General features: G+C 70.5%; 47 protein-coding genes (1 of these 47 running past the window's edge). 29 read left to right on the plus strand and 18 right to left on the minus strand.

The genetic code is table 11. The features are described 5' to 3' along the window. From KDK95_RS11630 to KDK95_RS11640, 3 genes are all read left to right on the plus strand, one after another. Positions 1 to 1,060, plus strand: a 1,060-nt coding sequence (locus KDK95_RS11630) for an ABC transporter substrate-binding protein (protein WP_306466484.1), incomplete at its 5' end; no start/stop codon positions are given. Positions 1,061 to 1,094: 34 nt separating this feature from the next. Then, positions 1,095 to 1,946, plus strand: coding sequence for an ABC transporter permease (locus KDK95_RS11635; RefSeq protein WP_212518107.1), 852 nt, complete (start codon positions 1,095 to 1,097; stop codon positions 1,944 to 1,946). A gap of 158 nt (positions 1,947 to 2,104) precedes the next feature. Continuing rightward, complete coding sequence (locus KDK95_RS11640; protein ID WP_307844316.1) at positions 2,105 to 3,181, plus strand: lactonase family protein; 1,077 nt, start codon at positions 2,105 to 2,107, stop codon at positions 3,179 to 3,181. An 81-nt stretch (positions 3,182 to 3,262) separates the two neighbouring features. Here the strand turns inward: KDK95_RS11640 and KDK95_RS11645 are convergent, their stop codons facing one another. The 4 genes from KDK95_RS11645 to KDK95_RS11660 all read right to left on the minus strand — a co-directional run bounded on the left by KDK95_RS11645 (position 3,263) and on the right by KDK95_RS11660 (position 8,277). After that, the gene (locus tag KDK95_RS11645) at positions 3,263 to 5,032 is read right to left on the minus strand and encodes a carboxylesterase/lipase family protein (RefSeq protein WP_212518109.1); all 1,770 of its coding nucleotides are present in this window, start codon (positions 5,030 to 5,032) and stop codon (positions 3,263 to 3,265) included. A gap of 116 nt (positions 5,033 to 5,148) precedes the next feature. Then, complete coding sequence (locus KDK95_RS11650) at positions 5,149 to 6,450, minus strand: hypothetical protein (protein ID WP_212518110.1); 1,302 nt, start codon at positions 6,448 to 6,450, stop codon at positions 5,149 to 5,151. Then, the gene (locus KDK95_RS11655) at positions 6,447 to 7,691 is read right to left on the minus strand and encodes a neutral/alkaline non-lysosomal ceramidase N-terminal domain-containing protein (protein WP_212518111.1); all 1,245 of its coding nucleotides are present in this window, start codon (positions 7,689 to 7,691) and stop codon (positions 6,447 to 6,449) included. Before KDK95_RS11655 ends, KDK95_RS11650 begins: the two co-directional genes overlap by 4 nt. Positions 7,692 to 7,761: 70 nt before the next feature. Further along, positions 7,762 to 8,277 carry a carboxymuconolactone decarboxylase family protein gene (locus KDK95_RS11660; protein WP_212518112.1) on the minus strand — a complete coding sequence of 172 codons (516 nt, stop codon included), beginning with the start codon at positions 8,275 to 8,277 and terminating at the stop codon, positions 7,762 to 7,764. 398 nt (positions 8,278 to 8,675) lie between these two features. Between KDK95_RS11660 and KDK95_RS11665 the strand changes: the two genes are divergently transcribed. From KDK95_RS11665 to KDK95_RS11675, 3 genes are read left to right on the plus strand one after another with little or no spacing between them, the layout of a single operon-like run. After that, positions 8,676 to 10,031: an ABC transporter substrate-binding protein gene (locus KDK95_RS11665; protein ID WP_212518113.1), complete on the plus strand. Its 1,356-nt coding sequence runs from the start codon at positions 8,676 to 8,678 to the stop codon at positions 10,029 to 10,031. 18 nt (positions 10,032 to 10,049) lie between these two features. Further along, the gene (locus KDK95_RS11670; protein ID WP_212518114.1) at positions 10,050 to 11,033 is read left to right on the plus strand and encodes a carbohydrate ABC transporter permease; all 984 of its coding nucleotides are present in this window, start codon (positions 10,050 to 10,052) and stop codon (positions 11,031 to 11,033) included. Continuing rightward, positions 11,030 to 11,866: a carbohydrate ABC transporter permease gene (locus KDK95_RS11675; protein ID WP_212518115.1), complete on the plus strand. Its 837-nt coding sequence runs from the start codon at positions 11,030 to 11,032 to the stop codon at positions 11,864 to 11,866. The genes KDK95_RS11670 and KDK95_RS11675 overlap by 4 nt, the downstream gene beginning before the upstream one ends. Positions 11,867 to 11,881: 15 nt before the next feature. Here the strand turns inward: KDK95_RS11675 and KDK95_RS11680 are convergent, their stop codons facing one another. Further along, entirely contained in the window at positions 11,882 to 12,793 is a 912-nt protein-coding gene (locus tag KDK95_RS11680) for a LysR family transcriptional regulator (RefSeq protein WP_212518116.1), read from the minus strand. A gap of 184 nt (positions 12,794 to 12,977) precedes the next feature. Between KDK95_RS11680 and KDK95_RS11685 the strand changes: the two genes are divergently transcribed. From KDK95_RS11685 to KDK95_RS11700, 4 genes are all read left to right on the plus strand, one after another. After that, a complete protein-coding gene (locus tag KDK95_RS11685; RefSeq protein ID WP_212518117.1) occupies positions 12,978 to 14,342 on the plus strand; it encodes a hypothetical protein in 1,365 nt (454 codons plus the stop codon). A gap of 104 nt (positions 14,343 to 14,446) precedes the next feature. Beyond that, complete coding sequence (locus KDK95_RS11690) at positions 14,447 to 15,694, plus strand: NAD(P)/FAD-dependent oxidoreductase (RefSeq protein WP_307844317.1); 1,248 nt, start codon at positions 14,447 to 14,449, stop codon at positions 15,692 to 15,694. 32 nt (positions 15,695 to 15,726) lie between these two features. Further along, on the plus strand, positions 15,727 to 16,158 hold the full coding sequence (locus KDK95_RS11695) for an SRPBCC family protein (RefSeq protein WP_307844318.1): 432 nt from the start codon (positions 15,727 to 15,729) through the stop codon (positions 16,156 to 16,158). A gap of 128 nt (positions 16,159 to 16,286) precedes the next feature. Then, positions 16,287 to 16,799 carry a hypothetical protein gene (locus KDK95_RS11700; RefSeq protein WP_212518118.1) on the plus strand — a complete coding sequence of 171 codons (513 nt, stop codon included), beginning with the start codon at positions 16,287 to 16,289 and terminating at the stop codon, positions 16,797 to 16,799. A 63-nt stretch (positions 16,800 to 16,862) separates the two neighbouring features. Here the strand turns inward: KDK95_RS11700 and KDK95_RS11705 are convergent, their stop codons facing one another. Then, positions 16,863 to 17,201 (minus strand): hypothetical protein, encoded by a 339-nt coding sequence (locus tag KDK95_RS11705; RefSeq protein WP_212518119.1) that lies wholly within the window; start codon positions 17,199 to 17,201, stop codon positions 16,863 to 16,865. Positions 17,202 to 17,399: 198 nt separating this feature from the next. Between KDK95_RS11705 and KDK95_RS11710 the strand changes: the two genes are divergently transcribed. Then, entirely contained in the window at positions 17,400 to 19,715 is a 2,316-nt protein-coding gene (locus KDK95_RS11710) for an RNA polymerase sigma factor (RefSeq protein ID WP_212518120.1), read from the plus strand. A 21-nt stretch (positions 19,716 to 19,736) separates the two neighbouring features. Here KDK95_RS11710 and KDK95_RS11715 read toward each other — a convergent pair whose 3' ends face one another. Further along, positions 19,737 to 20,720, minus strand: coding sequence for a zinc-dependent alcohol dehydrogenase family protein (locus KDK95_RS11715; protein WP_212518121.1), 984 nt, complete (start codon positions 20,718 to 20,720; stop codon positions 19,737 to 19,739). A gap of 87 nt (positions 20,721 to 20,807) precedes the next feature. Between KDK95_RS11715 and KDK95_RS11720 the strand changes: the two genes are divergently transcribed. Then, the gene (locus tag KDK95_RS11720) at positions 20,808 to 21,440 is read left to right on the plus strand and encodes a TetR/AcrR family transcriptional regulator (RefSeq protein ID WP_212518122.1); all 633 of its coding nucleotides are present in this window, start codon (positions 20,808 to 20,810) and stop codon (positions 21,438 to 21,440) included. A 146-nt stretch (positions 21,441 to 21,586) separates the two neighbouring features. Here the strand turns inward: KDK95_RS11720 and KDK95_RS11725 are convergent, their stop codons facing one another. After that, on the minus strand, positions 21,587 to 24,376 hold the full coding sequence (locus KDK95_RS11725) for an arabinofuranosidase catalytic domain-containing protein (protein WP_212518123.1): 2,790 nt from the start codon (positions 24,374 to 24,376) through the stop codon (positions 21,587 to 21,589). A 405-nt stretch (positions 24,377 to 24,781) separates the two neighbouring features. Between KDK95_RS11725 and KDK95_RS11730 the strand changes: the two genes are divergently transcribed. From KDK95_RS11730 to arfA, 5 genes are all read left to right on the plus strand, one after another. Further along, a complete protein-coding gene (locus KDK95_RS11730) occupies positions 24,782 to 25,864 on the plus strand; it encodes a LacI family DNA-binding transcriptional regulator (RefSeq protein WP_212518124.1) in 1,083 nt (360 codons plus the stop codon). Between the two features lie 146 nt (positions 25,865 to 26,010). After that, positions 26,011 to 27,294: an extracellular solute-binding protein gene (locus tag KDK95_RS11735; protein WP_212518125.1), complete on the plus strand. Its 1,284-nt coding sequence runs from the start codon at positions 26,011 to 26,013 to the stop codon at positions 27,292 to 27,294. A gap of 13 nt (positions 27,295 to 27,307) precedes the next feature. After that, positions 27,308 to 28,219, plus strand: a complete 912-nt coding sequence (locus KDK95_RS11740) for a carbohydrate ABC transporter permease (RefSeq protein WP_212518126.1) — start codon at positions 27,308 to 27,310, stop codon at positions 28,217 to 28,219. Continuing rightward, on the plus strand, positions 28,209 to 29,126 hold the full coding sequence (locus KDK95_RS11745; RefSeq protein ID WP_212518127.1) for a carbohydrate ABC transporter permease: 918 nt from the start codon (positions 28,209 to 28,211) through the stop codon (positions 29,124 to 29,126). Before KDK95_RS11740 ends, KDK95_RS11745 begins: the two co-directional genes overlap by 11 nt. Positions 29,127 to 29,168: 42 nt before the next feature. After that, complete coding sequence (arfA, locus tag KDK95_RS11750) at positions 29,169 to 30,683, plus strand: arabinosylfuranosidase ArfA (protein WP_307844319.1); 1,515 nt, start codon at positions 29,169 to 29,171, stop codon at positions 30,681 to 30,683. Positions 30,684 to 30,743: 60 nt separating this feature from the next. Here the strand turns inward: arfA and KDK95_RS11755 are convergent, their stop codons facing one another. Genes KDK95_RS11755 through KDK95_RS11770 form a run of 4 tightly spaced genes read right to left on the minus strand, consistent with a single transcriptional unit; the run spans position 30,744 to position 35,799 of the window. Beyond that, entirely contained in the window at positions 30,744 to 31,931 is a 1,188-nt protein-coding gene (locus KDK95_RS11755) for an FAD-dependent monooxygenase (protein ID WP_212518128.1), read from the minus strand. Positions 31,932 to 31,936: 5 nt separating this feature from the next. Then, complete coding sequence (locus tag KDK95_RS11760) at positions 31,937 to 32,890, minus strand: electron transfer flavoprotein subunit alpha/FixB family protein (RefSeq protein ID WP_212518129.1); 954 nt, start codon at positions 32,888 to 32,890, stop codon at positions 31,937 to 31,939. 13 nt (positions 32,891 to 32,903) lie between these two features. Then, entirely contained in the window at positions 32,904 to 33,695 is a 792-nt protein-coding gene (locus KDK95_RS11765; protein WP_212518130.1) for an electron transfer flavoprotein subunit beta/FixA family protein, read from the minus strand. A gap of 28 nt (positions 33,696 to 33,723) precedes the next feature. Continuing rightward, entirely contained in the window at positions 33,724 to 35,799 is a 2,076-nt protein-coding gene (locus KDK95_RS11770) for an oxidoreductase (protein WP_212518131.1), read from the minus strand. Positions 35,800 to 36,044: 245 nt separating this feature from the next. On the opposite strand from KDK95_RS11770, the gene KDK95_RS11775 reads away from it, so the two are divergent. The 3 genes from KDK95_RS11775 to KDK95_RS11785 are packed head-to-tail and all read left to right on the plus strand — an operon-like array spanning position 36,045 to position 39,317. Next, positions 36,045 to 36,710, plus strand: a complete 666-nt coding sequence (locus KDK95_RS11775) for a DUF1028 domain-containing protein (protein WP_212518132.1) — start codon at positions 36,045 to 36,047, stop codon at positions 36,708 to 36,710. Between the two features lie 4 nt (positions 36,711 to 36,714). Beyond that, positions 36,715 to 37,851, plus strand: a complete 1,137-nt coding sequence (locus tag KDK95_RS11780) for a M20 family metallopeptidase (RefSeq protein WP_212518133.1) — start codon at positions 36,715 to 36,717, stop codon at positions 37,849 to 37,851. After that, on the plus strand, positions 37,848 to 39,317 hold the full coding sequence (locus KDK95_RS11785) for an aspartate ammonia-lyase (protein WP_212518134.1): 1,470 nt from the start codon (positions 37,848 to 37,850) through the stop codon (positions 39,315 to 39,317). Before KDK95_RS11780 ends, KDK95_RS11785 begins: the two co-directional genes overlap by 4 nt. A gap of 12 nt (positions 39,318 to 39,329) precedes the next feature. On the opposite strand, the gene KDK95_RS11790 is transcribed toward KDK95_RS11785, so the two are convergent. From KDK95_RS11790 to KDK95_RS11805, 4 genes are all read right to left on the minus strand, one after another. Further along, positions 39,330 to 40,811 carry an APC family permease gene (locus tag KDK95_RS11790; protein ID WP_212518135.1) on the minus strand — a complete coding sequence of 494 codons (1,482 nt, stop codon included), beginning with the start codon at positions 40,809 to 40,811 and terminating at the stop codon, positions 39,330 to 39,332. 217 nt (positions 40,812 to 41,028) lie between these two features. Further along, positions 41,029 to 41,379: a cupin domain-containing protein gene (locus tag KDK95_RS11795; protein WP_212518136.1), complete on the minus strand. Its 351-nt coding sequence runs from the start codon at positions 41,377 to 41,379 to the stop codon at positions 41,029 to 41,031. A gap of 188 nt (positions 41,380 to 41,567) precedes the next feature. Beyond that, complete coding sequence (locus KDK95_RS11800) at positions 41,568 to 42,494, minus strand: LysR family transcriptional regulator (protein WP_212518137.1); 927 nt, start codon at positions 42,492 to 42,494, stop codon at positions 41,568 to 41,570. A gap of 86 nt (positions 42,495 to 42,580) precedes the next feature. Continuing rightward, the gene (locus tag KDK95_RS11805) at positions 42,581 to 43,837 is read right to left on the minus strand and encodes a flavin-containing monooxygenase (RefSeq protein ID WP_212518138.1); all 1,257 of its coding nucleotides are present in this window, start codon (positions 43,835 to 43,837) and stop codon (positions 42,581 to 42,583) included. Between the two features lie 220 nt (positions 43,838 to 44,057). On the opposite strand from KDK95_RS11805, the gene KDK95_RS11810 reads away from it, so the two are divergent. The 3 genes from KDK95_RS11810 (at position 44,058) to KDK95_RS11820 (ending at position 46,724) form a co-directional block, all read left to right on the plus strand. Beyond that, positions 44,058 to 45,548: an aldehyde dehydrogenase gene (locus KDK95_RS11810; protein WP_212518139.1), complete on the plus strand. Its 1,491-nt coding sequence runs from the start codon at positions 44,058 to 44,060 to the stop codon at positions 45,546 to 45,548. Then, positions 45,541 to 46,011, plus strand: a complete 471-nt coding sequence (locus tag KDK95_RS11815; RefSeq protein WP_249160970.1) for a RidA family protein — start codon at positions 45,541 to 45,543, stop codon at positions 46,009 to 46,011. Before KDK95_RS11810 ends, KDK95_RS11815 begins: the two co-directional genes overlap by 8 nt. 122 nt (positions 46,012 to 46,133) lie before the next feature. After that, positions 46,134 to 46,724 (plus strand): HutD/Ves family protein, encoded by a 591-nt coding sequence (locus tag KDK95_RS11820; RefSeq protein ID WP_212518141.1) that lies wholly within the window; start codon positions 46,134 to 46,136, stop codon positions 46,722 to 46,724. Positions 46,725 to 46,749: 25 nt separating this feature from the next. Here the strand turns inward: KDK95_RS11820 and KDK95_RS11825 are convergent, their stop codons facing one another. Beyond that, complete coding sequence (locus tag KDK95_RS11825; protein ID WP_212518142.1) at positions 46,750 to 47,979, minus strand: ROK family transcriptional regulator; 1,230 nt, start codon at positions 47,977 to 47,979, stop codon at positions 46,750 to 46,752. 244 nt (positions 47,980 to 48,223) lie between these two features. Further along, positions 48,224 to 50,890 (minus strand): beta-glucosidase family protein, encoded by a 2,667-nt coding sequence (locus KDK95_RS11830; RefSeq protein ID WP_212518143.1) that lies wholly within the window; start codon positions 50,888 to 50,890, stop codon positions 48,224 to 48,226. A gap of 332 nt (positions 50,891 to 51,222) precedes the next feature. Between KDK95_RS11830 and boxC the strand changes: the two genes are divergently transcribed. The 6 genes in view from boxC to KDK95_RS11860 are tightly spaced (at most 36 nt apart) and all read left to right on the plus strand, a layout consistent with a single transcriptional unit that may run on beyond the window. After that, positions 51,223 to 52,950 (plus strand): 2,3-epoxybenzoyl-CoA dihydrolase, encoded by a 1,728-nt coding sequence (gene boxC, locus KDK95_RS11835; RefSeq protein WP_212518144.1) that lies wholly within the window; start codon positions 51,223 to 51,225, stop codon positions 52,948 to 52,950. Positions 52,951 to 52,958: 8 nt separating this feature from the next. Next, positions 52,959 to 54,377, plus strand: a complete 1,419-nt coding sequence (gene boxB, locus KDK95_RS11840; protein WP_212518145.1) for a benzoyl-CoA 2,3-epoxidase subunit BoxB — start codon at positions 52,959 to 52,961, stop codon at positions 54,375 to 54,377. 36 nt (positions 54,378 to 54,413) lie between these two features. Beyond that, positions 54,414 to 56,018, plus strand: a complete 1,605-nt coding sequence (locus KDK95_RS11845; RefSeq protein WP_212518146.1) for a benzoate-CoA ligase family protein — start codon at positions 54,414 to 54,416, stop codon at positions 56,016 to 56,018. Further along, the gene (locus KDK95_RS11850) at positions 56,015 to 57,004 is read left to right on the plus strand and encodes an NAD(P)/FAD-dependent oxidoreductase (protein WP_212518147.1); all 990 of its coding nucleotides are present in this window, start codon (positions 56,015 to 56,017) and stop codon (positions 57,002 to 57,004) included. The genes KDK95_RS11845 and KDK95_RS11850 overlap by 4 nt, the downstream gene beginning before the upstream one ends. A 16-nt stretch (positions 57,005 to 57,020) precedes the next feature. Next, positions 57,021 to 57,356, plus strand: a complete 336-nt coding sequence (gene fdxA / locus KDK95_RS11855; RefSeq protein ID WP_212518148.1) for a ferredoxin — start codon at positions 57,021 to 57,023, stop codon at positions 57,354 to 57,356. A gap of 18 nt (positions 57,357 to 57,374) precedes the next feature. After that, a protein-coding gene (locus tag KDK95_RS11860) for an amidohydrolase family protein (RefSeq protein ID WP_212518149.1) crosses the window boundary here: on the plus strand, positions 57,375 to 57,671 show its beginning. The gene runs 717 nt beyond the window's last position; the window shows 297 of its 1,014 coding nt (coding positions 1–297); the start codon lies at positions 57,375 to 57,377; its stop codon lies off the right edge, out of view.

Genomic DNA, 57,671 nt, shown 5'->3' on the forward strand with positions numbered 1-57,671 from the left:
CGGCCTCACCCCGCACCCCAGCACCCCGCACCCGCGCCGCCGCTTCCGCGGCCTCGCCCTGACCGCCGCTCTCGTCCTGGCGACGGCCGGACTCGCCGGCTGCGTCAGCGCGGCCGGCTCGACCACCAGCGCCGACGGGACCACGACCGTGACCATCGGCGTCGGCGGCAACATCTTCGACGTGCCGGTCAAGTTCGCCGACGCCGAGGGCTATTTCGCCAAGCAGGGCATCAAGGTCAAGTACGTGACCCTGACCTCGTCGACCGGCATCGCGGCCCTTCAATCCGGCTCCGTCCAGTTCCTGACGGCGAGCCCGCTGGACATGGTCTCCGCGGTGAGCAAGCAGCTGCCGATCGAGGCCGTCTCGGTGATCGGCAGCGGAAATCCGCTCGGCCTGGTGGTCAGCAAGAAGTTCGCCGCCGCGCACAACCTGAGCTCCTCGAGCCCGGCGGCGACGGTGGCCGCCGCGCTCGCCGGCTCGACGGCCGGATACAGCTCCTCCAACACGAAGGCTGAGGCCGGGATCTACCTCAAGGCCTACGGCGTGGATCCGGGCACGGTGAACTGGATCGAGCTGCCGAGCCCCTCCGCCGACAAGACCGCGCTGAACACCGGCCAGATCGACTGGTTCGTCACCTCAGAGCCGATCCCGCTGGAGATCCAGAACTCCGGCGACGGCGTCGTCGTCGCCGATCCGCTGAAGGTCCCGGCCTGGTCCGCCGCGGACGCGGGGTACGGCCTGTTCACCGCCGTCACGAAGAGCTACGCGTCGAGCGACCCGGCCGTCGTCAAGAAGGTCGTCGCCGCCATCCAGCAGGCGACCGCGTACATGAGCGCGCACGCCGGCGACGGCGCAGTCCTCAAGGTCGCAGCCAGCACGCTGCCCGGCACCCCGAACGCCGTGCTCGGCAGCAGTCTGCGGCAGGTCGTCTGGCCGGCGGACGCCTCGATGAGCCAGAGCGACTGGAACAAGACGCTCGCGTTCCTCGACAGCCTGGGCGCCATCTCCAGCGGCGCGAAGATCACCAGTGACAACTGGACCAACCAATTCGTCGCCTGATGCGGACGGCGACGCCCGGAAAGGAGCGCACACCATGGCGATCATGACCGAGAAGGCAGCGAACGGCATCGGAGCACCGGCGCCGGCCGGCCGCGTCCGGGCCCGGCTGCGAAGCAGGGGAGTGCTGGTCATCGGCCTGCGCGTGCTGGCGATCGCGGCCGTCATCGGCTTCTGGCAGCTCGCCAGCGGCAGGCTGGTGCCCGACTACGCGATCAGCAGGCCGACCGAGGTCGTCACCGCGCTCCGCGACTACCTCGGCTCGAGCGCTGGCTGGCTCGACATCCAAACCACCGCCGAGGAGATCGTGCTCGGCTTCGCCCTCGGCGTCGCGCTGGGCGTCGTGATGGGCCTCGTGCTCGGCACCTTCCGGCTCGCCGGCCAGGTCCTCGAACCGCTCGTCGCGGCCGTCAACGGCATCCCGAAGATCGCGCTCGCACCGCTGTTCCTGCTGTTCTTCGGCATCGGCGAGTGGTCGAAGATCGCCATCGCGACCACCGGCGTGTCCTTCGTCGTGTTCTACAACATCTATCTCGGTCTGCGGCTGCGCGAGCGCGAGCTCGTCGAGATCGTCCAGGTGATGGGCGGCCGGCCGCACCACGTGCTGAGCTACGTGACGATCCCGACCCTCGCCGCGCCCTTCTTCGCCGCGCTCAAGACCGGCGGCCCGCTCGCCATCCTCGGCGTCATCGGCGGCGAGTTCATCGCCAGCTCCCAGGGCGTGGGCCACGAACTGTTCACCGCCGCCGAGAACCTCGACGCGGCCTCCGAATTCGCCGGCCTGATCGTGCTCGTCGCCCTGACGCTGATCCTCAACAGCATGCTGACCTGGCTCGACAACTTCGCACTCAAGCACCTCGGCCTGGCCGCGCGCGGCCGCCGGGCCTGAAAGGGGCTCTTCCCACGATGACCGTCATTCCACCCGGAACCTCGCGGCGGCGAGTGCTCCGATCCGCTGCCGCGGCGGCCGCAGTCCCATTGCTGACCAACCTCCCGACTGCCGCCGCGGCCGCATCGCCGGCCGGGACCTCGGCCTCGGGGCAGACCGTGCCTCGCGAACTCGTCTACGTCGGAGCGTGGCAGGGCACGCAGGTGTTCGCCGCCTGGTTCGACCCGGCGCACGGCACGCTCGACCCCGTCGGCGCCGTCGCCGACATCACTTCCAACTGGACGACCACGCATCCGACCCTCCCCGTCCTCTACGTCGCAGGCGCCGATCTCGCCGGAAGCGTCACTCCGTACACGATCGACGCCGCGACCGGCGCGCTCACACCCCACGGCGCAGCTGTCGGCACCGCCCCGTCGAACACGGCGGGCGGCGGCCTCGCCTTCATCACCGTCGATCAGCCCTCGAACACGCTCCTCGTCGCCAACTTCGCGGCCGGCCTCGCCGCCGCGATCCCCATCGAGCGCGACGGCACGCTCGCCGCGCTCGCATCCAGCGTCCAGGACACCGGCTCCGGCCCGAACCCGCGCCAGACCGGGCCGCACGCGCACGACACCGTCGTCTCCCCGGACGGACGCTACGTCCTCATTCCCGACTTCGGTGCCGACCGCGTCTTCATTCGCCGCTTCGACCGGAAGAGGCACGAACTCTCGGCCGACGGCGTCCCCGGCGACGGCTACTACGCCACAGCCGCCGGATCGGGCCCCCGACGCATCGTGTTCCACCCCGGCGGCCACACCGCTTACCTGGTCAACGAACTCGCCGCCGACATCCAGACCCTCGCCTGGGACCCGACCGGGGCCACTCTGACCCTGCGTCAAGACCTGTCCACCGACAGTGCGGCCTTCACCGGCACCAAGAGCGCCGCCGAACTCGCCATCAACCGCGACGGCCGCTTCGTCTACGTCTCCAACCGCGGCGAGAACACCCTGCTCGTCTACGCCGCGGACCCGGCAACCGGGCTTCTCACCCTTATCCAACGCACCGCCCCCGGAGGCACCAGTCCGTGGAGCTTCGCCTTGCACTCCAGCGGCCGCTGGCTCCTCGTCGCCAACCTCGTGAGCGACACCGTCAACGTCTTCAGCGTCGACCAATCCGTCGGCACCGTCACCGACACCGGAGCCTCGGTCTCGATCCCGAGCCCTGACTGCATCACGTTCGCAGCCGTCCGCACCTGATCGGAGAAACGGCGAAGGGCGCGGCTCCGACAGGAGCCGCGCCCTTATCAGCCCTCTAGGCGAGGCCTAGTACGCGAATGTTCAGTAAGCAGTTGTCTGGGACTCGAGGTACCGCTTCAGGAACGCGTACTTCGCGGCGCTGTCGGCGGCGCCGACGGGGTCGAATTCGACACCGAGTTCCATGGAGAGCGGGCGGTTGGTCCGCAGTTCGGGCCAGGTCGGCAGGGAGCGGGAGTGGCCGGCCGGGGCGTTGGGGTTGCCGGTGGCGGCGAAGTTCGCGACGTAGGACGACATCGTGTCGGCGACGGCGTAGTCCCTGGCGGTCCAGGGCCGGTCGGTGCCGGAGAGGCCTCCGAAGATGTAGTAGAGGTCTGAGCCGTGGTACGCGCCGAGTTCCGCGGCGTCCTGACCGGGGGTGATCGGGTTGCTGGTGTCGGTACCGGGCGGGACCTGGGTCCACCAGTAGTTGTAGATCGGGCTGGTGTTGCGGGCCGCGAGCCGGAACTGGGTGCCCCACAGGAAGGTGGAGACGCGCTCCTCGTCGTCGCAGTACCTGCAGTACTGCGCGGCGGCTTCGGCGTCGGTAGTTGCGGGGTAGAGCGCGAGGAACGCGGCGGCCTGGTCGCCGAAGGTGGTGGCGGCGAAGCTCTCGTAGTCGGCGACGGTCATGGTGAGGGTGGGCGAGGCGCCGTTCTCGTCCTTGCTGTTGCCGGTGAAGACAGGCACGTCGATCTCGTGTCCGGGCTGCATGGCCTCGGTGTAGGTCATCGGCAGCACGTAGCCGTCGAGGACGTTGCCGAAGCTGGTGCCCTCGCTCGGGGCGTCCGCGGCGAAGACCTTGGCGACGATCTCTTCGGCGGTGAACGCCCGCAGTTCGGCGAGGGAGGAGGCGCCCATCAGGGAGGCGAACGCGGTGCCGTTGGCTTCGGCGTCGGCCAGCGAGGAGTAGCCGCCGGCGACGTGGCCGAGCGAGGGGTCCTTCGTGTACTGCACGCCGGACGAGAGCAGGGCGCGATGGAACAGGCCGCGGGCCAGTCGCGAGATCATCAGGATGTTGGTGAACGAGGAGCCGTGCGACCAGCCCGCCAGGGTGACGCGGTCCGGGTCGCCGCCGAACGCGGCGATGTTGCGGTGCACCCATTCGAGTGCTGCGACGCTGTCGAGCACGCCCCAGTTGCCCGAGGCGTGGTGGCCGGATTCGGCGCTCAGCTCGGGGTAGGCGAGGTCGCCGAACGGTCCGACGCGGTGGTTGAAGGTGACCACGACGACGCCCTTGCTCGCGAGAGTCGAGCCGTCGTAGATCGGCTGGCCCGACCACATCGCGGAGTTGCGGCCGCCGTAGATCCAGACGAACACCGGCCGGAGCTCGTCGGACTTCGTCGCGCGCCAGATGTTGAGGTTCAGGCAGTCCTCGCTGAGCGGCGGAACCTGGTCGGCCGGGATGCCGTCGACCGGCTGCGGGCAGGCCGGCCCCCAGGTGTCGGCAGCGCGCACGCCGGACCAGGACGGGGCCGGCTGCGGAGCGCGCCAGCGGTTCGGGCCGGCGGTGGATGCGGCGTACGGGATGCCCTTGTAGACGGTCACGCCGTCGACGGCCGCCGGGATGCCGGTGACCAGGCCGGACTCGGTGCGCAACGGCCGGTCCGATCCGCCGGACGCGGTGGACGACCGGGGCGCGGAGGAAGCAGCGGCCGAGGCCGTTCCCGGCGCGAGGGCGTCGAAGAGCACGGCGCCCGCCGCGAGTCCGGCGGCGCCGCCGAGCAGGCCGCGTCGGCCGACGGCGGGTCCGGGGACCCCGGCGCCGCGTTCCGTGGAGGTGTCGGAGGGGGTTGATTCGTTTCGCAAGCTCACTCGAGTCTCCCTGGGGCATGGAGGGATGGACGTTTCGCGCGCACGACGCTGTGCCCGGTCCCGCCTGCGAATGGGTAAGAGGGTTTATTGAGGTGATGCGTGCCGGAGCGGCGCGGTCAGCTCTCCGCGTCGCTCAGCAGGTCGCCGAGTCTGGCGGCGACGATCTCGGCGGTGCCCCGGGCGTAGCGCGAGTTCATCGCCTCATAGGTGCACCGGTCGTAGCTGTCCTGGTCGGCCATGTACTTGGCCCCGCCGTTGACCATCGTCGCGACCCAGGTCACCGGCGCGGTCGAGGCGGCCTTGAGCGCGAGCCCGGTCCGTACGCCGAGTTCGGCCTGCAGCCCGGCGATCGCGAGGTCGCCGATGCGCAGCAGGGTGACGGCGGCGTGGGTGCGGCCGTCTGCGCGGTACGGATAGGCGCGGGTCGGCCGGAGCGCGGCCAGCCCCGGCGGCGGGGTCTGCGCGTCGACTTCGATGTGCTCGCTGACGACGCTGAGCGGGCTGGTGAGGTCGGCGGTGGCGATGGATTCGGCGGTGCGGTGCGCCTCCTGCGCCAGCCGTGACCCGAGGGCCGCGAGCAGCACGCGGGCTCCCGCCGGGTCGCTGGTCGTCAGGTACGGCGCCTGATCGCCTGCCGCGCCGGGGAGGAAGAGCGCTACAACGCCGTCATCGCCATATCGCGCCTCGATCTCGCGGCAGGCCGCTCCCGCCAGGTCCGCGCTGATCTCGCGCTGCGCGGTGTGGGCTGCCGGGGACTGCATGACAGAGGACTGCACGGCGTAGTTGAGGACGAGCGCGAGCGGATGCCCGCGCTCGTCGTCTACGCGCAGTACGGAGACGGCGTGGTCGCTCGGACCGCCGTCGTCGGAACCGAGCCACCAGCCGTGCGCGGTGGGCACGTCCCGGTTGACGTTTACCCGGCACACGCCTTCGCCGACGCCCAGCCGCGCAGGCCGTAGGCCGGCGACCGCGTCACCGGCCGCGTGCAGCACCGCGTCGTCGACGGCCTGGCTGATCAGCTCGTTGCGCGCGGCGTCCACGCCGGTCAGCCGCCCCGGCGGGAAGATGTGCGGGGCCGAGAAGGTGTGGCTGGCCACGGCGAGGCAGTGCTCGAACGCCGCGCCGGTGCTCTCGTGGAGCAGGCCGAGCAGCCGCGCCAACTGGTCCTCGAAGATCGAGGTCTGATCGACCACGGCCAGTGCCACCCGCGTCGTGCCGTCGTCGAGGACCAGCACGCGCGCCGAGAGCGGATCGTGCACGGTGTGGAAGCCCTCGAACGGCAGCGCCTCGGCCGGGATGGCGATCTGCGCGCGGCCGGCTCCGGCGCTCAGGACCGTGGTGCGCGGCGGGCCGTCGGCCGACGCGGCGGAGACTTCGGCGGCCGAGGCGGCGGCGGTCGCGGTCGTGCACGTACTCATGGATTGCTCGCTTCGAGTAGCGCGAGGATGCCGTCGACGATGGCGCTCTCGGCGTGGCCGCGCACGACGGGGCAGCCGCGCACGGAGTGCACCGGGCGGTCGAAGCGCGCGTCGTCCGCGATGTAGCCGATGCGGTCGTTGGCGATCGAGACCAGGAGCGTGTGCGCGAGCGGGGACGCCGCGCGCAGCCGTTCGCCGATCTCGGTGACGACCTCGCCGGAGACGCCCGCGAGCGCGACGTCGCCGAACCGCAACAGCGACAGGCGGAGCGGCACGGTCTCAGTGTCCTGCTGGCGCATGGTCTCCATGACGTTCTCGCCTGGCTTGCAGGGCAGTTCGATCGTGAGCTGCCCCGCCCTGATCCGGGCGGCGGGCGAGGTACGGGAGATCCCCTCCGCGACCCGTACCGCCTCGGCGCCGATCATCAGCCCCTGCGCCTCCATCGCGCGGTACGCGCGCGCGGCCTGCCTATCGTCCGGCGCGGCCCCGAACGGAAGGCCGAGGTCGATGCGTGGGGCCTGGTCGCCGATGGTCCCGGGCGTCCAGAGGCAGACGGCTTCGTCGTCGAAGTACTCTTCGACGTGACGGCACGCGACTCCGGCGAGATCCGCGCTCAGTTCGCCCGTTCCGAGCACCACAGTCGGGTGCACCGCGTAGTTGACGAGGATTGCGATCGGCCGGCCGTCGAGGCCGTCGAAGCGCACGACCCGCACGGCCTTGTCCGAGGGCCCGTCCTGGTCGAAGCCCAGGATCCACCGCCCGTCCGCGAAGACCTCGCGGTTGACGTTCACGTCGGCGATCCCGGTTCCGACCCCGATCGTGGCCGGCCGCCGGGCCGCGCGCGCGGATCGCAGCGCGTCGAGCATCGCCTCGTAGATCGTCTCGGTGTATTCGAGCGACTCCTTCGAACCCGCGTGCGCCAGCGCTCCCGGGCTGACGTCGCCGATGCGCGGGGCGCTGTGCGTGTGCGTCGCTGTGATGACGATGTGGTCGGACGGGATGCCGAGTTCGTCCTCGATGCGTCGTCGGACGTCGGTCATGTCGCCGGCTTCGACGAGGTCGAGGCTGATCAGGGCGATCTCGGCGGCGCCGTCGTCGGCGACCAGGGCGCGCAGGTGGATCGGGTCGTGCACGCGCTCGAAGGGCCGTCCCATCGGGTGCAGGCCGCTGAGATCGCTTGGTGTGATGTCCGACTTCGCCGCGCCGACGCGTAGCCGGGCCGGTTCGGTGGGGGTGGGCAAGGCGGTCTCCTGTGTGCTGGAGGTACGTGGTGCCGGATGTTCTCGGTGCGGGCCGGGCAGGCGCGCGCCGTCAGGCGGCCGCCGCGTGGGCCGGGCCGGGGAACGGGGGAGTGGCGCCGTCCGGCAGGTCCACCTCGAAGGCGTTGAGCAGCATGGCGAGGGCGGTGAACGTGCCGAGGCAGCCGACCAGGTCGACCGTCGCCTGCTCGCCGAAGCACTCCAGGGCCTCCTCGAACAGGCCGTCGTCCACGGCGTGGTTCCGCAGCAGTTGCCGTGCGAAGCGGTGCACCAATCGCTCGTCGTGTCGCGGGAAGCCGGGGTCCTCGCCGCGGGCGAGCCGGTCGAGCGCCGCGCCGTCGATGCCGCAGTCCCGAGCCTTTCCGACATGCGCGTGCCAGGAGTGCTGCGCCTCGAAAGCGCGTGCCGCCTCCAGGAGCGCCAGCTCGCGCAGCCGCAGCGGCAGCGCGGAGTCGGCGATGCAGTACGAGCTCAGCGCGCGCATCCGCGAGCCGAGCTCGGGGCTGCGCAGCAGGACCTGGAAGGGGCCCTGGGCCGGCGCCGCGGCTTCGAGGGGTTTCAGTCGCACGTTCGCTCCTGACTTCAGCGGGGTGGATTCACGGGGCCGACGGTTCTCCAGCATGTGGGGATTCGCCGAAGAAAGGAAATGGAGTTTCCCGATGTCGACTATCTGGGATCCCTATGAGGTGCCAAGGCACGTCTTCGGTCCATCCATGCTGGCCTTGACCTGCATGAACGATATTCCGGCGGGTTCGCCGAATGTGTGCACGAATAAATTGCACGGATGGAATCTTGCATCGCCCGCGCCCGGGTGGCACGGTCGTCCATGCCCGGGTGTCCGCCGACGCACCCGCTGAGCGACTTTCCTGTTCGCAACCTCCGTGCCCCAGGCCGACGCTGCCTCCTGCCGCTTCCGCGCGGGCCTGCCGTTGCCATCCACAGATTGATCGAGGAGCTGAGCTGACAATGACGTCCATCTCGAAGAACCGCCGCAGACGCGGCGCACTCGCCGCCGGAGCTCTCGCGACCGTGCTGGCGGCGACCGCCGCGTGTTCAAACAGCATGGGAGCCGCCGGAAGCAGTGGCGGCGGCACCGCCGACTCGTCGCTGTTCGGCGGGCCCGCGGTCACCGGCGTGACGCTGACCGTCTGGCACAACACGGCCGACCCGCAGGCGCTCCTGGACCTCTACAAGGCGTACGAGAAGGAGTCGGGCAACACGATCCAGCTCGTCGACATCCCGGCGAGCACGTTCCCGACCACCGTGCAGACCAAGTGGGCCACCGGCGCCCGGCCCGACATCCTCGAATGGCACGGCAACCGCACCGACCTGCTCTCGCTCAACGGCTCGCAGACGATGGTCGACCTGTCGAGCATGTCCTTCGTCGCCAAGGAAGGGCAGCTCGCGACGCTCTCCGGCAGCCTCGACGGCAAGACGTACGCCGCGACCATCGGCATGCCGACCGTCTTCGGGCTCTTCTACAACAAGTCCGTGCTCGCGAAGGCCGGGCTGTCGGTGCCGAAGTCGTACGCCGACCTGGCGGCCGACTGCACGGTGCTCAAGGCCAAGGACCCCGGCGTGATCCCGCTCTACGAGGCGGGCGCCTCCGGCTGGCCGCAGCAGGTGCTCTCCTCGTTCGACTACGTGGCCCAGTACAACACCGGCGACAGCTACGCCTCCTCGATCCTCTCCGGCAAGACGAAGCTCAACGACCCGAACGGCCCGATCGTCAAGGGCCTCGAGGCATACGAGTCGCTCAAGGCCGCCGGCTGCTTCAACTCCGACGCCACCACCGGCACCTGGGAGACCTCGCTGAAGTACGTGCTCTCCGGCAAGGCGGCGATGGTCGCGAACGGATCGGACAGCGTTCCGATGCTGGACGCGGACGCCGACGGCGACACCGCGACCGTGGACGCGGCGGTCGGGTTCACCGGCGTGTCGGCGACCTCTTCCGTCGCCGGATACGCGCCGAGCCCGCTCGGCACCTACTACGTGCCGAAGACCGGGAATACCACCAAGGAGCGCGCGGCGATCCAGTTCATCGAGTACGTCACCGGCGCGGGCTACGGCTCGTACATCCAGCAGGCGGGCACCATTCCGACGCTCTCCGGCACGGCCACGCCGAAGATGCAGGGCCTCATGCAGGAGATCGACACCGCGTATCGGAACGGCGCCACCCTCACCTGGAACTCCCAGATCCCCGGCTCCGGCAACTTCGGCCCCGAGTCCGGCAAGCTGCTGGCCGGTCAGGAGACGCCGCAGGCGGTCGCCGACAAGATCGAGGCCTACTACACGCAAGCCTCCGCCGCCGCCGGCGACTGACCTGATTCGGATCGCACCATGCCCTCACTGACGTCCCCCGCCCGCGCACCGCGCCCCGCGCGCGGTGCCCGCCGCGGCGGCCCCGTCGGCGACGCCGCGCTCCCCGCCCCGGGGAGCGCGGCACCGGTCCGCCGCCGTGGCCGCACGGTCTTCCGCTACGCCTTCGCCCTGCCCTCGATCCTGCTCGTCCTGCTGTTCTTCGCGATCCCGTTCATCGCCAACGGGCTGTTCGCCTTCACCCGGTGGACCGGCTACAGCTCGGTGATCACATGGGACGGACTCTCGAACTTCCGCCTGCTCCAGCAGCTCGGCGTGCTCAGCCACGCCACCGAGGTGACCGCGATCTACGCGGTGACCTCGATGCTCGTGCAGAACGTCGTCGGCCTCGCCCTCGCACTCGCGATGCAGCGCACCACCCGGGGCAACAGCGTCTTCCGTTCGCTGTTCTTCATCCCGGTCCTGATATCCCCGTTGGCCGCCGGCTACATCTGGAGCGCCGCGCTCGCCACGAACGGCCCCGTCAACGCCGTGATCTCAGTGTTCGTGCCCGGCGGCTTCCACTACGCCTGGCTCGGCCACAACCTGTCCGCGCTCATCTGCGTCGCGTGCGTGGACGCGTGGAAGTGGACCGGACTGGTCACGCTCGTCTACATCGCGGGCCTGAACCGGATTCCGGAGCGGATCAGCGAGGCCGCGCTCCTCGACGGCGCCGGACCCTGGCGGCGCCTGCGCTCCGTCACCTTCCCGCTCCTCGCCCCCGCGCTCACCTTCAACGTGGTCATCACGCTCGTCGGCGCATTCAGCGCCCTGGACGTCGTGTTCTCCACCACCGGAGGCGGGCCGGGCGACGCGACCGCCGTGCTCAACGTCGCCCTCTACAACGAGTACGGCCAGAGCTTCTTCGGCATGGCCAGCTCGCTCGGCTTCGTGATCACGCTCCTGGTCGTGCTCACCGCCGTCCCGCTGATCACCTGGCTGCGTCGACGAGAGGTGCAGATGTGAACGCGCGGCCCGAGAAACGCCCCTGGCTGCGGTACGGACTGCTCGGCCTGTTCGCCGTGCCGTGGATCGGCATCCCGCTGTGGATGCTGCTGGTCAACTCGTTCAAGACGCAGGGCGACGCGAGCGTGCTCTCGCTCGGCCTCCCGTCGCATTGGAACCTCGTCGGCAACTACCGGACCGTGATAGATCAGGGTTCGTACTTCACCGGCCTCGGCAACAGCCTGCTGATCGCGATCCCCACGATCCTCGCCGTGCTGCTGCTCGGCTCGATGGCCGCCTGGTCCTACGCGCGCTCGCGGTCCCGGTCGCTGCGCGTCGCGTACTACTGCACGACGCTCTCGATCGTGCTGCCCCCGGCCATCATCCCGACCGTGTACGTGCTCACCCAGCTCGGCCTCAACGGCTCCCGGCTCGGCTACATGCTCACCATCGCCGGCACCCGGCTCGGCGTCGTCGTCTTCCTCGCCACCGGCTTCATCCGCACCCTGCCGGTCGACTTCGAGGAGGCCGCCGCGCTCGACGGCGCCGGAAAGTGGCAGATCTACCGGCGGATGATCCTGCCGCTGCTGGCGCCGGTCCTGGTCACGGCTTCCGTCATGCTGATCATCTCGGTGTGGAACGACTTCTTCTTCGCGCTGTTCCTGCTGCCGAACACGAACGAGTCCACGCTGCCGCTCACCCTCTACCAGTTCGCCTCGACCTCGACCCACGGCGTCGCCTGGAACCTCGTGTTCGCGCACGTCGTGCTCTCGAGCCTGCCGCTGCTGATCGCGTACGTGTTCCTGCAGCGGCGGGTGCTCTCCGGCCTCACCGAGGGCGGCGTGACCGGCTGACGTCCGCCCGGCCGGCTAGGCGGTGGCGGCGAGCGCGGTGCGCAGCTCGCCGCGCAGCCAGCGGATTCCGGGGTCCGCGCTGCGACTGGGATGCCACAGCACCGACTCGGTGAACGTGGCCCGGTCGTAGCCCGGGACCTCGCGGATGGTGAACGCGCCGGACCGCGAGGCCCGCTGCGCGACCCGGCGCGGCAGCAGCGCGACCATGTCGGTGTCCTGCAGCAGCCACGGCAGGTTCGCCCACTCGTCCGTCAGCATCGCCACGCGCGCCCGCATCCCGAGCCCGTCGAGGAGCTTGTGCGCGATCGTCGGCGAGCCCGAGCGCCGTGTCACGCCGACGTGCGTGAGTTCGGAGAGCCGCTCGGCGGTGAGCTCCCCATCCGCGGCCGCCGGGTTGGCCGAGTCGAGCAGGCAGACGAAGTCGTCGCTGAACAGCTTCTCGCTCTCCGCCGGAACGCTGAAGCTCAGCGGCGCGATCACCAGGTCGGCCTCCAGCAGGTCCCGCTCGCCGAAACCGTCCTTCAGCGCGCAGAACTGCACGGACAGCGTCGGCGACGCGCCGGCCAGGCGCGTGCTCAGCGGCCGCCCGATCACGCCGGTCGCGTAGCCCGAGCAGGAGATCACGAAGCGCCGCTCGCTGGTCGCCGGGTCGAACCCCGCGCGCGTGCGGAAGACGCTCTCGGCGGCCGTGAGGACCTCCGTCACCAGCGGCAGCAGCCGATGTCCCAGCGGAGTCAGCTCGTAGCCGCCGGTCCCGCGCACGATCAGCTCGTCGTCGAAGTACCGCCGCAGCCTGGCCAGGTACGCGCTCATCGTCGGCTGGCTCATGTGGCACCGCTCGGCGGCCCGGGTGACGTGCCGGACCTCGAGCAGCGCATGCAGCGGCATGAGCGCGTTCATATCAAGTCCGCTGATGTCCACGCGCACCTCCGGCGAAGATCCTAGCCCCGCCGCGCGCATCGGCCATCGCCGCGCGCTCCGAGCAGGTCCCCCCGCAGCTGTCATCACGATTCGCGGCAATCAAAGCGTTCGTCCGATGCGTCCGAGATCGGAGTAGAAAGAGTGGCACCCCGGAGCCGCGACGGCTCTGAACGACGGCGGCGAGGCGGCAATGGACAACGGCGCGCGGCAACGGCAGACCTACGAAGACGTCGTGCGGCACCGGGAGGCTCCGTTCGTCGTGCAGCGCCCGCCGCTGTTCTCGCCCGCGGCCGCCGCGCAGGACGAGGCGAATCCGCGCGGGGCGTTCGGCCATTTCGCGCAGATCATGCTGCCGTTGGAGTACACGGGTTGGGTCGATGAGTGCCGCGCGCACACGAGCACCTGCTACCTCGGCGACTGGACGTCGCTGAACAAGATTCTCGTGCGCGGTCCGCAGGCGCTGGAGTTCCTGTCCTGGCTCGGGATGAACGACCTCACGCGCTTCGCGCTCGGGCAGGTCAAGCACCACGTCCAGCTCGACGGGAACGGGTGGATCGCGTCCGAGGGCGTGCTGTGCCGCCTCGGCGAGGAGGAGTTCCTCTACACGGCGGGCAGCGGCGACTGGCTGGTCTGGCAGTTCTCCCAGGACCGGTGGGACGCCGAGGTCGAGGACGTGAGCCCGGATCGGTTCATCTTCGGGGTCCAGGGTCCCGCGTCCCTGTTCGCGCTCGAGAAGGCGGTCGGCGCCGGCCTGCGCGACATCGCGTTCAACCGCAGCCGCGAGGCGGAGATCGAGGGCATGCCGGTTCGGGTCCTGCGGACCGGGATCTCCGGCGAGCTCGGCTACGAGGTGCACGGCCGCTCCGCCGATGCGAACGAGGTCTGGTCCGCGATCGCCGACGCCGGCGCGGAATTCGGCATCCGGCGCTTGGGCCTGCGCTCCCAGCCGGTCCAGCACATCGAGGCCGGAATCGCCACCAACGGCCTCGACTACCTGCCCTCCGCGATCCTGACCCCGGGCGCACCCCGGCAGTTCCGGCGCGGCGAGATCGGCGGGAGCTTCGCGCCCACCGCGGTCAGCGACTACTTCCGCAAGCCGTCCGAGCTCGGCTGGGGCCGACGCGGCGCGACCGCTTCGCACGAGTTCCTCGGCCGCGACGCCGTGGTCGCCGACTCGGCGGAGGGGGGCGGCCGAAAGCTCATGGGCCTCGTCTGGAACGTCGAGGACGTGGCATCCGTGCTCACCTCCGTCCTCGGAGAGGCCGAGATCCCGGACCAGATGGAGCTGCCGCGCCAACCCGGCCCGAGCTTCGACCAGGTGCTCGCGGCCGGAAGACCGGTCGGCGTCTCGTCGGGACGCACGCTCAGCGCGGGCCTGCGCTCGATGATCTCGTTGTGCGTCATCGACGCCGAGCATGCCGCCGCGGGCACCGCCGTGACCGTGCTGTGGGGCCGCCCGGGAACGCCGCAGCGCGAGATCCGCGCGACGGTCACGGAGCTCCCGTTCAAGCCCGATCACCGCCGCCTCGACGTCGGGAACCTCTCGGCCGGCTAGCCCCGGCTTTCTACGCAGAACCTACGCAAGTTGCCGAGTTCGCCCCCCGCGCTGGAGGTTGGAGGCACCAACCCCCCGCGCTGGTCGGGCGAAAGGATTCGGCCGTGGACCGTCCCTCCCAGGCTGCCGCCGTCGACGCCCTGATCATCGGCGCCGGTATGGCCGGATTGACGTGCGCCCAGGACCTGTCGCGCGCCGGCTGGTCGGTCCGGGTCGTCGAGGCCGGCGACCGGCCCGGCGGCCGGATGCGCACGGACACGCGCGACGGGTTCGTCCTCGACCGCGGGTTCCAGGTGTTCAACCCCGGCTACCCGCAGACGCGCCGCCGGATCCGCACCGCCTCGCTGGGGGTGCGGGAACTGAGTCCGGGGTTCGCTCTGAGCGGAGGCGGAGTGCGCCGCAGGTTCGCCCACCCCGCGCGCGACCGGCACGTCTGGCGCGAGCTGTCAGCGGGCGGGCTCGGCCGGGCCGGGGACCTGGCACGGTTCGGGCTCTACAGCGCGCGCGTGGGTTTCGGCGGCGTGCGCGGCATCAAGTCAGGACTCGACGTTCCGGCACGTCTCGCGCTCGGGCGCGGCGGTTGCTCCGCCGGGTTCATCGACGAGGTGCTGCGGCCCTTCTTCGCCGGGGTTTTCCTGGAGGACGACCTCGCCACGTCGAGCCGCGTCCTCGGCCTGGTCTGGCGCAGCATGCTGCGCGGTTCCGCGGTGCTCCCCGCGCAGGGTATCGGGGCGGTGGCACGGCAGATGGCCGAAGACCTCCCCGCGGGCACGATCGCGTACGAGTGCACTGTGCGGACCCTGACCGACGACGGTGCGGTGCTGGCGGACGGGACCGAGCTCGGGGCCCGCCGGGTGATCGTGGCCACCGATCCCTCGTCGGCCCGAGCGCTGCTGCCGAGTCTGCCGGAGGTTGAGGTCAACGCCGTCACGACGTACTACCACGTGGCACCGCGTGCGCCGATCGACGAGCCGCTCCTGGTGGTCGATGCCGATTCGATCGTCCTGAACAGCCTCGTCGTCTCGAACGTGCAGCCGAACTTCGCGCCGCGCGGCTATGCCTTGATCTCCACATCCGCGCTCGGCACGCGGCCGATCGACGAGTCCAAGGTCCGCGCGCGCCTCGCTGAGCTCTACGACACCGACACGGCATCGTGGGAGCTGCTCGCCGCCTACCCCGTCCCGCAGGCGCTGCCGAGGATGACGCCGCCGTGGCCCCTGTCGCGGGGGACCGTGGTCGGCCCGCGCCTCCAGCTCTGCGGCGACCATCGCGCCACGGGCTCGGTCCAAGGCGCCATGGCCTCCGGCGCCCGCGCGGCACGTGAGGCACTCGCCGATGAGATCTCGCACTGAGCAATCGACCTATCGCAACCGGAGGAAACCACGTGGTCGCCGTCAGCCGCACCATCACCGTGTCCGCGCCAATGGAGCGGGTGCGGGACTACCTGAAGGACTTTACGAACGCCGAGGAGTGGGACCCCGGTACGCACCAGTGCGTACGCTGCGACGACGGGCCGCTCCAGGTCGGCGCGGAGTGGATCAACACCTCGGAGTTCATGGGCCGGTCGGCCGTGCTGCGCTACCGGCTGGACGTCCTCGAGCCGGATCGGCTGGTGTTCCGCGGGACGAACGAGAATGCCGAAAGCGTGGACGACATGAGCTTCCAGCCGCTTCCCGCCGGCACCCGGATCACCTACAGCGCCCGCATCACCTTCGCCGGGTTGCTGCGCATGGTCTCCCCGCTCATGCGTCCGCCGTTCGAGCGACTGGCCGATCGGGTCGCCGAGCGCATGACCGAGGTGCTGAGCGAACTGTGACATGAATGCCAACGCGCCTCTCGACGAATGCCACATTCAGGGCGCAGGATGGGGCTCGGGGTTTTCGGGCGTAAGGAGGGCCGAGGGTGACGGCGACCGGGAAGCGACGCGAGGCTGCTTGGACGCGCATGAGGCGTGCGCGGTGGAGCAGGGCGCCCAAGATCGAAGCGCGCAGGATCGAGGTCTTCCGGCCCGGCCGGGTTCCTCCCGCCGCCCGGGTGCATCCGTTGCTCACGTTCTTCATCGCCGAGGATGAACGTTCCTGGGCCGGTGCGCCGCAGCTGCAGGCGCTGTTCGCGCTGCTCGACACGGTCGGTGCCGCCGAGGTGCACCACCGCACGACGGCGCGTACGTCGTGGCGCCTGCTGGATGCGGAGCAGCCGCGCGTCGCGCTGCGGCTGGAGATCACCCAGCCGACCGACGCGCGCGGCGTGATCGATCTGACGATGGACGCCGGGGTCTACGGAGAAGTCTGGAAGCAGATCCAGGGCGGCCAGTGGATCGGCATCACCACAGGTGACCGGCTGCGGCCGCACGCGGACGGGTCGGGAACGATACTCGACGAGGCGTTCGCGGCGTGCATCCCGCTCGCCAGCGCCCCGCCGCCGGCCCTCGACGAGATGGCCCACGCCTCGCGCTGAGAGGTCTCCGGGGGAGCCCGACCTCGCCGGCCGGGAGCGCGTGAACGAGCGCGTCCGCGACGGTCAGCCGACGCGCTCGTCGCGGAACGCCGCGGCCGCCTGCCGCTGCTCGTCGGTCAGTTCCTCGCCGCGGACCGGGGTCACCAGGCTCCAGTGCCCGGCCACCGGGCAGCGCTGCATCCGCATCGGGCCGTAGCGCCCGACCGTGTGGGCGCTCTGCTCTGTCCACATCGTGGTGAACACGTGGTGGGCGCAGCAGCGGACCACGGTCTGCTCGCCGGGTTCGGTGCCGGCGTCGGCGATCGTGCCGTTCTCGCGGCGGCGGCGCATGCCCGCCAGCGACCCGACGGCGATGATCGCGGCCAGCCCGGTTCCGCGTCGGACGAAGGTGTGAGCGGTCATGATCGGCCTTTCTGCTCTGCTGCTTCGGATTGCTGTGACTTCAGCGAAACATCGCCGTAGCGGCGCGGGCAGGGCCGAGAGTCCCGAGTTGGGCGGGCCCTCCGAGCGCCGTGAGCGATAGATTCTCGCCGTTTCTGTTTTTCCGTGGATCCGCGGCCGTCTCCTAGTCGTCCGAACGGAATCTGCCAGGGAGCGACGGTGTACGACAGGAGATCAGGCGGCGCGCCTGACGAGACGGCTCTGGTCACGGCGGCTCAGACCGGCGACCAGGCCGCGCTCGACGTGCTGGTGGACCGGTACCTTCCACTGCTCTACAACATCGTGGGCCGCGCCCTGGACGGCAGCCACGAGGTCGACGACGTGGTCCAGGAGACCTTGTTCCGCGTCGTGGACCGGCTGCGGGAACTGCGCGACCCGGCCGCGTTCCGTTCCTGGACGGTGGCGATCGCGATGCGGCTGGTGCGGGACCGCTGGCGGTCGCGGCAGACGGAGTCGGCCGGCTTCGGGCGCGATCCGGAAGCGCAGCTGGACGCGGCCGATCCCGGCGCCGACTTCGTGGACCTGACGATCCTGCGGCTCGAGCTGACCGACCAGCGCCGGGAGACCGCGCTGGCCACGCGCTGGCTCGACGAGGAGGATCGCGAACTGCTGGCGCTCTGGTGGCTTGAGGCCGCCGGCGAGCTGACACGCGCGGATCTCGTCGCGGCACTCGGGTTGAGCCCAGGCCACGCATCGGTGCGCATCCAGCGGATGAAGGCGCAGCTGGAGACGGCCCGGACCGTCGTGCGGGCGATTCAGGCGGTTCCGCGATGCCAGGAATTCGCCGCCCTGGCACGGCGCTGGGACGGACGGCCGGCCTCCGCGTGGCGCAAGCTGTTCGCACGCCACGTCCGCGACTGCGTGACGTGCGCCGTGCACCGCGAGGGCCTGGTGCCCGCGGAACGGCTACTGGTCGGTCTCGGCCTCGTGCCGGTTCCCGCTCTGCTCGCGACCCGCATCGCGGGTGCCGGGCACGTGTCCGCGGCGGCGTCGAAGGCAGCTACGACGGCGACTGCCTCCGGGCCCACTCGGGCCGCCTCGCACGGCCGACGGGCCGTCAAGCACGGCCGCACCGCGCGCCGCGTCGCGCTGCACGGCTCGGCGAAGGTGGTCGCCGCAGTCCTCGTAGTCGCCACTGTCGCGGTGGGTACGGTCTACGCGGCCACGCGCCCCGCCCCCACCAACACGTCGGCGACGATCACGGTGGCCACCAAGGCGCCCGCCACCACCGCCAGAGCCAAGCTCACGCCGTCCGCCACGCACAGCGTCTCACCGAGCCCGGCCAAGGCCTCTTCCGCCTCGCACTCGGCGTCACCGGTCGCGGCGGGCGGCTGTGACCGGACCGCCGGGTCGTCGCCGGTGGTGCGCACGACGACGGTCGACGTCGGAGTCTCGGTCACGGGCTACGGAAGCCAGGCCGACACCGATCCCCTGCCGATGGCGATCGCGGCGACTCCGTCGGGCACCTCGTGGCTGGCCTGGCTCGGCACGAACGGCAACGTGTACCTCGGCAAGCTGGACTGCGCCGACCATCTGGTCGGCACGCCCACGAGCTTCACGGGCATCGATCTGGAGGACGTCGCGGCCGACGCGAACGGCGGCGTGCTGCTGCTGACCCGCAAGGGCAACTGCCACGACGGCCCGCTGTGCGGCGGCACGTCCAGCCCGTGCAACACCATGTGGATGATCCGCTTCGACAACTCGGGCCGCGAGGTATGGGAGCAGCAGGTCACGAACCTGACCAGCAGCCGCGGCGGCTACGACGACGGCGCGAACTTCGTCTGGTGGTACCAGCATCACGGCCGGCTCGCGTACGACGGCACCGACTACGCGGCCTACTTCGCCGACGCCATCACCGTGCAGAACGGCAGCTGCGTGGACATCCACGAAGGCGACCGTATGCAGGTCGTCGGCCCGACCGGGAACCTGCTGTCAGGACACGGCAGTTTCGGCCTCGGATGCAGCCATAGCTGGGACACGCACATCGTCTGGGATCCACGTGCCGGTCGCTTCGTCATGGTCTGCGCCACTGACAACGGCTGCCGGATAGCCCAGCCGGCCACGTATCAGACTGTGGCGACAGGCACCTGCGACGGCACGTTGTTCGGCGGCGACATCGTCCTGTCCAGCAACGCGGGGTACTGGGTCGGCTGGAGCCAGGGCGGCCACGCCCGCCTGGACCATTTCAGCACCGGCTCCTCGGACAAGACCGTCGAGACCGCCGCCGACACCAGCCACCCGCACCTGGTCACCTACGGCGGCCGGATGCTGCTCGCCTGGGGCTCGGGCTCGGAAATCGCCGCGCAGGTCTACAACTCCGGAACCGGCGCCACCGTGGGCGGCCGGTTCACGATCGACGTCCCCGACAACGCATACATGTCCTTCAAGGCTTACCCGGACGGCAGCGCCGCCTACGCGGCCGCAGGCAGCACCAGCACCTCGATCGTCGTGGCCCGGGTCATGCCGATGAGCTGAGCGCGGCGCTCCCTTGGCGTTCTACGGCGTGAGGACGATGCGGCCGAAGACGGTGCCGTCGTCCATCTGGCGGTGCGCTTCGGCGGCATGATCGAGCGGCAGGACCTCGTGGACGACGGGGTGGAGGCGGCCGGTCGCGGCGGCGTCGAGGAGTTCCGCGCGGACGGCGTTGCGCTCGGGGACCGGGACGGTGTTGAGGCTGAAGGTCGCGAACGAGCGGGATCGCTGGAAGGAGTGCATCAGGCGCATTCCGAAGTCCGCCGGGGGCAGGCCCGCGACGATGCCGACGACGATCATGCGGCCGTTGGGCTTGAGGCGGTCGATGAACTCGCCGACGGCCGGTCCCCCGACGATGTCGATGACGACGTCGAACATGGCCGGCTCGGCGCGGTCGGCGTGCTCGTCATCGTCGCCGTGCCCTGCTCTGTCGAGGACGAGCGTCGCGCCGAGTTCTCTGAGGCGGCGGCCACGCTCGGCGGACGAGGTGGTGACCGCGATGAGGCCCGCACCGCCGCGGGCGGCCAACTCCACTGCGGCGATGCCGATGCTGCCTGCCGCGCCGCGTACGAGTACTGACTCGCCGGGGGCGGAATGGGCGTGGGCCAGGGCGAAGTGCGCGACGGTGGCTGCGCTGCCGAGGGTCACGGCATCGACCGCGGTGAGACCGTCCGGCAGCGGGGTGATGTCGTCGATGCGGGCGGTCGCCTGCTCGGCGTAGCCTCCGCCCGTTCCGGTGAAAGCCCAGACGCGTCGGCCGAGCCAGTACGGGTCGACGTCGCGGCCTACGGCGGTGACGGTGCCGGCGACCTCGCTGCCGGGGATCAACCCCTCGGCGAATCCGTAGCCGCCGAGGGTTCCGCGGCGGATCACGGCGTCGACGCCGCCGACTCCGATCGCCTCGGTGCCGATCACGACCTGGCCCGCCACCGGCGGCGGCGGATCCGCGACCTCGCGTACCGCCATCCCGGACGGGTCGCCGAACTTCTCGATAACCACCGCGCGCATGGGAAGCCTCTCCTGATCCATCTGGCCTGTTCAGGTACCATGCGAACGGTACTGGACGGGTGCGTCCACTTAGCGGAAGTGAGATCGATGACCGGAGAAGTGACTCACAACCTGCGCGCGGACGCTCGGGAGAATCGCGACAAGATCCTGGAGGCGGCACGTGCGTTGTTCTCCGAACGCGGCCTTGACGCCTCGATGCGCGATGTGGCGCGCGACGCCGGCGTGGGTCCGGCGACGCTCTACCGGAGGTTCCCGACGAAGCAGGTGCTCATCGACGACGTGTTCGCGGACGAACTGCGGGCGTGCCGCGGGATCGTCGCGGACGGATGCGCCGATCCGGACGCCTGGCGCGGCTTCTCGTCCGTCATCGAGGAGTTGTGCGTGCTCAACGTCGAGAACACCGGGTTCGTCGACGCGTTCATGTCGGCCAACCCGCGGGCGCCCGTGTTCGCGCACCATCGGGCCGCCGTGCTGCGCCAACTCGAAGAACTCGCCGCCCGGGCGCAGCGCGCCGGCCGGCTGCGACGCGACTTCGCCATCGACGACCTCGTACTCGTCCTGCTGTCCTGCCGCGGACTGTCGTCGATCCGCCCCTCGATCCGGGCCGCGGCGGCCCGCCGATTCGCCGCGCTCGCGCTGGACGGCCTGCGCGAGAACGCGACGAACGCCGCCTTGCCCCGCAAGCCGGATCTCGTCGACGAGGTGCTCCGTACCCCTTAGCCGATCCGGTCCGCATCCGCCTCCGGCGAGCACCGGCTTCCTGTTCTGCTTCAGCCCTGGACGCGGCAGGGTCCGGCACTGGCAAGGGTGCCGGACCCGGCCGCGCCGCGGTTGGGCGACGACCTGCTACCTGCTACCCGCCACCGCTACGGCGCCCAGGCCGGTTGCGGGAGCCAGCTGACGTCGTCGGTCCAGGACGTCGAGCTGTCCCAGGCGGCGCTGCCTCCGTCGCTGGCGACGTAGACGTCGCCGTTGTAGTGGCGGAGGTAGTCGGCCGGGGTGGCGTTCCAGGAGAGGGACTCGCCTTGGCCGTTCTTGCCCGGGGTGGGGCAGAAGGTCGCGTCCGAGGCGAACTGGCCGGTGCCGTCGTTCTGCTGCTGGTAGACGGCGCCGCCGGTCTGCCTGAGGTAGCCGTTCGGGTAGTTCTTCGACTCGAACGAGACGCACGAGCTGTTCGCCAGGCCGGGCTCGACGATCCACGTCGCGTCCTGCTTGTCGGTCGTGGAGCTGGCGACCGTGATGGGGGAGATCACCGCGACGCCGTTCTGGTGGCGGATGAAGTCTCCCGTGCAGCAGGACGTGGTGGCCCGGAAGGAGACCTCCGTACCGGGTGCCAGCGCGACCGCGCCCAGGTAGCCGAACTGCTGCGAGGCGCCGCCGGTGCACGCCTCGATGTCGAGCTGCGTGCCGTTGGCCGTGTTGTCGGCCGGGTCGGTGAGGCAGAGGCCCGACTGCGGGTTGATCAGCGTGCCGTCCGGCTGCTGGACCCACTTCTGGCCGCCGATCCCGTTGCAGGCCCACAGTTCCACGTGCGCGCCCGAGGCGGTGCTGTCGCCGTCGATGTCGAGGCACTTGCCGAGGTCCTGGAGCGACTCGCTGGCCGAGTCGTAAGTCCAGTGCTGGTCCACGGCGTTCGGCTGGCAGTCCCAGATCTGCAGCTGGGGGCCGATGGCGCCGTACAGGTCGTTGCCGGGCACGTCGACGCACTTGCCGCCCGGCGCGCTGATCGGGTGGCCGCTGTTGACGGAGAACAGCTGGTCGGCGGCGCCCGTACACGCCTCGATGTCGAGGACGGTGCCCGCGCTCGTACTGCCGCCGGGGTCGGTGAGGCAGAGGCCTGACTGCGGGTTGAGCAGCGTGCCGTTGGTCTGCTGTACCCACTTCTGGCCGCCGACGCCGTTGCACGTCCAGAGTTCGACCTTCGTACCGGACGCGGTGACGTTGCCGTCGATGTCGAGGCACATGTTCAGCGCCGTGATCGATTCGTCGCCGTTCTGCCACCAGTACTGGTCGGCGTCCTCGCGGGCGCAGGAGGCGAGATCGACGGCCGTGCCGGCCACGGCTGCCGCCCCCGCAGTGCTCCCGACGCAGTCGCCCGCGGGCGCGGAGATCGTCTGCCCCTGGATCAGCCAGCCCGGGGAGATGAGGAACTGCTGGTCAGCGGCTGCCGTGCAGGCTTCGATATCAAGCACCGTGCCGTTGGCGGTGCTGCCGTTCGGACTGGTCAGGCAGAGGCCTGATTGCGGATTGAGCAGGGTGCCGTTCGACTGCGGCACCCATTGCTGGCCGCCGACGCCGTTGCAGTCCCAGAGCTCTACCTTGGTGCCGGACGCGGTGCCGTCGCCGTCGATGTCCAGACAGCGTCCCATGGTGACGAGTTCCTCGGGATACTGCCACGAGGGCGCCGCCGTGTTGGACGGCAGTCCCTGGTCGGGGACGGTCCGCAGGTATTGCCAGTCCTGGTCGACGGCGTCGTGCTGGCAGCTCCAGATGTCGACGGCGGTGCCGTCGCCGCCGTTGTCGTTCCCGCTCACGTCCAGGCACGATCCGCCCGGACCGGTCACCGGCACGCCGGGGCCGCCGCCGCTGGTGCCCGCATAGGAGGCGGCGGCGATGTTCGACTGGACGGAGGCGATCGTGCTGTCCGAGGCGTAGCCGGAGACGATGGCGCCCTCGAAGAACGCGCCGGGGGCCATGTCGCTCTGGTCGCCGCCCACGCCGAGCCCGATGCCGCCCTCCTGGTGCATCGGCGAGTAGCCGCTCGGAAGGGCGCCGGAATAGAGCGATGTCAGCGATGGCCCGGTGGCATCACCGCCATCCAAGGCGAATCGGCTTTGGCCGTCGTTGCGCAGCACGGCCGTGATGAACTTCGAGTTCTCGCTGACGTTGGACGGGTTGGCGCTCGACCCGTTGCCCATGTAGACGCCGTTCTCCATGTCCGCCTGGACCCACGGGCCCTTCCCGGTGCACGGCGAGACGCCGCACCACGTGGAGATGATCAGCGCGTCCATGTGCCCGGCGCCGGTGTCGGTCGCGCTGGTCTCCATGTTGCCGAAGTCGAAGCAGCAGTGGTCGGTGGCGTCGGTGCCGCTCGCGACCTCGTACATCGACTCGGGCTGGCCGTTGACCGCCATCCCGGGCGCCGGCGAGTTCGCCGTGGACGGGATGTAGCGGTAGCCGACCTTCGCGGTGATCCGCACGCCGTACGCCTTGTGCCCGTTCACGGTCACCGGCAGGGCGTCCGCGCGGGCCGGGATGTTGGCGGAGCCCGAACTACCGGCCGGGCCCAGACCCAGATCGCTGTGACGGCCCGACTGGTCGTAGATCTTGGTGATCGTGCAGACCGTGTTCGCGCAGAACGAGTCCTGGGCGGCCGCGTCGGCGTAGCCGCCGGTGCCGAGCAGCCCGATGTCGGTGGTGGTCCCGTCGGACTGCCGGGTGACCTGGTAGAGCGGCCCGCTGTAGCCGCTGGAGAGCGCGCGGACCGTGCTGTAGGCGGCCACGCAGTTCTGACCGCCGGAGGCGAACACGTCGCACGGCAGCGTCGAGGTGCTCGCGCGCGCGGGCGGCGCGGCGGCTTGGGTGAGCATCGTGACCGCGAGGAGGACGACGCACACCAAGGACCACGTCTTCGTGGCGGCGGTGCGCAGCTTCATGGATCTCTCCGATCGTGAGAGCTGTACGTCGATGGGCGGGTATGTCCACCGAACCTGCTGAATCGATTGAGCAGACCTGTTCAGCGGGGCTGAGCTGCGGAGCGGGGAGTAGGGGTGGATCCGGCTGCTCCGGCCGCGCGCTGTGCGGCGGCGGAATCGATGCGGGCCGGTGGCGATGCAGACCATAGGCTCGCTCCAGGGCCCGGTCAAGGGAACCGGGGCGATTCGGTCCCGCGCGCGGCAGGAGAAGCCGGGGTCTTGACATCCACCGGCGAGAGCCCCTAGCTTCCGTGCTGAAGCGTTAGAGCAGCCGAATCCCCCCGATCGATTTTCGCTGCGAACGGCTTTGCCAGAGTGCTCAAACGATTGAGCAACCGAGATCGACGGCCACCGAAGGAAGCGCCGATGTCTGAGTCCGAGAACGCGACGGCCCCGAGCCCGAAGCCGCAGTCGGCCCGCGGCCGCGGTCCCGCGACGCTGCGCAGCATCGCCTCGGTGGTCGGCGTCTCGCCGAGCGCGGTGTCGATGGCCCTCGCGGACCACCCGCGGATCGGCCGGGAGACGAAGGAGGCGGTGCGCGCGGCGGCCCGCGACCTGGGGTACGTCGCGAACTCGGCCGGCCGGGCGCTGCGCGCCGGGCGCTCGACCTCGATCGCGGTCGTGGTCCCGAACACCGCGCAGCACGTGTTCGGCCACCCCTACTTCATGCACCTGCTGGTCGGGGTGAACGAGGCGGCCAACGCGCAGGACACCGCGGTGCTGATCTCCACCAACCCCGCCACCGACCACGATCCGGCGGCCTACGACCGGATCCTGCGCTCGCAGGCGGCGGCCGGGGCGATCATCGCGTCGGCCGCGATCAACGATCCGAACGTCAGCCGCATGGTCGACGGCGGGCTGCCGGTGGTGCTGATCGGCCGCTACCCGCACCTGCCGCACGCGGTGTCGGTCGGCATGGACGACGTCGCCGGCGCGGCCGCGGCCACCCGGCATCTGATCGCCGAGCACGGGCTGCGCCGGATCGGGCACATCAGCGGCCCGCTCGAGCACCAGACCGCGCTGGATCGCTACCAGGGCTTCCGCGATGCCATCGCCGAGAGCCCCGAACCGTGCGTGCAGAGCCTCGCGGTCGGCGACTTCAGCGAGGAGGCCGGGCGCGCCTGCGCCGCGCAGCTGCTCGACGGCATGCCCGGACTCCAGGCGATCTTCGCCGCGAACGACGAGATGGCCTACGGCGCGCTGCTGGAACTGCGCTCGCGCGGGCTGCGCGTCCCGCAGGACGTCGCCCTGGTCGGCTATGACGACTTCGGCGTCTCCCGGCTGACCACCCCGGCGATCACCACGGTCCGGGTGCCCGCCGAGGAGCTCGGCCGCCGCGCGGCGCGGCGGCTGTTCGACCTGATCGACGGCGCCGCCGAGCCGGTCACGCACGAGAACGTGCCGATCGAGCTCGTCGCCCGCGAATCCTGCGGCTGCCCGCCCGACTGAGCCCGGGCACGAGCCCGGCCGTCTGAGCCCGGGCACGAGCCCGGGCTCCCTGGACCGGACCTTTCGAACCCGGTGCCGCGCACAGCCGCGCGGTGCCCGTATCCCGCAATGCGCACCATCAACCGATAATGAGGAGCCTGATAACGATGTCAGCTTTCGGTCGACGCGGAAGAGCGACCTGTCTGGCGGCCGCGGTCGCGGCCGTGACCCTGGTGGCCGGATGCGGGAACAACGGAGTGAGCACCGGCTCCTCCGGCGGCGTGGTGCAGCTGAGCATGCTCACCGGGTTCACCGGACCCGACGAGGCCTCCTACCAGGCGCTCGTCACCGAGTTCAACACGTCGCACCCGGACATCCACGTCACCATGACCGCGGAGCCGTGGGCGACGGTGGCGCAGAAGCTGCCGGCCGCCTGGGCCACCGGCGGCGGCCCCGACCTGGCCACGCCGAGCTCGGACCCGGGCTCGATCTTCAACTACATCAAGACGAACTCGGTGCTGCCGCTCGACAGCGCCGTCGGCACCGGCTCCGGGCAGATCGACTCCTCGGCCTTCCCGAGCGTCGTGCGCAACGCCTTCACCGTCGACGGCAAGCTCTACGCGGTGCCCGCGAACATGGCCACGCTCGTCCTGTACTACAACAAGGACATGTTCGCCGCGGCGGGCATCAAGGCGGCGCCGACGACCGAGGCCGACTTCATCGCCGACGCCAAGAAGCTCACCGTCTCCTCCGGCGGCAAGGTCTCGCAGTACGGGCTCTCCCTCGCGGACAACAACACCATCCAGATGTGGCCGATCCTGCAGTGGATGAGCGGCGGCGACATCGTCGACTCCAAGGGCTGCGCCACCGTGAACAGCGCGGCCAGCGTCAGCGCGCTGACCCAGTGGAGCCAGCTCGTCATCCAGGACCACATCAGCCCGGTCGGCCAGGCCGGCGCCGACGCGGACACGCTGTTCTCCTCGAAGAAGGCCGCGATGGAGATCAACGGGCCGTGGGCGGCCTCCGGCTACACCTCCGCCGGCATCAACCTCGGCATGGTGAAGGTGCCCGTCGGCTCCGCCGGACCGGTCACCCTCGCCTCGACGGTGCCGCTGATGATCGAGCGCAACGGCCCGCACACCGCCCAGGCCGAGCAGTTCCTCGCCTGGTACACCGGCAAGGCGGCGCAGCTGAAGTTCTCCCAGATCTCCGGCTTCCCGCCGGCCCGCACCGACCTCGGCAGCGCGCTGTCCGGGAACGCGACGGTCTCGCTGTTCGCCTCGGCGCTGCCCGACGCGAAGCTCTACCTCGCCGGCCTTCCCGAGGCCACCTCGATCGACTCGGACGTCTACGTCCCGATGATCCAGCGGATCGAGCGCGGCGCGAACGTCGCCTCGGCCACCGCCGCCGCGGCCACCCAGATCAACAAGCTCACCGGCTGCGCCTCCTGAGCTCGGAGAGACCATGACCAGCCTCAGCCCTTCGTCGGGCGCGCCGCGTCGGCGCTCCCGGCGGAGGTTCAACTCGGCCTACCTGTTCGTCGCCCCGAGCGTCGTGCTCATCGCCGTCTTCATCGCCGAGCCGATCCTGCAGTCCGCGTGGATGAGCCTGCACGACTGGACGATCGGCTCCGCCGACAACCCGTTCACCGGCCTGGCGAACTACCGCTCGCTGTGGCAGGACTCGCGGTTCTGGAACGCCCTGCGGGTCACCGCGATCTACACCGCCGCGGTGACCGTCGGGCAGGTCGTGCTCGGACTCGCGATCGCATCCCGGCTACGCCGCACCACGTGGTACTCCTCGCTGCTGCGCACGGCCTACTTCTTCCCGTTCGTCGCCTCGCTCGTGGTCGTCGGCATCGTGTGGAAGTTCCTGCTCGACCCGCAGGTCGGGCTGATCGACGCCTGGCTCGGCGACCTCGGGGTCTCCAACCCGCCGCAGTGGCTGCAGTCCACCTCGCTCGCGCTGCCGACGGTGATCGCCGTCGGCATCTGGAAGAACGTCGGCTTCACGATGATCGTGCTGCTCGCCGGGATGCAGCAGGTGCCGGCGGACCTGTACGAGGCGGCGATGCTCGACGGCGCGGGACCCTGGCGGCGCTTCACCGCCGTGACCCTGCCGGCGCTGCGGCCCGCGCTGCTGTTCACCACGCTGATCGCCACCATCACCGGGCTCCAGCTGTTCGACCTCGTCTTCGCGATGACCGGAGGCGGGCCGGTGTTCAGCACCGAATCGGTGGTCATGTACCTGTACGAGAAGGGCTTCGTGGAGTTCCAGATGGGATACGCCAGCGCGATCGCGTGGGTCCTGTTCATCATCATCCTGGCGGTCTCGGCCGTCCAGCTGAGGGTCGCGAGGAACCGCGATGGCGACTAGCGAACTGACCTCCCCGCGCGCCGCGGCCGGCCGCAGGAACGGCCGTCCCCCCGCACTGCGCTCCGGCGGACCGCGCCGCCTCGCCCGGATCGCCGGGCGCCTCGGGGCCGGGGTGTCCTGGCTGGTGGTCGTCGTGGGCGCGGCCGCGATCGTGCTGCCGTTCCTGTGGATGCTCGGCGTCGGCTTCCGCACCAGCGGAGACCTCTACGCCGACCCGGCGCGGCTGTGGCCGGACCAGTGGACCCTGCACGGCGTGCGCGCGGTGCTCGACCAGCTGCCGTTCACCCGCCTGATCGTCAACACCTTCGTCTTCGCGGGCGGCACGACCGTCCTGCTGCTGCTGTTCGACTCGATGACCGCGTTCGCGCTGGCCCGGCTGCGCTTCCGCGGCCGGAACGCGCTGTTCGTGCTGATCCTCGCGACGCTGATGGTGCCGTTCCAGGTCACCCTGGTGCCGGTGTTCCTGACGATCTACCACTTCGGCTGGCTCAACAGCTACCAGGGCCTGATCATCCCGCGGGCCACCAGCGCGCTCGGCATCTTCCTGCTGCGCCAGTTCTTCCAGCAGCTGCCGCGCGAGCTCGACGAGGCGGCGCGCATCGACGGGGCCAACGACTTCACCGTCTACTGGCGGATCATCCTGCCCAACGCCAAGCCGATCCTGGCGACGCTGTTCATCATCCAGTTCGCGGCGCTCTGGAACGACTTCCTGTGGCCGCTGGTCATCAGCAGCCAGACCCGGATGCAGACCCTGCCCGCCGCGCTGACCCTGTTCTCCAGCCAGTCCGGCGTGGACCACTCCGCGCTGATGGCGGGTGCCGCGATCTCGCTGACCCCGCTGGCCATCGCCTTCCTGCTGCTGCAGCGCTACTTCGTGCAGGGCGTGGCCACCACCGGCATCAAGTAAGACCTCGAACATCTTCAAGCAAGACTCGGAAACGGAGCCCGCGTGTTCACCACCACCGCCACGATCGATCCCGACTTCACCGTCGCGACGGTCCCACCGCGTCTGTTCGGCTCCTTCGTCGAGCACATGGGACGCTGCGTCTACGGCGGCGTCTACGACCCGGACCACCCGTCCGCCGACGCCGACGGGCTGCGCTCCGACGTGCTCGACCTGGTCCGCGAGCTCGGGGTGAGCGTGGTGCGCTACCCCGGCGGGAACTTCGTGTCCGGCTACCGCTGGGAGGACGGCGTCGGCCCCCGGGAGGGCCGGCCGGTGACCCTGGACACCGCGTGGAGCTCCATCGAGCGCAACACCTTCGGGCTCAACGAGTTCATGACCTGGGCCAAGCGCGCCCGGGTGGAGCCGATGATGGCGGTCAACCTCGGCACCCGGGGCGTCGAGGACGCCTGCAACCTGCTCGAGTACGCGAACTTCGGCAAGGGCACGCGGTACTCCGACCTGCGCATCTCCCACGGCGTGCGCGAACCGCACGGCATCCGGCTGTGGTGCCTGGGCAACGAGATGGACGGGCCCTGGCAGATCGGCCAGAAGACCGCGACCCAGTACGGCCAGCTCGCCGCGGAGACCGCCAAGGCGATGCGCCGGATCGACCCGGAGCTCGAACTCGTCGCCTGCGGCAGCTCGAACGAGCGCATGCCCACCTTCGGCAGCTGGGAGGCGGAGGTGCTCGACCACGCCTACGAGTACGTCGACTACATCTCGCTGCACGCCTACTTCGAGCAGACCCCGACCAACCGCGCGCAGTTCCTCGCCTCCGCGCACACCATGGACACCTTCATCGAGGGCGTCGTCGCCACCTGCGACCACATCGGCGCGAAGAAGCGCTCGCGCCGCAAGCTCAAGCTCTCCTTCGACGAGTGGAACCTCTGGTACGAGAGCCGCTTCGCCGGCCAGGACAACCTCGACTGGGCCGAGGCGCCGCGGCTGATCGAGGACGAGTACACCACCGAGGACGCGGTCGTCGTCGGCAGCCTGCTGATGAGCCTGCTGCGGCACGCGGACCGGATCGGCGTGGCCTGCCTGGCCCAGCTGGTGAACGTCATCGCCCCGATCCGCACCGAGCCCGACGCCGACGCCTGGCGTCAGACGATCTTCCACCCCTTCGCCCTGACTGCGCGGCACGCCCGCGGCGAGGTCCTGCGCGTGGAGCCGGCCGGCCCGGCGGCCGAGGGCGCCGAAGACCTCGGCGCGCCCGCCGTCGACGTGACCGCGACCCGCGACCCGGAGACCGGCGAGATCGCGGTCTTCGCCGTCAACCGCGACGAGGCCCGGTCCGGCAAGCTCGAACTGAAGGTGCGTTCCACGGCGCCGCTGCGCGTCGTCGAGCACGTGCTGATGGGCGGCGCCGACCTGCTGGAGACCAACTCCCGGCAGAAGCCGGACCGCGTCACCCCGCGCCCGAGCACCCGCCACGAGCTCGTCGGCGAGCGGCTCACTGCCGAGCTGCCCCCGGTGTCCTGGAGCATGATCCGGCTGGCTCCGGCCGAAGGCGCGTGACGGCAGCGGCACGATGCGCCGCCGGTCGCCGTTCGGCCGCCGCCGGTCGCCGCCTCAGGCTCAGGCCACGGCGTCGTACTTGTAGATCCAGCTGCTCGCCGCCAGCGGACCGGCGGCGGCGAGCGCCCTGTCCCGCGCGCGCTGCTCGGAGCCGTCCGGCAGATGGTTGATACGGCTCAGGTCGCGTCCGGCGCGCTGCAGCTTCGCGATGCGCGGGATGCGGGAGCCCTGATAGAGCTGGAGGGCGGTGGCCGGCTGGTCGATGTGCTCGGCGAGGCAGGCCGCGAGGACGGCCGCGTCCTCGATGGCCTGGGCGGCGCTCTGAGCGAAGTCGGGTGCCAGCGGGTGCGCCGCGTCGCCGAGGAGCGTGATGCGGGAGGTGCTCCAGCGGGGGAGGGGCTTGTGATGCAGCACCGACCAGCGGCCCGGCCGTCCGCCGGCGCGGATCAGCTCGGCGACGCGCGGATCCCAGCCTTCGAACTCGGCCAGGAACTCCTTCCTGGCCGCGGTCGCGCTCCAGGACTCCTTCGCCCCGGGCGCGGCCGGGGCGAAGCCGAGCAGGTTGACCGAGCGTCCGCCGTCGACGGGGTAGTGCACGAGATGCCGTCCTGGGCCGACCCAGAGAGTCTGGGCGCGGCGCAGCGCGAAGGTCGGCGCCAGCTCCGCCGGGACGATCGAGCGGAAGGCACACATGCCTGACTCGGCCGGCGTCGTCGTCTCCGCGACCGCGTCGCGTACGACCGAGTGCACGCCGTCCGCGCCGATCACGATGTCCGCCTTGGTAGAACTGCCGTCCGCGAACTTCAGCCGTATCTCGCCCGGACGCTCCTCGATCGCCGCGCAACGCGCTCCGAGGTCGATCGCGTCCTCGGGCACGGCCGAGCGGATCGCGTCGAGCAGGGCCGCACGGCCGGCCACGTAGGTGCGCTCGCCGTAGAGCCGTTCGCAGACGCCCGCGAGCTGCTCCCGGGCAAGCACCGTGCCGTCCTGCCAGCGCCGGAACTCCCAGCCCCAGTCCAGCGGCGCGGCGTCCCGGCGCAGCCGGTCGAGGACGCCGAGCCGCCGCAGCAGCCGCGCGGCGTTCGGTGTGATCACCAGTCCGCCGCCGACCCCGCCGAATTCCCGCGCCTGCTCGAAGACCTTGGCGCTCAGCCCGGCCTGCCGCAGGAACGCGGCCACGGCCAGGCCGCCGACGCCGCCGCCGACGACGGCTATGCGCGGGCCGTCTCCGGCGGATGGGCGCCGCAACCGGATCAGCCCTTGCGCCTGGCGACTTCGGCGGTGAGCGCCGGAAGGACGGTGTCGAGGTCGCCGACGACGCCGAAATCGGCGATGGCGAAGATCGGGGCCTCGGCGTCCTTGTTGACCGCGACGATGGTCTTCGAGGTCTGCATTCCGGCGCGGTGCTGAATGGCCCCGGAGATGCCGTTGGCGACGTAGAGCCGCGGCGAGACGGTCTTGCCGGTCTGGCCGACCTGGAAGGCGTAGGGGATCCAGCCGGAGTCGACGGCGGCGCGGGAGGCGCCGACGGCCGCGCCGAGGGCGTCGGCGAGCCGTTCGACTTCGGCGAAGTCGCCGTTGGTGCCGCGTCCGCCGGAGACGACGATCGCGGCCTCGGTCAGCTCGGGGCGGCCGGTGGATTGACGCGGCTCGCGCTTCTCGACGACGGCGGTCTTCGCGCCCTCCGAGATCGTCACGTCGACGTGCTCGATGATGCCGGACCCGGGGGAAGCCTCGGGCGCGGCGGAGTTCGGCTTCACCGTGATGATCGGCGTGCCCTTGGTGACCCGCGCGGTGACGGAGTATCCGCCCGCGAAGACGGACTGCGTCGTCGTGCCGTCGGCGGCGACGTCGACGGCGTCCGTGATCAGGCCGGACTGCAGCTTGACGGCGAGTCGGCCGGCGATCTCCTTGTTCTCCGCCGACGACGGCAGCAGGATCGCGGCCACGTCCCTGCCGGCGGCGAGCTGTTGCAGCGCCTCGGCCTTCGGCGCGACGAGATAGTCCCGCAGACCGGCGTCGTCGATCGGGTAGAGCTTGTCCGCGCCGTACTCGCGCACCTGCTCGACCACGCCCTCGACGTGCTCAGGTGAGCCGATGAAGACGGCCGACGGGGAGCCGAGCCGCTTGGCGATGGTCAGCAGTTCGAAGGTGGGCTTGCGCACCGAGCCCGCCACGTGGTCGATCAGGACCAGGACCTCAGACATTGACGCAGCCTCCTTAGATGAACTTCTCGGCGGTCAGGAACTCGGCCAGCGCCGCGGCGCCTGAACCGTCCTCGTCGGTCACGATCTCGCCCGCGGTGCGCGGCGGCCGCGCGACGGTCTCGGTGACGGTGCTCCACGCGGCGCTCAAGCCCACCTGATCGGCTTCGACGCCGATGTCCGCGAGACTCCACGTATCAAGGGGCTTTTTCTTCGCCGCCATGATGCCCTTGAACGAGGGGTAGCGTGCCTCGCCGGATCGGTCGGTGACCGACAGGACCAGCGGCAGTGTCGCGCTGACGACCTCGGTCGCGGTGTCGGTGTCGCGCTCGATCCGCAGTGCCCCGCCGCTCGCCTCCACGGACGACGCGCCGGTCAGCTGCGGCAGCCCGAGGCGCTCGGCGAGCATCGACGGCAGCACGGACATGCCCGCGTCGGTCGAGGCCAGGCCGCCGACGACGAGGTCGACCGGCCCCAGCTTCTCGACGGCCTTGGCCAGGACGAGCGACGTCGCGATCGCGTCGGAGCCGGCGACGGCGTCGTCGAGCACGTGCACGGCCTTGTCCGCGCCCATCTGCAGCGCCTTGCGCACCGCGTCCACGGCCTGCTCGGGCCCGACGGTCAGCGCGATGACCACGGCGTCGTCCCCGTCCCGCGACTCCTTGATGCGCAGCGCCTGCTCGACGGCGTACTCGTCGAGCTCGGAGAGCAGGCCGTCGACGTCCACGCGGTCCACGGTGTGGTCCGCCTCGAACCGGCGGTCGGCGCCGGCGTCCGGCACGTGCTTCACACAAACGACGATGTTCATGGGAGAGTTCGAATTTCCTTCCGGCGGTTCAGTAGGTTTCCGCGAGCCGGGTGACCTCGCGGCGGAACTGGACATCGTCGTTGGGGGCGAGTTCGGTGTCGAATTCCTCGGCGTAGCGGCGGCCGGACCAGACGGCGGCGGCGATGGTGCTCGGCGCGTAGGCGTCGCCGATGGCTCGCAGGGTCTTGATCTGCCCGAGTTCGAGCGCGCCGGTCAGGTCTTGGAACAGGGACTCCTCGGGCAGCCGTGCTGTCACCAGGACCACGCTGTCCGCCGCGAGCGAGTCCGCTGCTCCGTTGTATGCGTTGGCGGTCTCCACACTGTCCGCGCGGACCGCGTTCACCGTCGTGTTCAGGTGCAGGTGGACGCCGTTGTTCAGCAGCCGCCTGGCGATCTTGGCGACCTCCATCGTGTTGTACGTCCACGCCGAGGCGCGCGCTTCCGGGGTGACGAGGTGGACCTCGTGGCCCTCCTTCGCGAGCAGTTCGGCCAGCACGCCGCCCATGTAGTAGTGGTCGTCGTCGAACAGCACGACGCGGTTGCCGCGCGGCCTGCGGCCGGCGATCAGGTCGTCCGGCGTGAGGACGTCGGCGGCCGGGTCGACCGGGATCGGGTGGGTGTGCCAGCGGGCCACGCCATCGCGCCGCCAGGTCGCCCCCGTGGCCACGGCCACGTGCTCGAAGCCGAACTCGAGGATGTCCTCGCGGTTCATCGGGCTCTCCCGGTAGACCTCGACGTTCTTCATGTCGCCGATGGCCTGCGCGCGGTAGTCCAGCACGCGAATCCACGCCGAGAGCCCCGGCAGGCGCGCCTCCTTCGCGACGCGTCCGCCGAGCTCGCGGCCCGCCTCGGCCAGCACGACGTCGTACCCGCGCACACCCAGCGCCCGCGCCGCCTCCAGTCCGGCCGGTCCCGAGCCGACGACCAGGATGCGGGAGTCGGAGCCGCGGACCTTGATGCGCTCGGGGTGCCAGCCGCGGCGGAACTCCTCGCCCATGCTCGGGTTCTGGGTGCAGCGGATCGGCGACATGGTGAAGTCGCCGGACACGCAGATGTTGCAGCCGATGCACTCGCGGATCGTCTCGAGGCGCCCCTCGCGGATCTTGTTCGGCAGGAACGGGTCGGCGATCGAGGGGCGGGCCGCTCCGATGAAGTCCAGGATCCCGGCCTTGACCTGGTGCACCATGAAGTCGGGCGAGGTGAACCGGCCGACGCCCACGACCGGCTTGCTGGTCAGGGCCTTGAGGCCGGCGACGTACTGCTCGGACTCGCCCTCCGGTCCGAAGCGGGAGGTGTTCGAGTCGTCCTCCCAGCTGCCGACGACCAGGTCCCACAGGTCGGGGATCTCGCCGAGCTCGCCGATGACCTCCTCGATGTCCGCACGTGTGATCCCGGCGTCGCCGATCATCTCGTCGACGGTGATCCGGCAGGCTACGCCGGCGCGTCCGTCGACCTCTTCCATGGTCTCCTCGAGGACTTCGCGCAGCAGCCGCATGCGGTTGCGGATCGAGCCGCCGTACTCGTCGGTGCGCAGGTTGTACCGCGGGGAGAGGAAGTGGTGGAAGCCGCCGAACGCGTGGCCGGAGTAGATGTCGATGACGTCGTATCCGGCCTGCAGCGACCGGCGTACGGCGTTGCGGTGCCAGCGGCGCAGGTCGGCGATGTCGGCCTTCGTCATCGCGCGGGCCTGCACCGGGTCGGCGGTGTACGTCGCCACCGGAAGCGGGCTCGGCGAGAGCGGGGTCTCCCGGCTGTAGAGGTTAGGCGCGTTCAGGCCGCTGTGCACGAGCTCGATGCCGGCCAGCGCGCCGCCCTCGTGGATGGCGTCGGCGATCCGGGCCAGCGCGGGCACATCCTGGTCCTCCCAGATGCGGCCCTCGATGAACGGCGCGATGTCGGAGGTCGCGTGGATCTCGACCTGCTCGGTGAACACGACCGCCCAGCCGCCCTCGGCCTTCACCCGCCGCATGGCCGCCTGCGCGCTCGGGTCGCGGTAGCCCATGCCGTTGCAGTGCGGAACCTGGATGAACCGGTTCTTCGCCGTGACCGGGCCGATCCGGACCGGTTCGAACAGGATGTCGTAAGGCGACGGCTGCGTGCTCACCAGGCACCTCCCATGAATGGTTCTTCGGCTGCGCGACTGTTGACGGCGCGCCGTTCACCTAGCATCACCATGGCTTCGGCCTCGTGTCCAAGTCATGTATCCGGGCGATCGCATCGACTAAACCGATCCAAGGGTCTGCATCGATTGAATCGATGCTTGAGGCCAGAATCATCGGCTCGACAGTCCTCAGCCGCATATTTACGCTTTCTGGACATGACTGAATCTCTCGTACAGGGCGGTGTGCTGTGACGTTCTCCGTCTTGGCCACCGACGGGCAGGCGGTAGGCATGGCCGTCACCTCGTCCAGCCCGGCGGTTGCCGCGCGCTGCATCCATCTTCGATCCGGAGTGGGCGGGGCGGCCTCCCAGAACGTCACCGATCCGCGTCTCGGCACGAAGCTGCTGGACGCGATGGAATACGGCATGGGTGCGCGCGGCGCGCTGGCGAACGTCGTCCGCGATCGCGAGCTAATCGAGTACCGGCAGCTCACCGTGCTGGAGCTGGGCGGCGAGGCGGCGGCGTATTCGGGCGCCGAGACGCTGGGCGTGCACCATGACCGCGTCGGCGCGGGTGTCGTCGCCGCCGGCAACATGCTCGCCGGGACCGAGGTGATCGACGCGGTCATCGAGGGCTTCGAGGCATCCTCCGGTGAGCTGGAGTCACGCCTGCTCGCCGCACTGGAGGCAGGTCTGGCGGCGGGCGGTGAGGCCGGACCGGTGCACTCGGCGGGCCTCGCGGTCGTCCGCGTAGTGCCGTGGCGCGAGACCGACCTGCGGGTGGACTGGAGCGAGACGCCCGTCGAGGACCTTCGTCGCCTTCTCGACCTCTGGCTTCCGCAACGCGACGATTACGTCACGCGCGGCCTCGACCCGCGCAGCGCTCCGTCGTACGGCGTTCCCGGAGATGAGTGACGACATGCGCGACAAGCAGAACGCGCAGCGCACGGTCACGGCGGATGCCGAGCGACTGATCCAGCTCTCCGAACAGCTTCACGCGCATCCGGAAACGGCGTGGGAGGAGCACAAGTCCTCGCGCTGGGTCGCCGAAGCCCTGGACGAGGCCGGGTTCACGGTCACGCCCGCGTATCTCGGCCTGGAGACCGCGTTCCACGCCAGCTACGGCAGCGGCCCGTTCCGGCTCGGGCTCTGCGCCGAGTACGACGCGCTGCCCGGCCTCGGACACGCCTGCGGGCACAACCTGATCTCGGCGATCACCGTGGGCGCCGCCCGCGCGCTCGCGCCCCTCGCGGACGCGGCGGGCCTGACGATCGAGGTCTACGGCACGCCGGCCGAGGAGGGCGGCGGCGGCAAGATAGAGCTGCTGGAGCGCGGAGCGTTCGCAGGCCTCGACCTCGCGATGATGGCGCATCCGGCTCCGGTGGACGTCGCAGAGGCCGAGCCGTTCGCCGTCTCGCACTCGCACGTCTCCTACCAGGGCAAGGCCGCGCACGCCGCCGCGTACCCCGAGCAGGGTGTGAACGCGTCCGACGCGTTCACGATCGCGCAGGTCGCCGTCGGGCTGCTGCGCCAGCAACTGCCGTCGTCGGTCCGCGTGCACGGTGTGATGACCAACGGTGGAGAGGCTCCGAACGCGATCCCGGCGCGGACCGAGGGCCGCTGGTACGTGCGCGCCGGCTCGCTCGCGCAGCTCGCCGAGACCGAGGAGAAGGTCTGGCGCTGCTTCGAGGCCGGCGCACTGGCCACCGGCTGCCAGCTGGAGATCGTGCCGGAGTCCAAACCGTACGCCGAATTCCGCACCGACCAGGCCGCGCTGCGCGCCTACATCGGCAACGCATCGCGGCTCGGCCGGCTCTTCGACACCGGGTCTCCGGCGCGCCGGATGAACCGCGCGTCGACCGACATGGGCAACGTCTCCCAGGTCGTCCCCGCCATCCACCCCTACATCGGCATCGGCTCGCTGCCCGCCCTCAATCACCAGCCCGAGTTCGCAGCGCACTGCGTCGGCGGCGACGCGGAGAAGGCTCTGCTCGACGCTGCCGTGGCTCTCGCGTGGACCGCACTCGACGTCGCCGAGGAGAGTGGTGCGCGATGAACGTCGCCGCAGTCCGGATCGAGCGCGATTCCCTGGGCCCGCACGAGGTCCCCGAGTCGGCGTACTGGGGCGTGCACACCGCCCGCGCGCTGACGAACTTCCCGATCAGCGGCACGACGGTCGGCAGCCACCGCGAGCTCGTCGCCGCGCTCGGCGCGGTCAAGCTCGCGGCCGCGCGCGCCAACCACGACCTCGGGCTGCTCGACGATCGTCAGTACGCTGCCATCAGGCAGGCCGCGGACGAGGTGCGTGCGGGCAAGCTGGACGCGCAGTTCGTCGTCGACGTCATCCAGGGTGGCGCCGGCACCTCCACGAACATGAACGCCAACGAGGTCATCGCCAACCGCGCACTGGAGATCCTCGGCCTGCCGCGCGGCGCGTACGACGTCATCGACCCGCTCGACCACGTCAACCGCTGCCAGTCGACCAACGACGTCTACCCGACCGCCGTCCGTCTCGCGCTGCTCACCGCGATCGACCGCCTGGCCCGCTCGACGGCCGCGCTCGCCGACGCGTTCGCCGCGAAGGCCGCGGAGTTCCGCACCGTCCCCAAGATCGGGCGGACGCAGCTGCAGGACGCCGTGCCGATGACGGTCGGCCAGGAGCTCGGCGCGTTCGCCGTGACCCTGCGCGAGGAACTCGCCCGGCTGGCCGACTCCGGCTCGCTGCTGCGCGAGGTCAACCTCGGCGCCACCGCGATCGGCACCGGCATCACCGCCCACCCCGACTACCGGCAGCGGGCCCTGGCATACCTCGCCGAGATCACCGGCCGGCCCGTCGTCGGCGCGGGCGACCTCGTCGAGGCGACGATGGACACCGGCGCGTTCGTCCAGGTGTCGAGCGTGCTCAAGCGAGTCGTCGTCAAGGCCTCGAAGGTGTGCAACGACCTGCGCCTGCTCGGCTCGGGCCCGCAGGCAGGCCTCGCCGAGCTGCTGCTCCCGGCGCGCCAGGCCGGATCGAGCATCATGCCCGGCAAGGTCAACCCCGTGATCCCCGAGATGGTCAACCAGGTCGCCTTCTGGGTCATCGGCACCGACCTGACGGTCACCATGGCCGCCGAGGGCGGACAGCTCCAGCTCAACGCATTCGAGCCGGTCATCTGCCACGGCCTGCTTCAGGGCTTCAACTGGACCGCCGCCGCCTTCGACTCGCTGCGCGAGCTGTGCGTCGACGGCATCCGCGTCGACGAGCCGAGGCTCACCGCGGCAGCGGCCCGCAACGTCGGCCTCGTCACCGCGCTGACTCCGCAGCTCGGCTACGCCCGCGCCGCCGAGATCGCCAAGGCCGTCCTCAGCGGCGCCGGCGACGTCCGCGCCCTGGCCCTGGCCACCGGAACCCTCGACGCCGAAGCCCTCGACGCGCTGCTGCGTCCGGAGACGCTCGCCAACCTCGCGCCGCTTCAGGTACCCGTTCCGGTCCCGCTTCCGGTTCCGGTCGGGAGCGAAGAGAGCATCGACGGCGCGTGAGGCCGGCCGGCGTCAGCCGCGAAGTCTGCGGGTTCTGACACCGACTACGGCCAGCAGGACCACGACGGTGCCGAGGGTGAACGTCTCGAAAGTGCCCTGCGACAGGCCCCAGGAGTCGGTGAAGCTGTAGGACTGGCCGAGCAGGCTGTTGAGCGTGCCGGGGAACAGGGCGACCCAGGAACCGACCACGATCCACGCGTAGACGACGCACATGCAGACCCGGAAGCCGATGCTGCCCCCCGGGACGCGGTAGGGGCGCACGATCTCGGGCTGCTTCTTGCGGAGCGTGCCGAGCGCCGGGACGATCACCAGGTAGGACAGCAGCAGTGTGGTCACGGCGACGGTCAGCACGACGGTGAAGTCGGCCGCCGCGCTGCCGTTCACGAACACCGTGGCCGCGACGGTGAAGACGGTCGCGGTGATGCCGGAGACCATGTTCATCCGCACCGGCGTGCCGAGCTTGGGATGGAAGGCGCCGAGGGAGCGGCCGAAGAAGCCGCCGTCGGCCGCGGCCATCGCCTGCATCCGGTCGCTGACGATCATCCACGCGCTGCCCTGAGTCAGCAGCACGAAGCAGAACATCACCGCGGTCGCGGTCAGCAGCGGGCCGCCCCAGGAGCCGAACGCGCCGAACACGAGGCCGGCGGTGTCCATGAACCCGGCCACGCCGGTGACCTTGTCCGCCGGGACGACGGCCAGGATGGCGACCACTGGCAGCAGGTAGCAGCACGCCGCGACGCCCGCGGAGATCCCGATCGAGACCGGTACGTCCTTCTTCGGGTTGTTCATCTCGTCGCCGGCCGCGTTGGGCGCCTCGAAACCGGACAGGGCGAACAGCAGAACCGGCGCGAGCGCCAGGAATCCGGCGACGGTCGGCCGGTAGCCGGTGCTGTGCAGGCCGTCGAAGCCGTGCTGGAAGCCGTACACCAGCGCGGTGACGGTCACCGCGAGTACGACGAAGACCTTGGCGATAGCGCCGATGATGGTGATCCACTTGCCGCGGCTGAGCGAGATGATCGCGGTCAGGATCGAGAGCCAGATGAACACGAGCTTGAACGCGTAGTCGCCGAACGTCCCGCTGCCCAGGTGGAACACGTGCGAGTTCCAGGCGGCAGTGGCTCCGAACACCAGCGAGCCGCCGAGCCAGACGGGGTTGGTGACCCAGTAGAACATCGTCGTCATCGCGGCGACCGTGCGGCCGTAGGCGAGCTTGACCCACACGTACGGGCCGCCCTCCTGCGGGAACGCCGCCCCGGTCTCGGCGAAGATCAGCGCGTAGGGCACCAGGAAGAGCAGGGCCAGCACCACGGTCCACGTGATGGCCTCGCCGCCGCCGGTCGCGATCTGCCCGATCGTGTCGACGCCGATGACCGCGGCGACGCCGAGGGCCACGATGTCGAAGCGGCGCAGATTCCGGTGCAGATGGGCGATTTCGACGACCGGTGAATCGGTTCGGTCCGGTATGTCACTCGATTGCGTGGCGCTCTGCGTCATCGACGAGTCCTTGTCGTGTAGTCGGCCTCCGGTGGCTTCCACTATGGACAGCGGATTACCGGCTGTATAACAGAGAAAATGCGGCATCGGCAGCGGCGAAATCGATGCAGAAGTCATCGATACCTCCATCGAATTCGCCGCGAGGGAACTCGGCTGTCCCGCACTCGCCGAGTTCGCCCCGCGGCGCTGGATCCCGCCTAATGGCGCTGGATCCCGCCTAGTTCGGGCTGGCGGCGGCGAAGAGCTTGAGGAAAGGCTCGTGCACCCGCCAGGTGCCGGCCCAGCCGGCCTCGATGGTGAAGCTCTCGCCCGCCTTGAAGGTGTGCGACTCGCCCTCGTCGGCGGTCAGCGTCACCGAGCCGCGCAGCACGGTGCAGAACTCGTCGCTCGGGTAGGCGTCGATGTGCTCGGTGTAGGGCTGGGCCTCCCACGCGCCGATCACGAACCCGTCGCGCGCGAAGTACGTGTGCTCGCGCTCCTGCGGGTCGCCCTCGATGAGGGTTTCAGCGGTGACGTAGGCGCACGGGGTGAACTTCACGTCGGCGGAGGCGGGCTTGACGGATGGCATGGTAGCTCCTTGATTTCGTTGACTTTCGCGGCCGATGGCGCCGGAGCTCTAGCTTCACCAACCGGGCGGACCGGTGTCCAAGTCATGTATCCGAGTGTTGGGATCGGCGAAATCGATGCAGCCTGGTCACGGCCGCCGTGGCTGTCAAGGGCCGCCGTGACCGCCGTAACCGTCAAGGGCCGTCGGCCCTACTCCTCGCGCGTCACGTGCTCCGCACCTCGGCGGCGCAGCACCTCGGCGCAGATGGCCGCGACGGCCGCCGCGCGGCGCGTGGGGCGTCCGCCGGCCGCGGTGACGAGCACGACTTCGAGCGGCGCGCCGCCTTCGAGCGGGACCGACGCGACGGGGTGCCCGTCCAACGAGGTGGCGACGGCGGGCTTGAGGTTGAGCAGCGTGTACGCGAGGCCGCGGCCCACCAGCGCGCGCAGCGTCTCGACGTTGCGGCTCTGGTAGCGGACGTTCGGCTCGACCCCGGCCGCGGCGAACATCGCGCGGAAGTAGTCGCGGCTGTGCGGCAGGTCAAGCAGCGCCAGCGGTTCCCCGGCCAGCTGGGCGAGGCTGATGCGGCGGCGGCCGGCGAGCTCGTGGTCCGCCGGGAGCAGGGCGTAGGGCGGCAGGCTGAACACGCTCTCGACGGCCAGGCGCGGATTGGGCACGAGCTGGTAGCCGAGGCCGAGCTCGAAACGCCCGGCCAGCACGCCCTCCGCCAGCGCGTCGAGGTCGACCTCCTGCGTGTTCAGCCGCAGCTCCGGGTACCGCTCGGCGCAGGTGGCCAGCAGATCCGGCAGCACGTACGGCGCGAGCACGCCGAAGCAGCCGATCGTGAGCGAGCCGCTGAGCCGGTGCCCGAGGCTGAGGGCCTCGTGCTTGAGGTCGTCGGCCTGGGACAGCAGCCGCCGCGTGGCCACGAGCAGCTGCTCGCCGGCTGCCGTCAGCGTCACGCCGCGGGCGTGATGGCGAAGCAGCAGCTGGACGTCCAGTGCCTGCTCCAGGTCGGCCAGCGCGGCCGACATCGCGGACTGCGAGAGGTGGACCCGCTCCGCGGCTCCGGTGACGCTCCCGGCCTCGGCCACCGCGACGAAGTACTCCAGCTGCCGCAGCGTGTACTCAGCCATACCACTCCAAGCCCTCTTGCTCCCGCGGGATCCGTGTAACGAACCTTAGCCGCCGGAAGGTTCGCCACACGGCTGCGTCGGACCCCTTAGGCCGACTGATCGTACGCGAGGTAGCCGCGGCTGATCGCGATGTGGTCCGCGACGTACCTGGCGTCGTGCCAGACGCCCCAGATGAAGCTGGATCCGCGGCGGGAGAGCCAGGGCAGGCCGAGGAAGTAGACGCCGGGCTCGGTGGAGACGCCGCGGCGCTGCCTGGGCCGGCCGCGCTCGTCGAACGCGTCGACCTTGAGCCAGCCGTAGTCGGCGGCGAAGCCGGTCGCCCAGACGATCGAGGTCACCCCGGCCTCGGCGAGGTCGAGTTCGAGCACCGGGTTCGTCAGGCAGTCCGGGTCGGCGCCGAGTTCGCGGGCCTCCGGCTCCTCGGGCAGGTCCAGGCCGTTGCGCGCGATGTAGGCGTCGGCGGCGTCGAGCAGGGAGAGGTAGTTCGCGTCGCCGTTGGCGATGTTGCCGGCGAGGTCGGGGGCGAAGCGCAGGATGCCGTCGTCGTACGCGGCCGTCAGCCCGACGAGGGTGATGCCGCGCCGGCCGAGTTCGCGGAAGTCGACGGTGTGGCCGCCGCGTGCGCCGCTGACCGCGATCGTCACGTGCTCAGCACCCTGCGGCGGCGTCTCCGCGTCCCAGAGCCCGAGCACGCCGAGCCACCAGCAGAAGTCGCGGCCGCGGTACCGGCGCGGCGGACGGTCGTGCGGGCCGACGGAGAGGTACACCCGACGCCCCGAGCGGTGCAGTTCGTCGGCGATCTGCACGCCGGACGAGCCCGCGCCGATCACCACCACCGCGCCCTCGGGCAGCTGGTCCGGGTTGCGGTAGGCGCTGGAGTGGATCTGCCGCGGTCCGGCGTTCTCGGGGACGATCGGCGGGATCACCGGACGCTGGAACGGCCCGGTGGCGGCTACGACGTAGCGCGCGTCGATCGTCGTGCCGTCCGAGGCCTGCGCCCGGAAGCCCGGCCGGTCGGCGTGCCGGGTCACGGAGGTGACCTCGACCCCGGTCCGGATCGGCGCGTTGATCTTCTCGGCGTAGGCGACGAAGTAGTCCGCGACCTGCTCCTTGCCGGCGAAGGCGTCCGGGTCCAGATCGACGAACTCCAGGCCGGGGAAGCGGTCGTGCCAGGCGGGCCCGTTCGCGACCAGCGAGTCCCAGCGCTCCGAGCGCCAGCGCTCGGCGATGCGACTGCGCTCCAGCACCAGATGCGGGACGCCGCCCTCACTCAGATGCTCGCTCATCGCCAGGCCGGCCTGGCCCCCGCCGACCACGAGGACCTCTACCTCTTGGCTCGACATCCCAACCTCCACTTCGTCCGGTAACTCCTCGTACCGTTCGAAATGCTTCTCGGCGGCAATGCTCCTGTCCAACAGGATTTCTTGCCCTTCTAGTTCTGATTGATCGATCCACGGGTCATCGATCGAATCGATGCCCAAAGCCGGATAGACCGTCTCGACAGGTTCGGGCCGCTCTTCCTAGGCTTTCGGCTGTATCCGTCACCGGAAGGGAACAGCGCAGATGACCAAGACCGCCGACGAGTGGCGATCGCTCGCCGTCCGGATTCAGCCGCGCGACCAGCTCTGGATCGACGGCGAGTTCGTGCCCGCCGCCTCCGGCGCGCGCGCCGCGACGGTCGATCCCGCGACCGGAACCGTGATCGCGCAGGTCGCCCAGGCGGAAGCCGCCGACGTCGACCGCGCGGTGGCGGCGGCGCGCCGGGCCTTCGAGACCGGGGTGTGGCGGCTGCAGGCGCCCGCGGAGCGCAAGGCGCTGCTGCTGCGGCTGGCCGAGCTCATCCGCGCGAACGCCGACGAGTTCGCGCTGCTCGACACCCTCGACGCCGGCAAGCCCATCGCCGACACCTCGGCGATCGACGCGCCGGGCACCGCCGCGATTCTGCAGTGGTACGCCGAGGCGATCGACAAGCTCTACGGCGAGATCGCGCCGACCCCGCCCGGCCAGCTCGCGCTCGTCAGCCGCGAGCCGCTCGGCGTGATCGCCGCCGTCGTTCCGTGGAACTACCCGCTCGAGACGGCGATGTGGAAGCTCGCGCCCGCCCTGGCCGCGGGCAACTCCGTCGTGCTCAAGCCCTCGGAGGAGTCGCCGCTGTCCGTGCTGCGGCTCGCCGAGCTGGCGGCGGAGGCGGGACTGCCCGCCGGCGTGCTCAACGTCGTGCCCGGCCGCGGCGAGGTCGCCGGCCGCGCGCTCGGCCTGCACCCGGACGTCGACGCCGTGGCCTTCACCGGCTCGACCGAGGTCGGCAAGCTCTTCCTGCAGTACAGCGGCCAGTCGAACATCAAGCCGGTCTGGCTCGAATGCGGCGGCAAGAGCGCGAACCTGGTCCTCGCCGATGTCGCGGACCTCGACGCCGTCGCCGCGGGCGTGTGCGCCGGCGTCTTCTTCAACTCCGGCCAGGTCTGCTCGGCCAACTCACGGCTTCTCGTCCAGCGCTCGATCAAGGATCGGCTGCTGGAGAAGGTGCTGGAGCGCGCGGCCGAGATCGTGCCCGGCGACCCGCTCGACCCGGCCACGAGGATGGGCCCGCTCGTCAGCGAGGCGCACGCGGCCCGCGTTCGCGCGTACATCGACATCGCGAGCCGCGAGGGCAAGATCCTTCTCGGCGGCCCGATCCTGGACGGCGCCCCGACCACGGCCTATGTGCCGCCGACGATCGTCGACGCCGTCGCCCCGTCGGCCGTCCTCGCCCGCGAGGAGGTCTTCGGCCCGGTGCTCGCCGTGATCGAGGTCGAGGACGAGGCCGAGGCGATCGCCGTCGCCAACGACTCGATCTACGCGCTGGCCGCCTCGGTCTGGACCGACGACCTGCGCCGGGCGCACCGCGTCTCGGCCGCTCTTCGGGCCGGGACCGTCTCCGTCAACACGGTCGACGCGCTGAGCGTCGCGACGCCGTTCGGGGGATTCAAGCAGTCGGGCTTCGGCCGGGACCTCTCGCTGCACGCCCTGCTCAACTACACCGCGCTCAAGACCACGTGGTTCGACAATGCCTGAGAGTGAGGACGCTGTGAGCGCACCGAACGCCCCGATCGTCGTGGGCGGGCACACCCGGATCCGCCCGTTCAACACCCGGGACACCTACCCCGAGCAGAACCTCGACAACGACCTGTGCCAGGCCGTCGTCGCCGGGAACACCGTGTACGTGCGCGGGCAGATCGGGCAGAACCTCGACACCAGCGAGTCCGTCGGCGTCGGCGACGTCGAGGCGCAGACCGAGCAGGCGATGGCGAACATCAGCATGCTGCTGCTTGAGGCCGGCGCCCGGATGGAGCACCTGGTCAAGCTGACGATCTACATCGTCGACCCGCGCTACCGCGAGACCGTGTACCGGACGATCGGCCGCTGGACGAAGGGCGTGCACCCGATCTCCACCGGCCTGGTCATCTCCGCGCTCGCCCGCCCGGAATGGCTGGTCGAGGTCGACGCGATCGCCGTGATCCCGGACGGAGACCGCTGACGCTGTGACTCGGAGCGCCCCGATCCGGCTTCCCGGATCGGGGCGCTCAGCGCTTCGGGCCCGCTGGTACGGTCGTTGCGCCCGGGCAGGCGGATGCGGATGGAGCAGGAGGCGACGGACGAATGCTGCGGCGCTGGGAGGATCTCGAGGCGAAGCCGTGGAAGAACGGCGGAGGCAGCACGCGTGACGTCGCGGCGTCGCCGGAGGGGGCGACGCTTGCGGACTTCGACTGGCGGGTGAGCGTCGCCGAGGTCGAGCGGGACGGGCCGTTCTCCGCGTTTCCCGACATCGACCGCGTGATCATGCTGCTCGAAGGCGGCGAGATGGTCCTGACCGTCAACGGGACGCCGCACACCCTCGGCCGGCTCGACACGCTCGCGTTCGCGGGTGAGGACGACACGGCGTGCCGGGTGCCGGGCGGCGCCACACGGGATCTGAACCTGATGACACGCCGGGGACGGGCGGCGGGATCGATGCGCGTCGTCGAGGTCGCGGGGGATCACGAGGTTGCGGTGAGCGGGGGAGAAGGCGGTGCTGTCGTCCTGCTGGCGCTCACCGGCGGGCTGGCGCTCGAACCGGCGGACGGATCAGAGCCGGTGACGACGCTGCGTGCGCTGGACTCCGTCGTCGAGGGCGCGGTCGGATCGCATATCCGCGTCGCGGGTACCGGCACGCTCGTCGAGTTGAGGATCACCGTGGCGCCGCACGGATAGGCGGAGCACGGCGGCGATACGCGGTCTATCGGGAGGGCGAGCCGGCCTCGCTGTCGTTGACGGCTGCGAGCGCGCCGTAGGCGATGGCGTCGCGGAGTTGCCCGCGTACGACGGCGAGTTCCTCGGCCAGGCGGGGCGGGCAGCGGCGGGCGAGTTCGGCACGCAGGCCGCTGATCAGGGGTGCGGCGGTGTGCCGGAGTTCGGCGTCGATGACGAGGACGTCGGGGTCGAGCAGCACGATCGTGGCGGCGAGGGTCTTGGCGAGCAGGGCGCCGAGGTCGGAGAAGAACCGGAGGGCGACGGCGTCGCCGTCCGCGGTCAGTTCTTCGAGGTCGTCGAAGCTCGGCTCGTGGCCGTAGCGGTTGGTCAGCGCCTCGATCTTGAAGGGGTCGAAGCTCTGGGTGACCAGGCAGCCGCGGTTGCCGCACATGCAGTACGGGCCGTCCTCGACGATCTGGACGTGCCCGACCTCGCCGGCCATGCCGCGCGCACCGGTGATCATCTTGCCGCGGACGATCACGCCGGCGCCGGCGCCGTGCCGGATGAGCAGGTGGACGGCGGTCGTGGCATCGCGGGCGGCGCCGCGGCGGGCCTCGCCGAGCGCGGCGAGGTTGGCGTCGTTGATCATGGTGACGGGTCGGCGGAGCAGTTCGGCGACGGCGGGTCGGGGGTCGTGCGCGATCCACTCGGGGAAGTCCGGGAAGTCCGGCAGGACCCGGGCCCGCGCGGCGGCGCGGGAGGCGGAAGGCTGCCGCCCGGCCAGGGGGTCGGCCTCCGGGGCGCCGTGGCCGTCCTCGACCGGGAAGGGCGCGGCGAGCACGACGTGGCGGGCCGGGAGTTCGCTGGCGGACTCGAGCTGCGCGAGCGCCTCGCGGACGGCCGGAGCCCAGATGTCCCACGGCTGCAGCCAGCTGACCCGGGTGTCGAGCTCGGCGATCGGGCCGTCCTCGCCGACCAGGCTGACCTGCGTGGGCATGCGATGGGCGATGCGGACGAGCGCGACGGGCGCGGCCATCGCGGTGCGCCGGTAGCTCAGCGAGGGACGTCCCCGGGTCCCGGTCGGCGCGGGCGTGGCCGACTCGCTCAGCTCGCCGCGCGCGGCGAGCGCGGTGACGAGCGCGGTGACGGTGGGACGCGACAGGCCGGTGGCTTCGACGAGTTGGGGCCGGGTGAGCGCGCCGTATCCGTCGAAGGCGTCCAGCACGATGCGTTCGAGCACGGTGTGGGACGAGCGGGGTCCGCGGGGGTCGGCCATTGGGGCATCCTACGAGGTGATCGGCGCTGTCGGGGCCCGATGGAGTTCGGGGACGTGATGGAGTCCGGGGACGTGATGGAGTCCGGGGGCGCTGGCGGAGGATGCCGCGCGGCGCGAAGTTCGGGGGGTCCGCCTCCGCCCCGAACTCCGCGCCGTTCACTGTGCCCGGGCGACGTCCCTCGCCCTGGACCAGTGGATCGAGCGGTGTTTCCGGTGTTGCCGAGCTGTGCCTACCTGGTACGGCCTACTTGGTGCTGATGTCGACGGTCGCGCTCAGCTGGTTGCCGCGCTCGTTGTCGCTGACGAGGATCGGCCGGTCGCCGGTCGCGGTGACCCAGCCGGATGCGTCGGTCCAGTACTGCAGTTGGCGCAGCGGCACGTGCAGGGTCACGGTCTTGCTCTGGCCGGGGGCGAGGGTGACTCGTCCGTACGCGGCCAGGGCCTTGTCCGCGAACTGCACGCCGGTCGGGATCGTGGCCGGGGCGCCGAGATAGACCTGCGGCACCGCGGTTCCAGCGGCCGCGCCGGAGTTGCGAACGGTGAGGGTGACGTTGAGGCCGCCGTCGCTCGCCTTGGCCGTGGTCATGCCGGAGTACGCGAAGTTCGTGTACGACAGGCCGTAGCCGAAGGGATAGAGCGGGGTCTCGTTCGTCGCGTCGAAGTAGCGGTAGCCGATGTCCAGGCCCTCGGAGTACGTGGTCGTACACACCGTGGTCGACGGGGTGGACGCGCTGCACGCATTGCCGGACGAGTCGACGCCGTAGTCCGAGCGCTCGGGGTGGGCCGAGTCGTGCGCGACCTCCTGGTCGAGGGACTTGGGCCAGGTGAAGGGCAGGTGCCCGCTCGGGTCGGTTTCGCCGAGCAGTAGGTCCGCCGCCGCGACGCCGGCCTGGTCGCCGCCGTAGTAGGTGTCCAGGACCGATTTCACGCTGCTGAGCCAGGGCATGGCGACCGGCTGGTTGGCCTGGAGCACCACGATGGTGTTCGGGTTGACGGCCGCGACCTTCTCGATCAGCTGGTCCTGGCCGTCCGGCAGTGCGGTGGACAGGTCGCCGGAGCCGGTGTCCCAGACGAACACGACCGCGGTCTTGGCCTTCCTGGCCGCCGCGACCGCCGCGTCGGTGTTCGCCTGCTGCTGGGCCGGGGTCACCCAGTTCAGCCGCACCTGCACCGGGTTGCCGGACGCGTCCGGGTTCTCGGTGACCGACAGGGTGTGTGCGCCGGCCGTGAGATTGACCAAGGTCCGGTCGTTGGCCAGACCGTCGGTCGTCGCGGTCGGAGCGCTGCCGTCGGTGGCGTGCACGACGCCGTAGCGCGGCGCGGTCGTGAAGCCGGCGCCGACCGTGGCCAGCGTCTTGCCGTCCACGGTCAGGCCGGCGGTGCCGCCGAGGGCCTGGATGTTGAGCCAGTACTCGCCGGTGCTCGGAACGGTGAGGGTTCCGGCCCAGGACACGGTGCTGCCGGCCTTGAGCGCGTTGCCGCCCTTGGTCGTGAAGTTGAGCTGCGGGTCCACCGTCGTCGTGGAGGATCCGGTCGTGGTGCGCACCAGGCCCGACGTGCCGTTGTGCGACAGGGCCGAGGCGGGCACGGGAGTGCCGGTCAGGTCGTCGGCCACCGCGTAGTCGATGTTCGCGCCGGTGCCCTTGGTGTCGGCCGTCAGGGCACTGAGAGCGCTGGTCTGCTGGCTGAGCAGGCCGCCGGCGGCCTCGCCGCCGCTGTTGGTGGCGATGGTCTGCCCGGCGCCCGGCCCGATCAGGGCGAGCGAGGACAGGGAACCCGACGAGAGGGGCAGTGCGTTGCCGTTGTTCTGCAGCAGCGTCGCCGAATCCTGAGCCGTGGCCAGCACGGTCGCCTCGTCGGCCTTCGTGTTCTCCGGCGTGACGTTGTGCTTGGAGGCGCCGGTCAGCAGGCCGAAGCGGTCCATCTCGTAGAGGATCCGGCCGACCGCCGTGTTGATCGCGGAGACCTGCACGGAGCCGGAGGCGATCGCCGCCTTCATCGCGGAGGAGCTGAAGTACGTCGGGATGACGCCCGGAATCGGTCCGCCGTTGCCGGGCATCTCCATGTCCAGCCCGGAGTTGATGTAGGTCGTGCCGTGGTCGGCGCCCCAGTCCGAGGTCACGAAGCCCTTGAACCCGAGCTCGTCGCGCAGGATCGAGGTCAGGGTCTGCGCGTTGCCGCAGGACTGGTAGCCGTTGATCTCGTTGTAGGAGCACATCACCGACGAGACCCCGGCCTGGACCGCGTCGTCGAACGGCTGCAGGTAGATCTCCTGCAGCGTCTGCGAATCCACCTCGACGTTGTTCCCGCCGTCGTAGGCGATGTAGTGCTTGACCTGGGCCATCTCGCCCTGGCCCTGGATGCCGGTGATCTCCGCCGCGCCGGTCTGGCCGGTGAGCAGCGGGTCCTCGCCGAAGGTGTTGAACCCGCGGCCCCAGGAGGTGTCGCGGTCCATGTTGACGAAGGGCTCGAGCACGACGTCCTGGCCCAGGGCCTTCGCGTCGGAGCCGATGACCTTGCCGTTCGCCTGCGCGTCGGACGTGGAGAACGTCGCGGCCACGCCCATCGTGGACGTCATGCCGGTCGAGTCCTGCTTGGTGATCACCCCGGGCGGCCCGTCGCTGAGCTTGAGCGAGGGGATCCCCAGCCGCGCCACGCCGGGCAGGTACCCGGCCTGGTACTGGTCGGCGGAATTCGCGACCTCGGCCTCGCCCTCGATCATCGAGAGCTTCTCGTCGAGCGTCATCTCGCTCAGCAGCCGGTCGACCCGGGCGTCACCGGTCACGGCCGGGACGGGGCTCTGATGTGCGGCGGCGGACGCCGTGCCGCCGCACACGGCGGCGGTCAGGGCGCTGAGGGCGGTGACGGCGGCCAGCAGCTTGGGCCGCCGTGATTTATGTCTTAAGTACACCTAATCTCCAGGGTCAGAGCGAGGTTCGCCGCGCGCTTGACGCCGTCGGGGCACGCCGAAATGGCGCGTAGGGTGACGCGCTTCTGGCATGTTGACGGTGTGTTGCGCCTTTGGGACGTGTGCGGCAACGGGAACGTTACAAACGCTCAGTGCGGCGGTCAAGGCTCGGATGAGCAATTCATTTATGTCTTGTCAGTGCATAACTCGCGCCGCGTGGGCCCGGGCCCGAAGGGGTCGACCGGAGCCCTGCCGAGGATTCATGCTACGAAGCATTGACGACCCTGCAGAAGTCTGTAGAGTTTCAGCTACCTCAACGGATGAAGGAGTCCCTGATGGCCGACCTGGTGACCGAAGCCGTCCCCGAGGCGTCGGGCAGCGCTGACAGCCCGAGCACGGCCGGCGCGAGGGTCGAGTTCCTTACCGATCCGTCCCGCTACCGGCACTGGCGACTGTCCGTCGACGGCCCGGTCGCGACGATCATCATGGATGTCGACGAACGGGGCGGCCTGGTCCCGGGGTACGAGCTGAAGCTCAACTCCTACGACCTCGGTGTCGACATCGAGCTCTACGACGCCGTGCAGCGGCTGCGCTTCGAGCATCCGGAGGTCCGGACGGTCGTGATGACCGGCGGCAAGGAGAAGGTGTTCTGCGCGGGCGCGAACATCCGGATGCTGGCGGCGTCGGAGCACTCGTGGAAGGTGAACTTCTGCAAGTTCACCAACGAGACCCGCAACGGCATGGAGGACGCGAGCGAGAGCTCCGGCCAGACCTACGTGGCCGCTCTCAACGGGACCGCGTCCGGAGGCGGGTACGAGCTGGCGCTCGCGTGCGAGCACATCATGCTGATCGACGATCGGTCCTCCGCGGTGTCGCTGCCCGAGCTTCCGCTGCTCGGGGTGCTGCCGGGTACCGGCGGGCTGACGCGGGTGGTCGACAAGCGGCACGTGCGCCGCGACCTGGCCGACTACTTCTCCACCCGCTCCGAGGGCGTGTCCGGCGCGAAGGCCGTGCGCTGGCGGCTGGTGGACGAGGCGGTCCCGCGCGCGGCGTGGGACGCTACGGTCGCCGAACGGGCCGCGGAGTTCGCGGCGCGCTCGAACCGGCCGGAGCGCGCCGCGGGTGTGGCCCTGGTGCCGCTTGCCAAGTCGCGCACGGACGAGAAGGTCGCCTACCCCTTCGTCACCGCCGCGCTCGACCACTCCCGCGGCGTCGCCGAGATCACGATCTCGGGCCCTGATACAGATGCGCCGGCCGGCATCGCCGCCGTGCACGCGCAGGGCGCCGGCTTCTGGACCCTGGCCGTGACCCGCGCGCTCGACGACCTGATCCTCGACCTGCGCACGAACGAGAACGAGCTCGGGACCTGGGTCATCCGCACCGAGGGCGCCGCCGAGAAGGTGCTGGCGTACGACGAGCTGCTGCTGGCGAACGCCGGCGACTGGCTGGCGAACGAGATCCTGCACTACCTCAAGCGCACGCTCAAGCGCCTGGACGTGACCAGCCGGAGCATCATCGCCCTGATCGAGCCCGGTAGCTGCTTCGCCGGATCGCTGCTGGAGCTCGCGCTCGCGGCCGATCGCGGCTACCAGCTGGCGGGCGTGTTCGAGGAGATCGATCCGGGTGCCGATCCGGCTGCGATCGTCATCGGGCCGATGAACCTCGGTCCGCTGCCGATGGGCAACGGGCTGACCCGGCTTGCGACCCGCTTTCACGGCGACGCCGAGGCACTGGCCGCCGCGCGGGCCGCCGAGGGCAAGGCGCTGACTGCCGAGGAGGCCGAGCGGCTCGGCCTGGTCACCTTCGCGCCCGACGACATCGACTGGGACGAGGAGGTGCGCATCGCGATCGAGGAGCGCGCCAGCTTCAGCCCGGACGCGCTGACCGGCCTCGAGGCCAACTACCGGTTCGCCGGCCCGGAGACGCTGGAGACGAAGATCTTCGGCCGGCTCTCGGCGTGGCAGAACTGGATCTTCTACCGGCCGAACGCCTCCGGCCCCGAGGGCGCGCTGCGCGCCTTCGGCACCGGGCGCCGCGCCGCCTTCGACCGCAAGCGAGTGTGAGGGCCACCATGACGATCTCCGCCGACTACACCGAGAAGATCCCGAACAACGTCGACCTGCACGAGGACCGCCGACTGCAGCGCGCGCTGGAGTCCTGGCAGCCGAACTTCCTCAACTGGTGGGAGTCGATGGGGCCGACGCTTCCGACCGAGGACGTGTACCTCAGGACGGCGATCAACGTCGGGCGCGAGGGCTGGGCGCACTTCGGGCACGTGGCCATGCGCGACTACCGCTGGGGCATCTTCCTGGCCGAGCGCGATCCGGACCGCCGGATCGGCTTCGGCCAGCACAAGGACGAGCCGGCCTGGCAGCAGGTGCCCGGCGAGTACCGCGCGGACCTGCAGCGGCTGATCGTGATCCAGGGCGACACCGAGCCGGCCTCGGTCGAGCAGCAGCGCAACCTGGGAGCGACCGCCCCGAGCCTCTACGACCTGCGCAACCTGTTCCAGGTCAACGTCGAGGAGGGCCGTCACCTGTGGGCGATGGTCTACCTGCTGCACGCCTACTTCGGCCGGGAGGGGCGCGAGGAGGCCGAGCAGCTGCTGCACCGCAACTCCGGCAGCGAGGACTCGCCGCGCATCCTCGGCGCCTTCAACGAGGAGACGCCGGACTGGCTCTCGTTCTTCATGTTCACCTATTTCACCGACCGGGACGGCAAGTACCAGCTCGGCACGCTCAAGGAGTCCGCCTTCGACCCGCTCTCGCGCACCTGCGAGTTCATGTTGAAGGAGGAGTCGCACCACATGTTCGTCGGCACCACCGGCATCGACCGCGTCGTCGAGCGCACCGTTCAGGTGATGCGGGAGAACGACACCGATGAGGTCGTGGCGCACGGCGCGATCCCGCTGGAGACGATCCAGAAGTACCTGAACTTCCACTACTCCGTCTCGCTCGACCTGTTCGGCTCGGAGACCTCGACGAACGTCGCCAACTACTACACCGCCGGGATCAAGGGCCGCTGGGCCGAGGGCCGCCGCAAGGACGACCACCGGCTGACCGGCGACTCGATCCTGGTCGACGCGGTCGTCGACGGGAGCGTCGGACACAACGAGGTCGCCGCGCTCGTCGGCCTGAACACCGACCTGCGGCGCGAGTACATCGACGACTGCCAGAACGGCGTCAACCGGTGGAACCGAATCCTCGGGGAGGCGGGGCTGCCGCAGCGGCTGCGCCTGCCGAGCGTCGCGTTCAACCGTCGGGTCGGCGCGTTCTCCGGCATCGAGACCACGCCCGCCGGTGAGGTGATCGCCGCCGAGGAGTGGGAGGCGCGCAAGGGCGACTGGCTGCCGACCGAGGTCGACAAGACCTATGTCCGTTCCCTGATGCAGCCCGTGCACGAGCGCGGCAGGATCGCGGCCTGGATCGCGCCGCCGCGCCAGGGAATCAATGGCAAGCCGTTCGACTACGAATACGTCCACCTCGCCTAATCAGCCCCCGACCCCGTTTCGCGCAAAGGTGCGCCCATGACCACGGTGTTCGATCACGGCACGTTCAACGCCAGTACCTACCTGCTCGACCGGCACATCGAGCAGGGCGACGGCGATCGCCTCGCGCTCACCGGCGTGCGCGGCGAAACGACGTACGCGCAGCTGCACGAGCGCGTGGCACGCACGGCGTCCGGGCTGCGGGCGATCGGCCTGCAGCCTGAGCAGCGGGTGATGATGTACATGGCCGACTCGCCCGAGTTCGTCGTGATGTTCCTCGCGGCGATGCGCATCGGCGCGATCCCGGTGCCGGTCTCCACAATGACGCACGCGGACGGGCTGACCGAGCTGCTGCGAGACTCCCGCGCGCGGCTGCTCGCGACGACCCCGGAGTTCCGCGCGGCGGGGGAGAAGGCCGCTGCGCTGGCGCCCGATCTCGGCGGCGTCGTCATCGCCGAAGACTGCGGCTTCACCGCGAGCGTCCCGGTGCACACCTTCGCAGAACTCGAACGCCACGAGCCGACGCCGGCGCCCTACCCGACCACCGCCGACTCACCCGCTTTCTGGCTCTACACCTCCGGCACCACCGGAAATCCGAAGGCTGCGATGCACCGGCACGGCGCGATCCGCGTCGTGTGCGAGACGTACGGTTTGTTGGTCTTGGGTATCAGGCCCGATGATCGGTGCCTGTCCGCGGCCAAGGCGTTCTTCGCCTACGGCCTGGGCAACTCGGTGCTCTTCCCGCTCTCGGTCGGCGCTGCCACGATCCTCGAACCGTCCCCGTCACGGCCGGACGTGCTGGCCGAGCGGGCACGCGAGTACGGCGCGACGCTCTTCTTCGCCGGCCCGACGTTCTTCGCGAACATGCTGCACGCCGACCTGCCCGCGGACGCCCTCGCCGGAGTCCGGCTCAGCGCCTCGGCCGGCGAGCCGCTGCCCGAAGCGCTCTACCGCCGCTGGACCGGGCGCTTCGGCGTGGACATCCTCGACGGCATCGGCATGACCGAGATGCTGCACATCTTCCTCTCGAACCGGGAGGGCGAGGTGCGCCCGGGCACGACGGGCGTCGCAGTGCCCGGATACGACCTGCGCATCCTCGACGACGAGGGCGCTCCGGTGGGGCCGGGAACCCCCGGCACGCTCTATGTGCGCGGCGGCTCGACGGCGATCGGCTACTGGTCGCGCTACGACGCCTCCCGGCAGGTGTTCCAGGGCGACTGGCTGTGCACCGGCGACACCTACGTGCGGGACGCCGACGGCTACTACGCCTGCCTCGGCCGTACCGGCGACATGATCAAGGCGAGCGGCATGTGGGTCTCGCCCGCCGAGGTCGAGACCCGGCTGCTGCAGCATCCGGCGATCGACCAAGTGGCCGTCGTGGCGAGCCGAGACGCGGACGGCCTGGAGAAACCGGTCGCCTACGCCGTGCTCGCCTCGTCGGCGGTGACTTCGGACCCTGTTGCACTGGAAGCGGAGATCATCGAGTTCTGCCGCGGGGGCCTGCCGTCGTTCAAGCGCCCGCGCCGCGTCGTGTTCCTGGACGCGCTGCCGACGACCGCCACCGGCAAGATCCGCCGCGTCGAACTGCGTGCCGCGGCCTCTCGCCTGCTGTCCGATCCCGCGAACGAAGCGAGCGCGCCATGAACGTCATCGAAGCCGACCTGCTGGTCGTCGGCGCCGGGCCGGTCGGCCTGTACGCCGCGTACTACGCCGGATTCCGCGGCCTGTCCACGGTCGTGGCCGATTCGCTGCCGGAGGTCGGAGGCCAGGTCAGCGCGATGTACCCGGAGAAGCCGATCTACGATGTCGCGGGCTTCCCAATGGTCAGGGGCCGCGACCTGGTCGCCAGGCTCGCCGCGCAGGCGGCCGTGTTCGATCCGACCTACCTGCTCGGGCATCGCGTGCAGGAGCTGGTGCGCGAGCACGACGGCACCATCGTCGCGACCACGCATACCGGCACCGAGGTTCGCTGCCGTGCCGTGGTGATCAGCGGCGGGATCGGCACGTTCACGCCGCGTCCGCTGCCGGCCGGCGAGACGTGGCTCGGGCGAGGCCTGTCCTACTTCGTGCCCTCGCTCGGCGCGCACGCCGGACAGGACGTCGTCGTGGTCGGCGGCGGGGACAGCGCGGTCGATTGGGCCCTGAGCCTCGAACCGATCGCCCGCAGCGTCACCCTCGTGCACAGGCGCGCCGCGTTCCGCGCGCACGAACACAGCGTGGCCCGCCTGCGTTCCTCCAGCGTCGAGATCATCACCGACGCCGAGGTCACCGCCCTCGACGGCGGCGACCTCCTGACGACGGTGGTGGTGACCGGCCCCGGCGGCAGCGCGGCGCGCCCGGCGCAGGCCGTGATCGCAGCACTCGGCTTCACCGCCAACCTCGGCCCGATCCGGTCCTGGGGGATCGAGGTGATCGGCAACCGCTATCTGCCGGTGAACACGGCGATGGCCACCGATGTGCCGGGCGTGTTCGCGGCCGGCGACATCACCGAATACCCCGGCAAGGTGCGGCTGATCGTGGTCGGCTTCGGCGAGGCCGCCACCGCGGTCAACAACGCCGCCGTCCTGATCAACCCCGACGAGGCGCTGTTCCCCGGCCACTCCTCGGACGCCGCACCGGCCCTGGTCTGAAAAGGAGACACCTGACATGCCGTACGTCATCGGCGCCGACTGCATCGACACGATGGACCGCTCGTGCATCGAGGAATGCCCGGTCGACTGCATCTACGAGGGCGACCGCAAGCTGTACATCAACCCCCGCGAATGCATCGACTGCGGCGCCTGCGAGCCGGTCTGCCCGGTCTCCGCCATCAGCCAGGACCGTCGCGTGCCGGCGGATCAGGTCGAGTTCGTCGCCGACAACGCTCGCTTCTTCACCGATCCGCTGCCCGGGCGCGAGGAACCGCTCGGCATGGCGGGCGGCGCGAACGCCGTCGGGCCGCTCGGCGTGGACACGGATCTCGTCGCCTCCTACCAGGGTTGACCGCGGATGCTCGACGGCATGACGTTGATCGACGTCCACCTGCACGCGGCCCGGCTGCCCACGCTGAAACCGGCGTGGCGCGCGTGGGCCCATCAATTCGGCGACTCCGAACTCCTCGCGGAGGTCTACGACGGCGACGGCACCGTCAAACCCGCCGCATTCGACGCTTACCTGGCCCGCGAAGGCGTGGACGTGGCGCTGCTGCTGTCCGAGTACAGCCCGAAGGCCACCGGCATCCAGCCCATCGAGGACCTGCTGCCGCTCACGTCGGAGAACCCGTCCCGCATCAAGGCGATCGCGAACATCAACCCGCAC

Source organism: Actinospica acidithermotolerans, from assembly GCF_018139625.1.
Classification (GTDB): domain Bacteria; phylum Actinomycetota; class Actinomycetes; order Streptomycetales; family Catenulisporaceae; genus Actinospica; species Actinospica acidithermotolerans.

Excerpts from the sequence above, each read along its gene's own strand:
- KDK95_RS11725 (WP_212518123.1), bottom strand. The coding sequence starts at position 24,376 with ATGAAGCTGCGCACCGCCGCCACGAAGACGTGGTCCTTGGTGTGCGTC.
- KDK95_RS11715 (WP_212518121.1), bottom strand. The coding sequence starts at position 20,720 with ATGCGCGCGGTGGTTATCGAGAAGTTCGGCGACCCGTCCGGGATGGCG.
- KDK95_RS11780 (WP_212518133.1), top strand. The coding sequence starts at position 36,715 with ATGCGCGACAAGCAGAACGCGCAGCGCACGGTCACGGCGGATGCCGAG.
- KDK95_RS11795 (WP_212518136.1), bottom strand. The coding sequence starts at position 41,379 with ATGCCATCCGTCAAGCCCGCCTCCGCCGACGTGAAGTTCACCCCGTGC.
- KDK95_RS11650 (WP_212518110.1), bottom strand. The coding sequence starts at position 6,450 with ATGAGTACGTGCACGACCGCGACCGCCGCCGCCTCGGCCGCCGAAGTC.
- KDK95_RS11705 (WP_212518119.1), bottom strand. The coding sequence starts at position 17,201 with ATGACCGCTCACACCTTCGTCCGACGCGGAACCGGGCTGGCCGCGATC.
- KDK95_RS11785 (WP_212518134.1), top strand. The coding sequence starts at position 37,848 with ATGAACGTCGCCGCAGTCCGGATCGAGCGCGATTCCCTGGGCCCGCAC.
- KDK95_RS11670 (WP_212518114.1), top strand. The coding sequence starts at position 10,050 with ATGCCCTCACTGACGTCCCCCGCCCGCGCACCGCGCCCCGCGCGCGGT.
- KDK95_RS11850 (WP_212518147.1), top strand. The coding sequence starts at position 56,015 with ATGAACGTCATCGAAGCCGACCTGCTGGTCGTCGGCGCCGGGCCGGTC.
- KDK95_RS11805 (WP_212518138.1), bottom strand. The coding sequence starts at position 43,837 with ATGTCGAGCCAAGAGGTAGAGGTCCTCGTGGTCGGCGGGGGCCAGGCC.
- KDK95_RS11810 (WP_212518139.1), top strand. The coding sequence starts at position 44,058 with ATGACCAAGACCGCCGACGAGTGGCGATCGCTCGCCGTCCGGATTCAG.
- KDK95_RS11635 (WP_212518107.1), top strand. The coding sequence starts at position 1,095 with ATGGCGATCATGACCGAGAAGGCAGCGAACGGCATCGGAGCACCGGCG.
- KDK95_RS11845 (WP_212518146.1), top strand. The coding sequence starts at position 54,414 with ATGACCACGGTGTTCGATCACGGCACGTTCAACGCCAGTACCTACCTG.
- KDK95_RS11790 (WP_212518135.1), bottom strand. The coding sequence starts at position 40,811 with ATGACGCAGAGCGCCACGCAATCGAGTGACATACCGGACCGAACCGAT.
- KDK95_RS11720 (WP_212518122.1), top strand. The coding sequence starts at position 20,808 with ATGACCGGAGAAGTGACTCACAACCTGCGCGCGGACGCTCGGGAGAAT.
- KDK95_RS11700 (WP_212518118.1), top strand. The coding sequence starts at position 16,287 with ATGAGGCGTGCGCGGTGGAGCAGGGCGCCCAAGATCGAAGCGCGCAGG.
- KDK95_RS11800 (WP_212518137.1), bottom strand. The coding sequence starts at position 42,494 with ATGGCTGAGTACACGCTGCGGCAGCTGGAGTACTTCGTCGCGGTGGCC.
- KDK95_RS11745 (WP_212518127.1), top strand. The coding sequence starts at position 28,209 with ATGGCGACTAGCGAACTGACCTCCCCGCGCGCCGCGGCCGGCCGCAGG.
- boxB (WP_212518145.1), top strand. The coding sequence starts at position 52,959 with ATGACGATCTCCGCCGACTACACCGAGAAGATCCCGAACAACGTCGAC.
- KDK95_RS11815 (WP_249160970.1), top strand. The coding sequence starts at position 45,541 with ATGCCTGAGAGTGAGGACGCTGTGAGCGCACCGAACGCCCCGATCGTC.
- KDK95_RS11730 (WP_212518124.1), top strand. The coding sequence starts at position 24,782 with ATGTCTGAGTCCGAGAACGCGACGGCCCCGAGCCCGAAGCCGCAGTCG.
- boxC (WP_212518144.1), top strand. The coding sequence starts at position 51,223 with ATGGCCGACCTGGTGACCGAAGCCGTCCCCGAGGCGTCGGGCAGCGCT.
- fdxA (WP_212518148.1), top strand. The coding sequence starts at position 57,021 with ATGCCGTACGTCATCGGCGCCGACTGCATCGACACGATGGACCGCTCG.
- KDK95_RS11740 (WP_212518126.1), top strand. The coding sequence starts at position 27,308 with ATGACCAGCCTCAGCCCTTCGTCGGGCGCGCCGCGTCGGCGCTCCCGG.
- KDK95_RS11735 (WP_212518125.1), top strand. The coding sequence starts at position 26,011 with ATGTCAGCTTTCGGTCGACGCGGAAGAGCGACCTGTCTGGCGGCCGCG.
- KDK95_RS11685 (WP_212518117.1), top strand. The coding sequence starts at position 12,978 with ATGGACAACGGCGCGCGGCAACGGCAGACCTACGAAGACGTCGTGCGG.
- KDK95_RS11760 (WP_212518129.1), bottom strand. The coding sequence starts at position 32,890 with ATGTCTGAGGTCCTGGTCCTGATCGACCACGTGGCGGGCTCGGTGCGC.
- KDK95_RS11820 (WP_212518141.1), top strand. The coding sequence starts at position 46,134 with ATGCTGCGGCGCTGGGAGGATCTCGAGGCGAAGCCGTGGAAGAACGGC.
- KDK95_RS11825 (WP_212518142.1), bottom strand. The coding sequence starts at position 47,979 with ATGGCCGACCCCCGCGGACCCCGCTCGTCCCACACCGTGCTCGAACGC.
- KDK95_RS11665 (WP_212518113.1), top strand. The coding sequence starts at position 8,676 with ATGACGTCCATCTCGAAGAACCGCCGCAGACGCGGCGCACTCGCCGCC.
- KDK95_RS11765 (WP_212518130.1), bottom strand. The coding sequence starts at position 33,695 with ATGAACATCGTCGTTTGTGTGAAGCACGTGCCGGACGCCGGCGCCGAC.